Source organism: Plantactinospora sp. DSM 117369, from assembly GCF_053764795.1.
Map to the genome: position 1 here is coordinate 8876868 of NZ_CM132446.1, position 57671 is coordinate 8934538.

General features: G+C 72.2%; 47 protein-coding genes and 1 pseudogene (2 of these 48 cut by a window edge). 21 read left to right on the forward strand and 27 right to left on the reverse strand.

All coding sequences use genetic code 11. The features are described from left to right. Positions 1–336: the 5' portion of a cobalamin B12-binding domain-containing protein gene (locus ACSMXO_RS37985; RefSeq protein ID WP_346258210.1), read on the reverse strand. It extends 72 nt beyond the left edge of the window; the window shows 336 of its 408 coding nt (coding positions 1–336); it begins with the start codon at positions 334–336; its stop codon lies beyond the left edge, outside the window. A gap of 484 nt (positions 337–820) precedes the next feature. On the opposite strand from ACSMXO_RS37985, the gene ACSMXO_RS37990 reads away from it, so the two are divergent. Both ACSMXO_RS37990 and ACSMXO_RS37995 read left to right on the forward strand, forming a co-directional pair. Beyond that, positions 821–1552: a M23 family metallopeptidase gene (locus ACSMXO_RS37990; RefSeq protein ID WP_346258211.1), complete on the forward strand. Its 732-nt coding sequence runs from the start codon at positions 821–823 to the stop codon at positions 1550–1552. A 270-nt stretch (positions 1553–1822) separates the two neighbouring features. Next, positions 1823–2638, forward strand: a complete 816-nt coding sequence (locus tag ACSMXO_RS37995; RefSeq protein ID WP_455415688.1) for a M23 family metallopeptidase — start codon at positions 1823–1825, stop codon at positions 2636–2638. A gap of 6 nt (positions 2639–2644) precedes the next feature. On the opposite strand, the gene ACSMXO_RS38000 is transcribed toward ACSMXO_RS37995, so the two are convergent. Further along, positions 2645–3754, reverse strand: a complete 1110-nt coding sequence (locus ACSMXO_RS38000) for an FAD-dependent monooxygenase (protein ID WP_455415689.1) — start codon at positions 3752–3754, stop codon at positions 2645–2647. Between the two features lie 153 nt (positions 3755–3907). Between ACSMXO_RS38000 and ACSMXO_RS38005 the strand changes: the two genes are divergently transcribed. Then, positions 3908–4894 (forward strand): TetR/AcrR family transcriptional regulator C-terminal domain-containing protein, encoded by a 987-nt coding sequence (locus tag ACSMXO_RS38005; RefSeq protein ID WP_455415690.1) that lies wholly within the window; start codon positions 3908–3910, stop codon positions 4892–4894. Between the two features lie 6 nt (positions 4895–4900). Here the strand turns inward: ACSMXO_RS38005 and pcrA are convergent, their stop codons facing one another. Then, positions 4901–7306, reverse strand: coding sequence for a DNA helicase PcrA (pcrA, locus tag ACSMXO_RS38010; RefSeq protein ID WP_346258215.1), 2406 nt, complete (start codon positions 7304–7306; stop codon positions 4901–4903). Between the two features lie 308 nt (positions 7307–7614). On the opposite strand from pcrA, the gene ACSMXO_RS38015 reads away from it, so the two are divergent. After that, positions 7615–7944, forward strand: a complete 330-nt coding sequence (locus ACSMXO_RS38015; RefSeq protein WP_455415691.1) for a chorismate mutase — start codon at positions 7615–7617, stop codon at positions 7942–7944. 177 nt (positions 7945–8121) lie between these two features. On the opposite strand, the gene ACSMXO_RS38020 is transcribed toward ACSMXO_RS38015, so the two are convergent. The 7 genes from ACSMXO_RS38020 to ACSMXO_RS38050 form a co-directional block, all read right to left on the reverse strand. Next, on the reverse strand, positions 8122–9147 hold the full coding sequence (locus ACSMXO_RS38020) for an ABC transporter ATP-binding protein (RefSeq protein ID WP_346258217.1): 1026 nt from the start codon (positions 9145–9147) through the stop codon (positions 8122–8124). Then, on the reverse strand, positions 9128–10174 hold the full coding sequence (locus tag ACSMXO_RS38025; RefSeq protein WP_346258218.1) for an ABC transporter ATP-binding protein: 1047 nt from the start codon (positions 10172–10174) through the stop codon (positions 9128–9130). Before ACSMXO_RS38025 ends, ACSMXO_RS38020 begins: the two co-directional genes overlap by 20 nt. A gap of 8 nt (positions 10175–10182) precedes the next feature. Beyond that, positions 10183–11121 (reverse strand): ABC transporter permease, encoded by a 939-nt coding sequence (locus ACSMXO_RS38030; protein WP_455415692.1) that lies wholly within the window; start codon positions 11119–11121, stop codon positions 10183–10185. Positions 11122–11244: 123 nt separating this feature from the next. Next, on the reverse strand, positions 11245–12171 hold the full coding sequence (locus ACSMXO_RS38035; RefSeq protein WP_346258220.1) for an ABC transporter permease: 927 nt from the start codon (positions 12169–12171) through the stop codon (positions 11245–11247). A gap of 186 nt (positions 12172–12357) precedes the next feature. After that, complete coding sequence (locus tag ACSMXO_RS38040; protein ID WP_455415693.1) at positions 12358–13992, reverse strand: peptide ABC transporter substrate-binding protein; 1635 nt, start codon at positions 13990–13992, stop codon at positions 12358–12360. A gap of 472 nt (positions 13993–14464) precedes the next feature. Continuing rightward, on the reverse strand, positions 14465–15148 hold the full coding sequence (locus ACSMXO_RS38045) for a response regulator (protein WP_455415694.1): 684 nt from the start codon (positions 15146–15148) through the stop codon (positions 14465–14467). A 5-nt stretch (positions 15149–15153) separates the two neighbouring features. Beyond that, the gene (locus tag ACSMXO_RS38050) at positions 15154–16395 is read right to left on the reverse strand and encodes a PspC domain-containing protein (protein ID WP_346258354.1); all 1242 of its coding nucleotides are present in this window, start codon (positions 16393–16395) and stop codon (positions 15154–15156) included. 208 nt (positions 16396–16603) lie between these two features. Here ACSMXO_RS38050 and ACSMXO_RS38055 point away from each other — a divergent pair, with 208 nt between their 5' ends. The 3 genes and pseudogenes from ACSMXO_RS38055 (at position 16604) to ACSMXO_RS38065 (ending at position 20291) form a co-directional block, all read left to right on the forward strand. Continuing rightward, positions 16604–18265: a PspC domain-containing protein gene (locus ACSMXO_RS38055; protein WP_455415695.1), complete on the forward strand. Its 1662-nt coding sequence runs from the start codon at positions 16604–16606 to the stop codon at positions 18263–18265. Beyond that, a pseudogene (locus ACSMXO_RS38060) lies at positions 18262–18528 on the forward strand (hypothetical protein); the annotation flags it as partial. The gene ACSMXO_RS38055 and the pseudogene ACSMXO_RS38060, both read left to right, overlap by 4 nt. Positions 18529–19037: 509 nt before the next feature. Next, complete coding sequence (locus ACSMXO_RS38065) at positions 19038–20291, forward strand: phosphatidylserine decarboxylase (protein WP_455415696.1); 1254 nt, start codon at positions 19038–19040, stop codon at positions 20289–20291. Between the two features lie 185 nt (positions 20292–20476). Here the strand turns inward: ACSMXO_RS38065 and ACSMXO_RS38070 are convergent, their stop codons facing one another. The 3 genes from ACSMXO_RS38070 to ACSMXO_RS38080 all read right to left on the reverse strand — a co-directional run bounded on the left by ACSMXO_RS38070 (position 20477) and on the right by ACSMXO_RS38080 (position 23829). Continuing rightward, positions 20477–21412, reverse strand: a complete 936-nt coding sequence (locus ACSMXO_RS38070) for a CDP-alcohol phosphatidyltransferase family protein (RefSeq protein ID WP_455419404.1) — start codon at positions 21410–21412, stop codon at positions 20477–20479. Between the two features lie 405 nt (positions 21413–21817). Beyond that, positions 21818–22726: an NUDIX hydrolase gene (locus ACSMXO_RS38075; RefSeq protein ID WP_455415697.1), complete on the reverse strand. Its 909-nt coding sequence runs from the start codon at positions 22724–22726 to the stop codon at positions 21818–21820. A 155-nt stretch (positions 22727–22881) separates the two neighbouring features. After that, positions 22882–23829, reverse strand: a complete 948-nt coding sequence (locus tag ACSMXO_RS38080; protein ID WP_346258226.1) for an NUDIX domain-containing protein — start codon at positions 23827–23829, stop codon at positions 22882–22884. A 166-nt stretch (positions 23830–23995) separates the two neighbouring features. On the opposite strand from ACSMXO_RS38080, the gene ACSMXO_RS38085 reads away from it, so the two are divergent. Next, complete coding sequence (locus ACSMXO_RS38085) at positions 23996–24418, forward strand: PspC domain-containing protein (RefSeq protein ID WP_455415698.1); 423 nt, start codon at positions 23996–23998, stop codon at positions 24416–24418. A 7-nt stretch (positions 24419–24425) separates the two neighbouring features. Here the strand turns inward: ACSMXO_RS38085 and guaA are convergent, their stop codons facing one another. Next, a complete protein-coding gene (gene guaA, locus ACSMXO_RS38090; protein WP_455415699.1) occupies positions 24426–25979 on the reverse strand; it encodes a glutamine-hydrolyzing GMP synthase in 1554 nt (517 codons plus the stop codon). 189 nt (positions 25980–26168) lie between these two features. Continuing rightward, positions 26169–27971: an FAD-dependent oxidoreductase gene (locus ACSMXO_RS38095; RefSeq protein WP_455415700.1), complete on the reverse strand. Its 1803-nt coding sequence runs from the start codon at positions 27969–27971 to the stop codon at positions 26169–26171. A gap of 247 nt (positions 27972–28218) precedes the next feature. Here ACSMXO_RS38095 and ACSMXO_RS38100 point away from each other — a divergent pair, with 247 nt between their 5' ends. Further along, a complete protein-coding gene (locus ACSMXO_RS38100) occupies positions 28219–29313 on the forward strand; it encodes an LCP family protein (protein ID WP_455419405.1) in 1095 nt (364 codons plus the stop codon). A gap of 171 nt (positions 29314–29484) precedes the next feature. Further along, the gene (locus ACSMXO_RS38105; protein ID WP_455415701.1) at positions 29485–30429 is read left to right on the forward strand and encodes a hypothetical protein; all 945 of its coding nucleotides are present in this window, start codon (positions 29485–29487) and stop codon (positions 30427–30429) included. Between the two features lie 65 nt (positions 30430–30494). Here ACSMXO_RS38105 and ACSMXO_RS38110 read toward each other — a convergent pair whose 3' ends face one another. Genes ACSMXO_RS38110 through guaB form a run of 3 tightly spaced genes read right to left on the reverse strand, consistent with a single transcriptional unit; the run spans position 30495 to position 34661 of the window. After that, complete coding sequence (locus tag ACSMXO_RS38110; RefSeq protein WP_455415702.1) at positions 30495–31907, reverse strand: M1 family metallopeptidase; 1413 nt, start codon at positions 31905–31907, stop codon at positions 30495–30497. A gap of 24 nt (positions 31908–31931) precedes the next feature. Next, on the reverse strand, positions 31932–33050 hold the full coding sequence (locus tag ACSMXO_RS38115; protein WP_346258233.1) for a GuaB3 family IMP dehydrogenase-related protein: 1119 nt from the start codon (positions 33048–33050) through the stop codon (positions 31932–31934). Positions 33051–33098: 48 nt separating this feature from the next. Then, positions 33099–34661 carry an IMP dehydrogenase gene (guaB, locus tag ACSMXO_RS38120; RefSeq protein ID WP_455415703.1) on the reverse strand — a complete coding sequence of 521 codons (1563 nt, stop codon included), beginning with the start codon at positions 34659–34661 and terminating at the stop codon, positions 33099–33101. Positions 34662–34938: 277 nt separating this feature from the next. Between guaB and ACSMXO_RS38125 the strand changes: the two genes are divergently transcribed. Further along, positions 34939–35358 (forward strand): DUF5319 domain-containing protein, encoded by a 420-nt coding sequence (locus tag ACSMXO_RS38125; protein ID WP_346258234.1) that lies wholly within the window; start codon positions 34939–34941, stop codon positions 35356–35358. 68 nt (positions 35359–35426) lie between these two features. Here the strand turns inward: ACSMXO_RS38125 and ACSMXO_RS38130 are convergent, their stop codons facing one another. Further along, positions 35427–36482 carry a helix-turn-helix domain-containing protein gene (locus ACSMXO_RS38130; RefSeq protein WP_455415704.1) on the reverse strand — a complete coding sequence of 352 codons (1056 nt, stop codon included), beginning with the start codon at positions 36480–36482 and terminating at the stop codon, positions 35427–35429. A gap of 254 nt (positions 36483–36736) precedes the next feature. On the opposite strand from ACSMXO_RS38130, the gene ACSMXO_RS38135 reads away from it, so the two are divergent. Next, positions 36737–37117, forward strand: coding sequence for a WhiB family transcriptional regulator (locus tag ACSMXO_RS38135; protein ID WP_455415705.1), 381 nt, complete (start codon positions 36737–36739; stop codon positions 37115–37117). A gap of 54 nt (positions 37118–37171) precedes the next feature. On the opposite strand, the gene ACSMXO_RS38140 is transcribed toward ACSMXO_RS38135, so the two are convergent. From ACSMXO_RS38140 to groES, 3 genes are all read right to left on the reverse strand, one after another. Next, complete coding sequence (locus ACSMXO_RS38140; protein ID WP_455415706.1) at positions 37172–38800, reverse strand: molybdopterin-dependent oxidoreductase; 1629 nt, start codon at positions 38798–38800, stop codon at positions 37172–37174. Between the two features lie 202 nt (positions 38801–39002). Then, positions 39003–40649, reverse strand: coding sequence for a chaperonin GroEL (gene groL / locus ACSMXO_RS38145; RefSeq protein WP_346258238.1), 1647 nt, complete (start codon positions 40647–40649; stop codon positions 39003–39005). An 80-nt stretch (positions 40650–40729) separates the two neighbouring features. Further along, positions 40730–41044 (reverse strand): co-chaperone GroES, encoded by a 315-nt coding sequence (gene groES, locus ACSMXO_RS38150; RefSeq protein ID WP_199187625.1) that lies wholly within the window; start codon positions 41042–41044, stop codon positions 40730–40732. A 249-nt stretch (positions 41045–41293) separates the two neighbouring features. Here groES and ACSMXO_RS38155 point away from each other — a divergent pair, with 249 nt between their 5' ends. The 8 genes from ACSMXO_RS38155 (at position 41294) to ACSMXO_RS38190 (ending at position 49201) form a co-directional block, all read left to right on the forward strand. Next, entirely contained in the window at positions 41294–42517 is a 1224-nt protein-coding gene (locus ACSMXO_RS38155; protein ID WP_455415707.1) for a THUMP-like domain-containing protein, read from the forward strand. A gap of 10 nt (positions 42518–42527) precedes the next feature. Next, the gene (ybaK, locus tag ACSMXO_RS38160) at positions 42528–43007 is read left to right on the forward strand and encodes a Cys-tRNA(Pro) deacylase (protein ID WP_455415708.1); all 480 of its coding nucleotides are present in this window, start codon (positions 42528–42530) and stop codon (positions 43005–43007) included. Between the two features lie 358 nt (positions 43008–43365). Further along, positions 43366–44457: a sugar ABC transporter substrate-binding protein gene (locus ACSMXO_RS38165; RefSeq protein WP_455415709.1), complete on the forward strand. Its 1092-nt coding sequence runs from the start codon at positions 43366–43368 to the stop codon at positions 44455–44457. A 167-nt stretch (positions 44458–44624) separates the two neighbouring features. Beyond that, the gene (locus ACSMXO_RS38170) at positions 44625–45455 is read left to right on the forward strand and encodes an ATP-binding cassette domain-containing protein (protein ID WP_346258242.1); all 831 of its coding nucleotides are present in this window, start codon (positions 44625–44627) and stop codon (positions 45453–45455) included. Beyond that, positions 45452–46717 (forward strand): sugar ABC transporter permease, encoded by a 1266-nt coding sequence (locus ACSMXO_RS38175; protein WP_455415710.1) that lies wholly within the window; start codon positions 45452–45454, stop codon positions 46715–46717. The genes ACSMXO_RS38170 and ACSMXO_RS38175 overlap by 4 nt, the downstream gene beginning before the upstream one ends. A 7-nt stretch (positions 46718–46724) precedes the next feature. Beyond that, positions 46725–47924 (forward strand): ROK family transcriptional regulator, encoded by a 1200-nt coding sequence (locus ACSMXO_RS38180; protein ID WP_346258244.1) that lies wholly within the window; start codon positions 46725–46727, stop codon positions 47922–47924. A gap of 27 nt (positions 47925–47951) precedes the next feature. Continuing rightward, positions 47952–48251, forward strand: coding sequence for a DUF1707 SHOCT-like domain-containing protein (locus ACSMXO_RS38185; RefSeq protein WP_346258245.1), 300 nt, complete (start codon positions 47952–47954; stop codon positions 48249–48251). Between the two features lie 206 nt (positions 48252–48457). Beyond that, on the forward strand, positions 48458–49201 hold the full coding sequence (locus ACSMXO_RS38190) for a copper homeostasis protein CutC (protein WP_455415711.1): 744 nt from the start codon (positions 48458–48460) through the stop codon (positions 49199–49201). Here ACSMXO_RS38190 and ACSMXO_RS38195 read toward each other — a convergent pair. The 4 genes from ACSMXO_RS38195 to ACSMXO_RS38210 all read right to left on the reverse strand — a co-directional run bounded on the left by ACSMXO_RS38195 (position 49179) and on the right by ACSMXO_RS38210 (position 54753). Next, a complete protein-coding gene (locus ACSMXO_RS38195; protein ID WP_455415712.1) occupies positions 49179–50489 on the reverse strand; it encodes an MFS transporter in 1311 nt (436 codons plus the stop codon). The genes ACSMXO_RS38190 and ACSMXO_RS38195 overlap by 23 nt on opposite strands. Next, entirely contained in the window at positions 50489–51097 is a 609-nt protein-coding gene (locus ACSMXO_RS38200) for a winged helix-turn-helix domain-containing protein (RefSeq protein WP_346258248.1), read from the reverse strand. The genes ACSMXO_RS38195 and ACSMXO_RS38200 overlap by 1 nt, the downstream gene beginning before the upstream one ends. A 187-nt stretch (positions 51098–51284) precedes the next feature. Continuing rightward, positions 51285–53042, reverse strand: a complete 1758-nt coding sequence (locus ACSMXO_RS38205; RefSeq protein WP_455415713.1) for an ABC transporter ATP-binding protein — start codon at positions 53040–53042, stop codon at positions 51285–51287. A gap of 1 nt (position 53043) precedes the next feature. Further along, entirely contained in the window at positions 53044–54753 is a 1710-nt protein-coding gene (locus ACSMXO_RS38210; RefSeq protein WP_455415714.1) for an ABC transporter ATP-binding protein, read from the reverse strand. Positions 54754–54903: 150 nt separating this feature from the next. Here ACSMXO_RS38210 and ACSMXO_RS38215 point away from each other — a divergent pair, with 150 nt between their 5' ends. Beyond that, positions 54904–55185, forward strand: a complete 282-nt coding sequence (locus ACSMXO_RS38215; protein WP_455415715.1) for a Scr1 family TA system antitoxin-like transcriptional regulator — start codon at positions 54904–54906, stop codon at positions 55183–55185. A 296-nt stretch (positions 55186–55481) separates the two neighbouring features. Here the strand turns inward: ACSMXO_RS38215 and ACSMXO_RS38220 are convergent, their stop codons facing one another. After that, positions 55482–57671, reverse strand: the 3' portion of a protein-coding gene (locus ACSMXO_RS38220; RefSeq protein ID WP_455415716.1) for an Hsp70 family protein. Its footprint extends 426 nt past the window's final position; the window shows 2190 of its 2616 coding nt (coding positions 427–2616); its start codon lies off the right edge, out of view; the stop codon is at positions 55482–55484.

The following is a 57671-nucleotide window of genomic DNA, read 5'->3' on the forward strand; positions in this document are numbered from 1 at the left end:
GAAGATCCTGGCCACGCCGAGCCGCTCCAGTTCCGGGATGTCCGCGTCCGGGATGATCCCGCCGCCGAACACGACCAGGTCCGTCACGTCCCGCTCGGCGAGCAGTTCCAGCACCCGGCGGAACAGCGTCATGTGCGCCCCGGAGAGTACGGAGAGGCCGATCGCGTCGGCGTCCTCCTGGATCGCCGTCTCGACGATCTGCTCGGGCGTCTGGTGCAGGCCGGTGTAGATGACCTCCATGCCGGCGTCCCGCAGGGCCCGGGCGACCACCTTCGCCCCCCGGTCGTGCCCGTCCAGGCCAGGCTTGGCGACGACCACCCGGATCCGAGAACTCATCAGCGCGACACCTCTCCTGGACACCCGACCAGAGTTACCTTAACGAACGGTAACCCGGCCGCCGGCTCCCCGGGAACTCCCCCGGACGGCGGGCCCCGGAAGCAGGCGGCGCGACGGTCGTCCGGCGTGCCCCGGCCGACACGCCGCCCCGACCCGGGAACCCCGTCCGACCATACCCCTAGGGGGTTCTCAGAGGAGCTCCGACCCGAGTCGGGTCGATGACGCCCTGCTGCAATCAACGTAACGGAGCGCTACTAACGAGGCCGATCGCAAAAGGTTACGAGATATGGCATTCCATGACGCACAACCGCACAGCGCACCGGCAATCTGGCGCTGCGACTTGTGGCGCGCCTAGGGGTTGGCTACCGTGGCCCACGGTTGTCATCAGGTCCATGACCGGGCGACAACGCGGTCAACCGGAGTTCACCTCGATCGTCGAACATCGGTCACGGTCGCAACACTGACCCGACAACGGAGGGTGTGCGTGCGCCAGCGCCTGTCGTCTGAGCCCGATCGCTATCGAGGGCGACGCCGCGTCCCCACACCTCCGCGCAGCCGCTACGCCGCTGTTGTCACCACCGCGTTCGTCGGAGCCGGTGTCGTCGCGCTCGGCGCGGGAGCCCTGCCCGACGCCAAGGCGGTCAGCCCCTCCGCGCTGGCGGACCTGGAAAAGGCCGCCGCCACCAGCGAGGACCTGAGCGCGCGGGCCGCCGACGCCCAGCAGGGCGCCGCGTCCCGGGACGACGACCGGGCCGACGGGCTCGCCTCCACCCTGGCCGCCGCCCCCGACGTCTGGCGGCTTCCGCTCGACAACTACAGCTTCACCTCGCCGTACGGGATGAAGTGGAACAAGCTGCACGCCGGCATCGACCTGGCCGCTCCCGAGGGAACCCCGTACAGCGCGGTGCACGCGGGGACGGTGACCAAGGCCGGCTGGTTCGGCGGGTACGGCTACTGCGTGATCGTCCAGCACTCCGACGGCACCGAGTCCATCTACGGGCACTCGTCGCAGCTACTGGTCAGCGAGGGGCAGGAGGTCAAGGCCGGCGACCAGCTCGGCCTGGTCGGCAACACCGGCCACTCCTACGGCTCGCACCTGCACCTTGAGCTGCATGTCAACGGCAAGCCGACCGACCCGATCCCCTACCTACGGGACCGGGGAGTGGACATCCAGCTACAAGTCGACGATCTGTACACCGACGTAGCCGCCTCCTGACCCCGCGTCACGCCGCTTTACCGCCCGATCGAAACCGGTCGGGCGGTTTTCGTTGTGCCCGGTGCCCGACGAAGTTTCCTCCGCCACACCGCGCACTGTGGCAGATCACACAGTCCCATCCGTCGAGATAGCGGCTATCAAGGTCGATTTCCGGCATAACTGCGTCGCCGCCGTCCGGCCGTCGCCGGTGACCGGCAGCCCCGTGCCGGCGTGGCACCGCCGCGCCCACCACCATTTCCGGGTCCACGCCCCACGCAGAAGGGACCCGTCGTGCCGGAGACCGATCCGCACCAGCCCGAGACGGCCGAGCACCAGGCCGCCGAGCCCAGCACGAGCCGGCGTACCGGACGGTCCGGCGTCGCCCGGCACCGGACTGGCGGCCGGCGCCGGTACCTCGTACCCGGGCTGGTCGCACTGCTCGGCCTCGGCGTGGCCGGCGCGGTGACGGCGGTGGCCGTCGGCGACGACCGGCCGACCGGCCGGATCTCGGTGGCCCCGGAGGAATCGGCCCGGGCCGCCGCCGCGCAGCGTGCCGACCGGGCCGTGCGGGAGACCGCCAGCCCGACGACCACCCCGGCCCCGACCGCGACGCCCACGCCGAGCGCCGCCGCGACCACCCGGCCGCCGACCCCGAGCCGGAGCAGCGCGTCCGCCAAGGCGACGAGCCCGACCGCGAGCCGGAAGGCGCCCGCCTGGGTCGACCCGATGCCCGGCGCCAGCGTCACCTCCTGCTACGGGATGCGCTGGGGAACGATGCACGCCGGCATCGACCTGGCGATGCCGGCGGACACCCCGATCCGGGCCGCCGGGGCCGGCACGGTGGTCGACGCCGGCTGGGCCTTCGCCGGGTACGGCATCTCGGTGGTCGTCGACCACGGCAACGGCTGGCTCACCCACTACGCCCACCAGAGCCGGACCGTGGTCAGCGTCGGGCAGCGGGTCAAGCCCGGCCAGGTGATCGGGTACGAGGGTGCCACCGGCGACGCCACCGGGCCGCACCTGCACTTCGAGGTGCACAACGGGCTGTGGAACCAGGTCGACCCGGCGCCGTGGATGCGGGCTCGTGGGGTGGACCTGGGCTGCTGAGCCGGGTCAGCGATCGAGCGTGATGGCCCGCTTGGCCCGGTCGACCGACTCCTCGGCGGCCGGGCCACCCGGGTTCTCGGTGGCGAGTGCCTGGTTGAGCAGCACGAACGGGCGCATCCGCCGCTCGTACCGGCGCAGTGCCGCCGAGTGGTCACCGGCTGCGGAGCCCAGCTCGTCGGCGAGTACGTAGGCGCCGACCAGCGCCAGGCTGGTGCCCTGACCGGACAGGGGTGAGGGGCAGTAGCCGGCGTCGCCGAGCAGGGTCACCCGGCCCCGCGTCCAGCTCTCCATCCGGACCTGTGCCATCGCGTCGAAGTAGAAGTCCGGCGCCCGCCACATCGCGTCCAGCAGGCGGGGGATCTCCCAGCGCAGTCCACCGAACCGGTCGGCGACCAGCCGGCGCTGCTGCTCGGTGTCGCGGAAGTCGTACTCGATCGGGGCGGACTCGAAGCCGAGGTTGACCCGGAGTTCGGTGTTGTCGCGTACCGGGTAGATGCCGCAGCCGGCCGACCCGTCCCGCATCCAGACCTGCCAGTGGTCCAGGTCGAGCAGGTTCTCGGCGGTGAAGATCGCCAGGTAGGTGCCGAGGTGTGTCACGTGGTCCGCCTCCGGGCCGAAGGCGAGCCGCCGTACCGTCGAGTGCAGGCCGTCGGCCCCGACCACCAGGTCGAAGGTGCGCGGCTCGGCCCGCTCGAAACGCACCCGCACCCCGTCGTCCTGCTGCGTCAACTCGGTGACCGAGTCGCCGAAGAGGTATTCCACGTCGTCGCGGGTCCGGGCGTGGAGCAGGCCGGTGAGATCCTCGCGGAGCACCTCGATGTCGTCGCCGTCGAGCCGGCCACTGCTCAGGGCCACCTCGGTCGAGCGCATGACCTCGTTGCCGTCGCCGTCCAGCATCGACATGCCCCGGGTGCGGGTACGCACCTGGCGCAGCGCCGCCAGGATGCCCATCCGGTCGACCACGTCCAGCGCCACCCCGCGGACGTCGATCGCCTGGCCGCCCGGGCGGGGTGCCGGGGCACGCTCGACCACGGTCACCGCGAAGCCCCGCCGGCGCAGCCAGTACGCCAGCGCGGGTCCGGCGACGCTGGCACCGGAGATCAGAACACTGTCCATCTGCCCTCTCCTATCACCTCGTACCTGAGGACTAATGTACGACGTACATTCAGTTCCGACAACGGGGAATGTGAATGTCTGCCCTAGTACAGGATCGCTGCATGGCGGGGTTTCGGCTAGCCTCTGTCCTAGTACAGAGAGACGGGAGGGTGGATGGTGGCGACGAGCGGTGAACCGCCGTACCTGCGGATCGTCGCGGAGATCCGGCGCCGGATCGCCGAGGGTGAACTCCGGCCCGGCGACCGGGTGCCCTCGGTCCGGCAGCTCGCCCGTGACTGGAACGTGGCCCTCGCCACCGCCACCCGGGCACTGACCACGCTCAGCCAGCAGGGAGTGGTGCGGGCCCAGCCCCGGGTCGGCACGGTGGTGGCCGCCCCCGAGCCGGCACCGGCCCGGCCCCGGCGGCGCACCGAGTCGCCGGCACCCCGGCCCGCCGAGACCGAACTGACCCGGGAGCGGGTCGTCCGCGCCGCCCTCGACATCGCCGACACCGAAGGGCTGGAGGCGCTCTCGATGCGCGGGGTGGCGGCCCGGCTCGGCGTGGCGACCATGTCGCCGTACCGGTACGTGCACAGCAAGGAGGAACTCGTCCTGCTGATGGCCGACGCGGCGTACGGCGAGCGGGGCTATCCGGACCCCGCCCCCGAGGACTGGCGGGACCGGCTGGAGCTGGGCGCCCGTACGCTCTGGGCGCTGCACCGCCGGCATCCCTGGCTAGCCCAGCTCAGCCCGCTGACCCGGCCGCTGCCCCTGCCCAACCTGATGGTGCACGGCGAGTGGGTGCTCGCCGCGCTGGACGGCCTCGGGCTCGACCCGAGCACCATGCTGGACCTGAACGTGCTGATCTACAGCTTCGTGCAGGGCCTCGCCGTGCACCTGGAGCGGGAGACCCAGGCCCGGGCCGCCACCGGCCTCTCCGAGGAGGAGTGGGTCACGCGCCAGGGGCCCGCGATGGACGCGCTGGCCGGCTCCGGCAACCACCCGAACTACGCGCGGCTGCTGGCGAGCTTCGCCCGGACCGGCTACGACCTCGACCTCGACCGGCTCTTCGAGACGGGGCTGCACGCCCTGCTCGACGGCTTCGCCACCCTCGTGGAAGAGCGGGCCGCCGGACCGCAGGCGGAGCGGGCCGCCGGGTAGCAGCGGTCAGAGTTTGTCGATCGGGGCGTGCCGGAGCACCAGCCAGAGCGTCTGGTCGCCGAAGTCGATCTGGGCCCGGGCGCCCGGGCCGTGCCCCTCGACCGCCAGCACCCGGCCGAGGCCGTAACGCTGGTGGTTGACCCGGTCCCCGGCGGCGACCTTGGGCGGCTGCTTCAGCTCGCTCGCGGTGCTGAGCCGACTGCCGTCGATGCCGAGCCGCGAGGCGAGCTGGGCGGCCTTCGGCGTACCCCCGGAGAAGCCGCCGCCCCGGTAGGCGCCGGACCGGTCCTCGGCGCCGGACCGGCCACCCACGCCGCCACCGGTCCCGGACCAGGAGGTGTAGGCGGCCCCGGTGCGCTCCCAGCGGACCAGGTCGCCCGGCAACTCGTCGACGAACCGGGACGGCGGGTTGTAGGACGGCTGCCCCCAGGCCGACCGGGTGACCGCCCGGGACAGGTAGAGCCGCTTGCGGGCCCGGGTGATCCCGACGTACGCCAGCCGGCGCTCCTCCTCCAGCTCCCGGTTGTCGCCGAGCGCCCGCAGGTGCGGGAAGACGCCGTCCTCCAGCCCGGTCAGGAAGACCACCGGGAACTCCAGCCCCTTGGCGGTGTGCAGGGTCATCAGGGTGACCACGCCCTGGTGGTCGGGGTCGTCCGACGGCACCTGGTCGGCGTCGGCGACCAGCGCGACCTGCTCCAGGAAGCCGGCCAGGGTGGCACCGGGAGCGCCCTCGTCGGCCAGCGCCTCCACCCGTTCGGTGTATTCCCGGGCGACGCTCACCAGCTCCTGGAGGTTCTCCACCCGGCCGGCGTCCTGCGGGTCGATGCTCTCCTCCAGCTCGCCGAGGTAGCCGGAGCGGGTCAGCACCGCCTCCAGCACCTCCTCCGGCAGAGCGGTCTCGGCCAGCTCCCGCAGCCCGTCGAGCAGGGTGACGAACTCGGCGATCGCGTTGGCCGACCGGGTGGAGATGCCCGGTGCCTCGGACGCCCGGCGCAGCGCCGCGCCGAACGAGATCCGGTCCCGGGTGGCCAGCGCCTCCACGCAGGCCTCGGCCCGGTCGCCGATGCCCCGGCGGGGAGTGTTCAGGATCCGCCGGATGCTCACCGTGTCGTCGTCGTTGACCACCGCGCGGAGGTAGGCCAGGGCGTCCCGGACCTCCTTGCGCTCGTAGAACCGCACCCCGCCGACCACCTTGTAGGGGAGCCCGACCCGGATGAAGACCTCTTCGAAGACCCGGGACTGCGCGTTGGTGCGGTAGAAGACCGCCACGTCGCCGGGGCGGGCCGCCCCGGCGTCACAGAGCCGGTCGATCTCCCGGCCCACCCAGTCCGCCTCGGCGTGCTCGGTGTCGGCGACGTAGCCGACGATCTGCTCCCCCGCACCCTCCTCGCTCCACAGCCGCTTCGGCTTGCGCGAGCTGTTGCGCTCGATCACCGCGTTGGCCGCGTTGAGGATCGTCTGTGTGGAGCGGTAGTTCTGCTCCAGCAGGATGGTCCGGGCGTCGGTGAAGTCCCGCTCGAACTCCAGGATGTTCCGGATGGTGGCACCGCGGAACGCGTAGATCGACTGGTCGGCGTCGCCGACCACGCACAGCTCGGCCGGCTCGACCCCTTCGGTGCCGCCGACCAGCTCCTTGACCAGGGTGTATTGCGCGTGGTTGGTGTCCTGGTACTCGTCGACCAGTACGTGCCGGAACCGGCGGCGGTAGTTCTCGGCGACGTGTGGGTGCGACTGGAGCAGGTGCACCGTCGTCATGATCAGGTCGTCGAAGTCGAGCGCGTGCGCCTCGGTCAGCCGCCGCTGGTAGAGCGTGTACGCCTCGGCCAGCGCCCGCTCGTTCGGCCCGTTCGCCCGGGCGGCGAACGTCTCCGGGTCGATCAGCTCGTTCTTCAGGTTGGAGACCTGGGTGGTCAGCCCCCGGGCCGGATAGCGCTTCGGGTCGAGGTCCAGCTCCCGGGTGACCAACTGCATCAGCCGGCGCGAGTCGTCGGCGTCGTAGATCGAGAACGTCGACTTCAGGCCGGCGTGCTCATGCTCGGCCCGCAGGATGCGTACGCAGGCGGAGTGGAACGTCGAGACCCACATCAGCCGGGCTCTCGGCCCGACCAGCGCGGCGACCCGGTCCTTCATCTCCCCGGCCGCCTTGTTGGTGAAGGTGATCGCGATGATCTGCCCCGGATGCACCTCCCGGGCGGCGAGCAGGTAGGCGATCCGGTGGGTCAGCACCCGGGTCTTGCCCGAGCCGGCGCCCGCCACGATCAACAGCGGCGCCCCGGAGTGGGTCACCGCGTCCCGCTGGGGCCCATTCAGCCCGGCCAGCAGGGCCTGCGGGTCGAGGCCGGACGGCCGGTGTCGGGGCGCGCTCTGGGCCGGAGGGACGGAGGGCGGCGGAGGTTCGAAGAGAGCATGCATCGCCCCGCGAGTCTATGCCGCCGGGGGGACAGGTACGCCTCCGCCGGGCCCGTACCCGCCTCGGCCGGATCGTTCCCGCACGCCGCCTACCCGGGCATCGCCGATGCGCTTGCCAAGACACCGCTGGCTGGGCATACTCAAGCCGTGATCCATCGGGCGCAGCCTTACTTTTACTACGGCTCCGGGAGTCCGGCAGCCGTGGGTCGCGCCTGAACATGACCTACGAAAAGCCCCGGGCTCCTGAAGCCCGGGGCTTTTCGCGTCGGGATCCAGGCACCCGGGGACCTGGCTGGCAAGGAGGACCCCCAATGGCGGCAGAGGTGGCAGCAGAGGTGGCACAGCAACCCGCCGAGGCGAACGGCGCGGAGCCCGAGACCGGGACGAGCGCGCCGGACGCCGCACAGCACATCCTCGGGCTGCGGGAGCGGATCGACGAGATCGACCGCGAGCTGATCGCCCTCTGGCAGGAGCGCGCCGCACTCTCCCAGCAGGTCGGCCGGACCCGGATGGCCTCCGGCGGCACCCGGCTGGTCCTCTCCCGGGAGCGGGAGATCCTGGACCGGTTCCGGGAGGCGCTCGGCGCGGACGGTACCCAGCTCGCCCTGCTGCTGCTCCGGGCCGGTCGCGGCCCGCTCTGAGCCGTACCCCGGGCGGGCCTTCTCCGCCGACCGGCCGGCAGCCGTCGGCGGCTCCAGGAGATACGCGAGCCCGGGACGCCGGCCGCATGGATGGCGGCCCGCGCCCCGGGCAGTGAGGAGGCGTTCTTCTCGCATCGGTGGTTGGCCGGGTCAGGCACACCACCGCGTCTGGCCGGTCTATTCGACCGCGTGCACCACGTCCCGCTCCTCGGCGAAATGACATGCGCTCGGGTGCGCCGAGTGCTCCCGCTCCACCAGCGGCGGCTCCTGGCTGGCGCAGATCTCCTGCGCCTTCCAGCACCGGGTGCGGAACCGGCAGCCCGACGGCGGGTTCGCCGGCGACGGCACGTCACCCTCCAGGACGATCTGGTCCCGCTGGCCGCGCAGGGTCGGGTCCGGCACCGGCACCGCCGAGAGCAGCGCCTGGGTGTACGGGTGGGTCGGCCGCTCGTAGATCTCGTCCTCGACGCCGATCTCCACGACCTTTCCCAGGTACATCACCGCGACCCGGTCGGCGATGTGCCGGACCACCGACAGGTCGTGCGCGATGAAGATGTACGACAGCCCCAGCTCGTCCTGCAACCGCTCCAGCAGGTTGATCACCTGCGCCTGGATCGACACGTCCAGCGCCGACACCGGCTCGTCACAGACGATGATCTCCGGCTTGAGCGCGAGCGCCCGGGCGATCCCGATTCGCTGCCGCTGACCACCCGAGAACTGGTGCGGATAGCGGTTGATGTGCTCCGGGTTCAACCCGACCAGGTCCAGCAGTTCCCGGACCCGCTGCTTCCGCTCGCCGGCCGGCGCGACCTCCGGGTGGATGTCGAACGGCTCCCCGATGATGTCGCCGACCGTCATCCGCGGGTTCAGCGAGGTGTACGGGTCCTGCAACACCATCTGGATGTTGCGCCGGGCCCTCCGCAGCTCGCCGCCGTGCAGCCGGGTCATGTCCTGACCCCGGACGTTGATCGCGCCGCTGGTCGGCTTCTCCAGCGCGACCAGCAGCTTGGCCAGCGTCGACTTGCCGCAGCCGGACTCGCCCACCACACCGAGGGTCTCGCCCCGGCGCAGTTGCAGGTCGACGCCGTCGACCGCGCGTACCGCGCCGACCTTCTTCTGGAAGACGATGCCGCGGGTGATCGGGAAGTGCTTGACCAGCCCGCGGGTCTCCAGCACGACCTCGTTACTTGACGGCTGGCTCATCGCCGACCACCTCCGTCCAGAAATGGCACCGTGCCGTCCGAACCGAATCCACCTCGTACTGCGGTGGCGGCGGGTCGGCCCGGCACACGTCGCGGGCATACCCGCACCGCGGGTGGAACGGGCAGCCGGCCGGGATCCGGGTCAGGTTGGGCGGCAGCCCCTTGATCACGTTGAGCTGCTGCCCCTTGAGGTCGAGTCGGGGAATCGACTCCAGCAGCGCCTTGGTGTACGGGTGCGCCGGCCGGGCGTAGATGTCCAGCACCGGCGCCTCCTCGACCACCTTCCCGGCGTACATCACCGAGATCCGGTCGGCCACGTCGGCGACCACCCCCATGTCGTGGGTGATCAGGATCAGCCCCATGTTCCGTTCCCGCCGCAGCTCGGCGAGGAGGTTCATGATCTGGGCCTGCACCGTGACGTCCAGCGCCGTGGTCGGCTCGTCCGCGATCAGCACCTTCGGGTCGAGCGCCAGCGCCATCGCGATCATGACGCGCTGCCGCATACCGCCGGAGAACTGATGCGGGAAGTCCCCGACCCGCTGCTTCGCGGCCGGGATCTTGACCAGGTCGAGCAACTCGACCGCCCGCTTCCGGGCGTCCTGCCGGGACATCCCGCGGTGCACCCGGAACAGCTCGCCGATCTGCCAGCCGACCGGGAAGACCGGGTTCAGCGCGGAGAGCGCGTCCTGGAAGATCATGGCGATGTGGTTGGCGCGTACCCTGCGGCGCTGCTCCTCAGGGAGCTTGAGCAGGTCGACACCGCGGTAGCGGATCGTACCTCCGGTGACGAACCCGGGCGGCGAGTCGAGGATGCCCATGATCGCCTGGGCGGTGACGGACTTGCCGCAACCGGACTCGCCCAGGATCGCCAGCGTCTCGCCGGGATCCAGGTGCAGGTCCACCCCGTTGATCGCCTTGGCGACCCCGACCTGGGTACGGAACTCGACGTGCAGACCGTCGACCTCCAGCAGCCGGGCGGACGAGTCCAGCCCGGGCAGGACGTCGATCTCTGCCTTGATATCGGTCATGGGTCAGCTCACCGCAGCCTCGGGTCGAAGGCGTCGCGGATCGCGTCGCCGAGCATGATGAACGCCAGCACGGTCATCGCCAGGAAGACCGATGGCCAGACCAGCGGGGTGGCCGTCTCCCGGACGTACGGCGCCGCCGTCGAGATGTCGATCCCCCAGGAGATCGCGTTCCCCTTGAGGCCGACGCCGAGGAAGGTCAGGGTGGCCTCGGTGGCGATGTTGACGCCGAGCAGGATGGTCAGTACCACCACGAACGGCGCCGCCGCGTTCGGCAGGATGTGCCGGAACATCAGCCGGCCGGAGCCGGCCCCCAGCATCCGGGCCGCCGCCACGTAGTCCTGGTTCTTCGCCGAGATGACCGACGAACGCATGATGCGGGCGCCGGTCGTCCAGGTCAGCACGCCGAGGGTGAAGACCACCGCCGTGAAGCCCGAGTCCTGCGGGTCGGAGGAGAGCCGCCGGGCCAGCACGATCGCCGCGAGCAGGGTGGGAATGCCCAGCACGATGTCGATGCCCCGGGCGAGCAGGGCGTCGACCCAGCCACCGAAGTAGCCGGCCGCCATGCCTACGATCAGGCCGATCACTCCGGCGATGACGGTCGCGAAGAGCCCGATCAGCACCGAGTTGCGGGCGCCGTAGATGGTCCGGGCGTAGACGTCGCAGCCCTGGAAGTTGTAGCCGAAGATGGCCGAGCCGCTCGGGCCCTGGTGCTGCCGGGACAGCGCGCACGCGTCCGGGTCGGCCGAGGTGAACAGGCTCGGGAAGGCCGCCATCACGACGACCAGTACCACCAGGACGGCGGCGGCCCAGAAGATCCAGTTGCGCCGCAGGTCCTCCCAGGCATCCCCGGTCAGACTGCGCGGCTTCTCCGGGCCGCCGTCCGGCGACACCGGCACACCGGCGGCGCCGGGTACCTCCGCCTGGGTGACGGATTCGACGTTGCTCATCGGGCGCCTCGCTTACTCATGCCGCCGTCTCGCCACGCTCGGCGCCGCCCGGAGGCGCACACCTCACGCTGACTGGTTCGCTCACTTCGCACACTCGTGAGTCGACTGATTCGCTCGCTTCGCTCACTCATAGCGGATCCTCGGGTCGAGTACCGCGTACAACAGATCGACGACCAGGTTGACCACCAGGAAGACGATCACCAGGATGCTGACGAAGCCGACCACCAGCGGGCCGTCCTCGGTGCGGATCCCGCGGAACAGGTTGAAGCCGACGCCCGGAATGTTGAACACACCCTCGGTGACGATCGCCCCGGCCATCAGGTTGCCCAGGTCGACACCGATCAGCGTGACGACCGGGATCAGCGAGTTACGCAGCACGTGCACACCGATCACCCGGCGGTTCGCCAGGCCCTTGGCCCGGGCGGTACGGACGTAGTCCGAGCGGAGGTTTTCCGCCACCGACGCCCGGGTGACCCGGATCTGGGTGGCGATGACCAGACAGCTCAGCACCAGCGCGGGCAGGATGAGTTGATAGAACCCGGGTTCGGCACCGGCTGTCGCCGGGAACCAGCGCAACTGCACTCCGAAGAGAAGCTGCGCGAGCGGAGCCAGCACCACGATCGGCAGCGAGAGCAGGACCAGCGTGATGATCAGCGTGGTGGTGTCGAAGATGCCGCCGCGGCGGATCCCGGAGACGATGCCGGCGGTGACGGCGACCAGCGCCGAGATGATGATCGCGAAGACCGCCAGCCGGATGGTCACCGGCCAGGCCTGCTGCATCATGTCGCTGATCGGCCGGTTGGTCAGCGAGATGCCGAAGTCCCCGGTCAGCAGGCCACGCATGTAGTGGCCATATTGGAGGATAAACGGGTCGTCCAGGTGGTACCTTTCGGTGAGCGCCTGCCGGACGTTCTCCGGCAGCGGTCGCTCACCCGCCAGAGCCTGGAGCGGGTCGTCCTGGTTGGCGAACATCAGCGCGTACACGATGAAGGTGGCCCCGAAAAAGGTCAGGACCCCTTGCAGCACGCGCCGCACGAAGTAGCGGAACATATCCCAAGTCCTTAGCGAGACGAGCATCGGTGACTGCCGGCTGGGCAGCGGACCGTGATGCGCACGGTAGCGACCGCAGCCTCACCGGTCCCGATCGCCGGGCCGGTGAGGCTCGTACGGACGGTCCGATCCGACCCGGGCTAGGCCGGGGGGTGGACCGGACCGTCCATCGCTGGAGCAGTCAGGTCAGCTCGTGGCCTCGATCTTGAGGATCTCGACCTTCTGGAACTTGTCGACCTCGACGTTCTTGACCCGCTCCGAGTGGCCGAAGACGTTCTGGCCGAGCCGCAGCGGAATCACCGGCATGTCGCGGACCAGGATGTCCTCGGCCTGCTGCCAGAGCTTGATGGCCTCGTCCTCGCTCGGCGCGGACGAACCCTGCTTGACCAGGTTGTCGAACTCCGGGTTGCTGTAACCGTAGTAGTTCGACGAACCGCCGGTCCCGTACAGCGGGCCCAGGTAGTTCTCCATCAGCGGGTAGTCCATGATCCAGCCGAGCCGGATCATGCCGACGTCTTCCTTGTTCTCGACCTTGGTGAGCAGGTCGGCGAACTTCGGCTCGCCGATGCCGACGCAGTCGACGCCCAGGTTGGCCTTGAGCTGGTTGCAGGTCGCGTCCACCCACGCCTTGTGGCCACCGTCGGCGTTGTAAGTGATCTTGATCTGCTTCGGGCCACCCGCGGCCTCGTACGCCGCCTTGGCCTTGGCCGGGTCGTAGGTGCAGGCCTCGCCGCAGCTGTTCTCGCGGTAGCCGGCCACCGCCGGGGAGACGAACGACGTCGCCGGAGTCTGCGAGCCACGGAAGACGTTGTCGGTGATCTCCTGGCGGTTGATCGCCATCGAGATCGCCTTACGCACCTCGACCTTCGAGTACTGCGGCAGGAAGGTCGGGAAGCCGACGAACTGGAAGACCGAGTTCGGGCTCTTCTTGAACCGGTCGCCGAGGTCGGCCGGGGCGCTGGCCAGGTTCTCGATCGGAAGCTGGGTCACCACGTCCAGGGCGCCACCCATCAGGTCCGCGTACTGGGCGGTCAACTCCTGGTAGATCTTGTAGGTGACCCCACCGACCTTCGGCTTCTCCCCCGGATACGCGTCGTAGCGCTCGACCTCGATCTTGGAGTCGTGCTGCCAGGTGCCCTTCATCTTGAACGGACCCTGCCCGATCGGCGCCTGCTCGTAGTCTTCCTTCAGCACACCCTCGGACTGCCAGGCCGCGGCCGGCAGCGGCAGGAAGACGTTGTAGCCGATCACCGAACGCCAGCCGGAGAACGGCTCGGACAGCGTCACGGTGAAGGTCAGGTCGTCTACCTTCTTGAGCCCGGTGAGGGTCTTCGCCTTCGGATCCGGAGCCTTCTGCGGGCCCTCCTCGCCGTCCGGGTCCTCGGACTGCAGGTCCTTGTAGCCCTCGATCCGCTCGAAGAAGTAGGAGCCGCCGTTGCCGTTCGGGCCGTACGCGCCGTGGTTCCAGGCGTTGATGTAGTTGTCGGCGCCGACCTTCTCTCCGTTGTGGAAGGTGTAGCCGTCCTTGAGCTTGATCGTCCAGACCTTGTTGTCCGGCGACTCGACCGACTCGGCGGCCACCATGTACGGCTTGTTGTCGGCGTCGAAGTCAACGAGCGGGCTGAAGAGGGCGGAGAGCACCTCATTGCCGCTGGACTCGGTGGTGTTGGCCGGGATCAGGTGCTGCGGCTCGGCGATGCCGATGGAGATCAGGGCGTCCGCCGCCGAGGTCTCGTCGTCGCCGCCACCGCTGCAGCCTGCCGCCAACAACATTATGGCGGTCGCTCCGACCGCCATCTTTAACGGGAATTGCCCGCGCATGAGTGAAGCCTCCTCAGGGCGCTCACGAGGGACTGTGAGGTGACTGACACTGTGACACTGAGCCGCCTAGCGCGGAAAGGTGCCGTTATCAACCCGTTAGTTGCCGGCAATGTTTCAAGCGTGTGCCCCACCTAGCGGGCGCCTCTCCGAACACGGCGTTGAGCAGGCAAAACGTCACCAGCGCAGGATGCTCCGGCGACCGCCCGCACGGCTCCTTGTGACCTTTCCCGCGTCACCGCGGACGCTCTCCGATGTCAAGCGCATACCTACCGTGCTCGTCCGTTTGGACGATGTGGAACTGCGCACCGCGGATATGACAGACGGCCGGATAGCGAAAGCCATCGATATATGATACCCGATCGTCACCGCCCGGACACCCACCGCTCGGCCGATGCCGTACCGGTGGAACCGCCGATGCCGCACCGCCGACCCGGCCGCCGGGGCGCACGGCGCGGGCGCGGCGTCGACGCCCTCAGACCAGGCGGCGGTCGGCGGCCCACCGGGACAGCTCGTAGCGGTTGGACATCTGAAGCTTGCGCAGCACGTTCGAGACGTGCGTCTCCACCGTCTTGATGGAGATGAACAGCTCCTTGGCGATCTCCTTGTACGCGTACCCCCGGGCCAGCAGCCGGAGCACCTCCCGCTCCCGGTTGGTGAGCTGGTCCAGCTCGGGATCGGCGACCGGCGCGTCCGGCCGGGAGGCGAAGGAGTCCAGCACGAACCCGGCCAGCCGGGGGCTGAACACCGCGTCGCCGTCGGCGACCCGGCGGATCGCGGCGGTCAACTCGTCCGGCGAGATGGTCTTGGTGACGTAGCCCCGGGCACCGGCCCGGATCAGGCCGATCACGTCCTCGGCCGCGTCGGAGACGCTGAGCGCCAGGAACCGCACCTCCGGGCGGGTACGCCGGACCGCCTCCAGCACCGCGCGACCGCCTCCGTCCGGCATGTGCACGTCGAGCAGCACCACATCCGGTTCGGTGGCGGCGATCCGGCTGATCGCCTCGGCCACCGTGCTGGCCTCGCCCACCACCTCGACGTGCGCCCCCAACTCGGCGCGTACGCCGGCCCGGAACATCGCGTGATCGTCGACGAGGAACACCCGCAGCGGCCGCGGCTCGGGCGTACCCTCCCGCGCCGGCTCGGTCGGCTCGACCATGATCGTTACCTGTCCTTCCCTGGTGCTGCGCCCTCCCGCGGAATCGGCAGGAAGAGTCGTACCTCGGTGCCGTCCCCCGGCGTACTGCGGATTTCCGCCCGCCCGCCGTGCCGCTTCATCCGCCCGATGATCGAGCCGCGTACGCCGTGCCGGTGGTCCTCAACGGTAGTCGGGTCGAATCCCGCCCCGCGATCGCGGACGAAGACGCTCACCTGCTCCGGCTCGACCTCGGCATAGAGCGAGACGGTCTGCACCTTGGCGTGCCGGGCCGCGTTGACCAGCGCCTCCCGGGCCGCGGCCACCAGCGCGCCGACCCGCTCGTCGGTCTCCCGGTCGCCGACCACCACCGCCTCCACGGTGATCGCGAAGGTGTCCTCCACCTCGGCGGCGGCCTGCTCCAGCGCCGCGGCGAACCGCTCGGTCGGCGATCCGGTCGGCTTGTAGAGCCAGCTCCGCAACGAGCGCTCCTGCCCCCGGGCGAGCCGCTGCACCGTCTTGACGTCGGCCGCGTTGCGCTGGATCAGGGCGAGGGTGTGCAGCACCTGGTCGTGGATCATCGCGGCCAGCTCGGCCCGCTCCTGCTCCCGGATCCGCCCCTCCCGCTCGGCCCGCAACTGGTTGTAGGTCCGCCAGAGCACCGGCGCGGCCACCACGCCGACCCCGGCGAGTGCGACCAGGGCGAAGATCACCCCGTTGACCACCGCGTCGAAGTTGCCCTGCGGGCGGTAGACCGCCACCACCCCGATCAGGCCCACCGCGACCAGCACTCCACCGCCGATGAACCGCAGCACGAAGGCCCGCCGGTCGCTCTCCGCCACCACCGCCCCGAGCCACGGCACCGGCAGCGACCGGTCCCACTGCCACCGACGCTCCGGCGCGGACTGGTGCCAGATCACCCCGGCGCCGACCGCGATGATCGACACCAGCCAGCCGGCGGTCCCGGCCACCCCGCCGGACTTGAAGGCCAGCGTCTCGATCAGGATCACGGCGAGCCCGATGGCCACGAACGGCAGTAACTGGAAGACGTTGCGCCGGGGCGGGGCACCACCGGGCAACGGCGGCACCACCGCCCAAAACGCCGCGTAGAGCAGCAGGCCCAGCCCGCTGAACCCAAGCAGCAGGAGGAACGCCACGCGTACCCACACCGCCCGGATGCCCAGGTGCAGGGCGATCCCGGCAGCCACGCCGGCGACCAACCGGTGGTCGCGGGCGCGGTACAGGCGGGGTGGCTCGGTCGTGGCGCGGATCTTCGCACTCCTCGTCGTCTCGGGCGGCGGGGGTGACGTGCGGCCGGACCTGCCGCGTCACGTCCCGTTCCGCCGACGCTCCGATCGTCACACGTCCGCGGGCTCAGCGGCCATCGGGACTCCCCGGACTTCCCGCGCGGGATATCTCAGGGTGGGCTCAGGGTTGTCGCCTGAGGCCGGCGGACCTGCGTCGGCGGAGGATCGGACCATGACCGACGAAGCTGCCGCCGCCCGTGGAACGCCCGGTCCGGCGGGCGGCCCCGACCGAGCGGACAGCGCCGGCCCCACCCCGGAGGCACCCGGCACACCGGGCCCCGCCCCCGCCGGCCCCGAACGGGCCGGGCCACCGGACGCACCGCCACCGGGTACGGGCTGGCCACCGCCGCCCGGCGCGACCCCGCCACCCGGACCACCGCCCGGCCCCGGCGGACCACCGCCCGCCCCCGGCGGACCACCGCCGCCCGGAGCCGGCGGGCCCCCGCCGCCCGGAGCCGGCGGGGCCCCGCCGGAGTTCGGCTTCACCTACCGATACGGACTGGTCCGGCCGAGCGAGGGGCGCTACCTGGCCGGGGTCTGCGCCGCGATCGGCCGGGCCACGAACAGCGACCCGATCCTCTGGCGGGTCCTCCTCGCCGTACTCGGCTTCTTCGGCGGGATCGGCCTGCTGGTATACCTCGCCGCCTGGCTGATCATCCCGTCCGAGGGCGACACCGCCTCGCCGGTGGAGTCGATGCTGGGCCGGGGCCGGTCGAGCATGTCCCCGGTCACCGTGCTGGTGCTCGGCATCGTCGCCGCGGTGATGTTCGGCTTCATCGTGACCGACACCTACCGGGCCGTCCTGCTCGGCGCGGCCGTCCTGATCGGCGGCGCGCTGCTGCTCAACCGGGACCGGAACCGGACCGGTCCGTACTGGCAACCGGGCGCCGGGCCTCCGCCGCCGACGGGCTATCCGCACCCGGGACCCGGCCAGCCGGTGCCTCCGCCGGCCGCGCCCGGATATCCGGGCTGGTACCCGCCGCAGCCGACCGCCGCACCGGGCTACTCCGGTGGGCCCGCGCTGGCCGCCCCGGCCCCACCGGCCCCCGCCTGGCCGGCGAGCCCGCCTCCGGTGGCCGTACCGACCGGACCGCATCCGGGCGTACCGCCCGTACCGCCCGTGCCCGGGGGCTACCGGGCACCGTTCGCGCCGCACGGCCCGTACGCCGCCCGGCCGGCGCCGCAGCCACCACCGCCGAAGAAGCCGAAGCAACCGAAGCGGCCGCGTGAGCGGTCCCCGCTGGGTACCGCCACCTTCTCAATGATCTTCGTGGCGATCGGCCTGGTCGCGATCCTCGACCTGACCAACGCGATCCGGGTCATGCCGTCCACCTACTTCGCCGCCGTCCTGGTGACCATCGCCCTCGGGCTGCTGGTCGGGGCCTGGTTCGGCCGGGCCCGCTGGCTGATCGCCCTCGGGCTGGTCGCGGCCTGTGCCCTGGGCATCTCCACGGTCGCCGAGTCCTACACCCGGCTGCGCGGCGAGGAGGACGTGCTCTGGGTACCGGCCAGCTACGAGGTCATGGCCGACCGCTACGAGACCCGGCTGGGCAACGCCACGCTCGACCTGACCCGGATCGACTTCACCGACCGGGACGCCCGGGTGAGCGTGGACGTCGACCTCGGCGAGGTGAAGGTGATCCTGCCGCCCACCGTCGACGTGACCGTACGACTCGATGTGAACGCGGGCGACGCCCTGGTCCTGGACCGCAGGTACAACAACTTCGACGGCAGCCAACGGCAGGTGACCGACCTCGGCGAGGACGGCCCCGGTGGCGGAAAGCTGCTGCTCGACCTGTCGGTCAATGCCGCCACCGCGGAGGTAACTCGATGAAGGCGCACCGTACCGACGGGGTGTCGCTGACGTTCGCCCTGATCTTCCTCGGCGTCGCCGCCTGGTGGCTGTTCGCGCAGCTCATGAACCTCACACTGCCGGCCATCGGCTGGCTGGTGGCCGTCGGCCTGATCGGAGTCGGCACGCTGGGCCTGATCGGCGCGCTCCGGGCCAACCGGTCCGGGCGGCGGCCGGCGGCGGTACCGGCCGCGCCTGCTCCGGGATCCCCGGCCGCACCGACCGGCACCGACGGCACCGGGCCGGTCGACGCCCCCCTCGGCACACTCTTCGACCGGGACCCACCCGGGCCGTCGTACCGGCACCCGACCGAGCAGTTCGACCCGGACGCGACCGAGCGGTTCGACCGTGACGCGACCGAGCAGTTCGACCCGGACGCGCCGACCGAGCAGTTCGACCGGGACCCGGCCGGCACCGGGGCTGACGAGGCCCGATCGGCCGGGACTGGCAAGGCGGGACCGGTCGCTGCGGACGAACCGGCGACGGACGGCGCGGGCGGAACAGAGCCGGACCGGCCGGCCGGGCACCCATCCGGGGATGCCATCGCGGCGGACCGGCGCGACGAGCGACCCGCGTGACGCCACGAGCGACCCGCGCGATCGGTGCGACTCGGTCAGGCCGTGCCTAAACTGGCCGGCGGAGGTTTGCGCCTCTGCCGGCCGGTCGGCGTACCAGCGGCCGGAAACCGCCCACCGCGTAGCCTGCGCCGCTATCGGCAGCCGCCCGTCCTGACCTCGCGAGGAGCCCGCCCGAGATGACCCAGTCCCCCGCCGTACGCGCCACCGGCCCAGGCCGTCCGGTCCGCGTCGGCGAGCGCGCCGCCCGCGTCCTCACCACCGAGATGTCCCGGCACCACGGTCCGAAGACCACCCTGCTGGTCGGGGCCACCACCGACTCGTCCGTACTGGCCGCAGCGGTCGACGCACTGCTCCCCGGCGACGTACTCACCGTGGTGCCGACGGACACGGTTGCCGCCGACCAGCTCCGGGACCACGTCACGGCCCTCGGGCAGTGGACCGCCCAACGGGTACGGGTCGCCGACTCGCTGGCCGAGGCGGACGCGGCGGACGTGGTGATCGCCGCCGAACCGCTGGCCGGCAGCGCCGAGGAGACCCGGACCGCGCTGGACGGGCTGGCCAAGTACCTGACCGACGGCGGCGTGCTCAGCGTGCTGGTGCCCGCACTGCCCGGCCGGGCCCCGGGCGCGGTCGGCGAACTCGAACGGCAGAGCGCGCTGTTCGGCGTCGGCACCGACCTCGTGCTGGTCAACCAGCCTCCGGTCCGCGCGCACCGGCTCCGGTTCACCCCGGCCGAGGTCTCGGTGGCGGCCCGGCTGGCGCCCGCCTACCGGACGTCGAGCATTCCGCTGACCCGCCGGATGCACATCGACTCCAACGGGGTCGCGGCGGCCGGTATCGCGCTGGGGTTCGCCGCGCTCACCCGGGTCACCCGGCCGAAGTCCCGGCTCTGGCTGGTGCCCGCGCTGGCCGCCGGCCCGGTGGCTGCGTTCTTCCGGGACCCGGAGCGGGACATCCCGGACGACGAGTCCGCCGTGGTCGCCGCCGCCGACGGTCAGGTGCTCTCCGTGCAGCGGCTCCGGGACGAGCGCTTCGGCGACGGCGAGTTCCTCCGGGTCGCGGTCTTCCTCTCCGTGCTGGACGTGCACGTCAACCGCTCGCCGGTGGCCGGCAAGGTGGTCGACTACTTCGTCGCGGACGGAGGCTTCGCGGCCGCGATGAAACCGGACGCGGAGCACAACGTCGCCGCGTACACGGTGCTCGACACCGACCACGGCACGGTGGTGGTGGCCCAGCGGACCGGCCTGATCGCCCGGCGGATCGTGCAGCGGGCGCCGATCGGCGCGCTGCTGGCCCGGGGCGAACGGTTCGGCCTGATCCGGTTCGGATCGCGCACCGACGTCTACCTGCCGGCCGACGCGGCCGAACCGGTGGTCGGCCCGGGCGAACGGGTCATCGGCGGATCCTCCGTGATCGCCCGCTGGCGCTGACCAGAAGTGCTGGCCCGGCCTACCCGGCCGGGCCAGGCGTCGAACGAAGTCCGGTGTCACCGAAGACGGCCGTGCCGCAGGGTCACCGTCGTGACGCTGCGGCACGTTCGTATTCCGAGGACTTCCGCGTTCCGCCGCCGCCCGAACCTCCCGGCGGCCGGGCGGATCGGCCGGGCCGCTACGGGTCAGGCGGTGCGACGCTGGCGCCACCAGAGCAGCGGCCCGCTGACCAGGTAGCCGACCACCAGGATCGCGAAGGTGAGCCGGATGTCGATCAGAGCGCCGATCACCGGGGCCAGCCACAGCCACGGCGGCAGCTTGATCAGGCGGGCCAGCTTGGCGTACGGGAAGCTGGAGACCATGGCGAAGGCGAGCAGCCCCACGCCGGCCACCTGCACCTCGCCGGAGACCGGCAGCCCGATCAGCACCGCCAGGGCGAGCACCGCCGCCGCCATCGTGGTCGGCACCCCGCAGAAGAACCGCCCGTCCTTGGGCGAGACGTTGAACCGGGCGAGCCGGATCGCCGCGCAGGCCGCCACGAGGGCGCAGGCCACTCCGGCGGCGGCGGTCGAGACCGAGCCCACCAGCGAGGCGTAGACCACCACCGGGGCGGCCAGGCCGAACGAGCACATGTCGGCCAGCGAGTCCATCTGGGCACCGAACGGGCTGGCCACGCCCATCTTGCGGGCCAGCGCCCCGTCGAGGCCGTCGAACGCCACACAGGCGATCAGGCAGTACGCCGCAACCCGCACGTCGCCCTGCATCGCCTGGAAGATGGCGAGCAGCCCGAGGGTCAGGCTGGCCACGGTGCAGGCGTTGACCACGGCGAACTTGACCCGGCGTGCCACGGTCCGTTCGCCGGGCAGCAGCGGGATCGCCATCGCCGACCCGTGCGCGTCGACCGGGCCGGCCGGGCCGACGGCCGGACTCACCGGGACGGCCGCCTCGATCTCGGCGGCGGTCAGCCGGCCGACGCCGTACGGGTCGAGCGGGGTGGAGTCCTCGGTGTAGAGGTGGTCGGGGAGCACGAGGGCGCTGGAACTGGCGTCGTCCAGGTCCTGATCCCGGCGTCCCACCCGGACCAGCAACACCTGCCGGGCGAACGCGCCGCTGCGGCGCAGCCGCCCCGCCCAGCGACGCCCTGCCGGGCGCGGGCTGTCCGACGTACGACGCCGACGCCATGGGGCTCTCGGCACGTTTCCTCCATCACCGGATCAACTTTGTCCGCCACCGTGGCGGCACCCGCCCTAGCGCCATCGGGCGCCGGGACTCCTTGGCCGGCAACCAATTGCGGCCTACACCATCGCACAGACGGCATGGATTGGCGATAGTTGCCTGAGGGATATTTCCCCCAAACCACCCGAGGCACTCAGACCTCCCCATCCGGGACGCTATCCCCGGTGCGGCACGCTGTCGGCCCGCCTGCAACTCTAGCCGAACCAGTCACAACCATCGTTTCGGCAGAGATTCTCGCCTGCCCGGCCCGGCCGACCAACCGATCGACGGCCCTGCGCCGGCAGCCCGCCCTACATCAGGGACAACGCCGCGTCCACCACCTCGGTACGCGGCAGCTCCGCCACCTCGGCCCGGGAGAACCAGCCGGCGGTCTCGGTCGAGCCGCCCGCCGCCTCGGTCACCCGTGCCTCGGTGGGCGCCTCGACCTCGACCCGGTAGATCACCCGGACTCCGTGCCAGTCCAGCGGCCGGCCCTCCGGGCCGAACTCGGCGGTGTTGTGCCGGTGCGACACGTGCAGCAGCCCGGTCACCCGGCCAAGCTGTCCGGTCTCCTCGACCAGCTCCCGCAGCAGCGCGCTGACCGGCTGCTCGCCGTGGTCGGTACCGCCGCCGGGCAGGTGCCACCGGCCGGCGCCGGGGAACCCGGTCGCGATCCGGGTCAACAGGATCCGGCCAGCGGGATCGGTGGCCAGCCCGTACGCCGCGAAACGCTGAAACCGGTCGACCGATGCCGGGCGCACGACGGCGTCCGGCGCGGGTCCGGCGCCCTCGGGCAGCGGGTCGGCCGGGCGGCCGAGCAGCTCGGCGGTGAACGGCATCAGGACCAGCCCGGCCAGGTCGTCCGGGGCGACCCAGGCGACCTGGTCGGTGCCGCCGCCCACCTCGGCACGCAGCGTGCCACCGGCCGGTACGACGTCGTAGACGATCCGGTCGGTGTGCTCGGCCACCGGCCCGTCGACGCCGGCCAGCCGGATCACGTCGGCGAGCACCACCCGCAGCCCGGTCACCGCGACGGTCAGCCCGGTCTCCTCGACGAACTCGCGGTGCACCGCCGCCCTCGGATGCTCCCCGTGCGCGACGCCGCCGCCGGGTAGTTGCCAGACGCCGGGGAAGCGTGAGGTCGCGGACCCCCGGGCGAGCAGCACCCGCTCGCCGTCCCGACACAGCCCGTACGCCCCGATCCGCCGTCGCCGTCGCACCGCCGTCCCCCTTCGCCCGCGCCGCACCGATCATGCCGGTCGGGAAGGCCGCCGGCCCGGGCGGGTCGGGAATCGAGTGCCGGTCGGGACAGCGGCCGGCGCACGGGCAGGTCGAGAATCGGGCGGCCGCAGGCGGGTCGGGAATCGGGCGGCGGTCAGCCCAGCCGGGCCGCCTGGACAGCCTCGGCGGTTACCTCGGTCAGCCGGTCCACCGGCAGCGCCTCCAACTCGTCCCGGCCGAACCAGCGGGCCTCCGAGGTGGAGCCGCCGACGTCACCGACGGTTGGCGGGGCGGGCGAGTCGACGACCACCCGGTAGAAGGCGCGTACCCCGTGCCAGTCGATCGGATAGCCCTCGGGGCCGAGCGAGGCGGCGTCCCGGTGGCTCGCCACCCCGATCAGCTCGACCAGCCGGCCGCACTGCCCGGTCTCCTCGACCAGTTCCCGGATCAGTGCCGCACCCGGCTGCTCGCCGTAGTCGGTGCCGCCGCCGGGCAGGTGCCAGCAGCCCGCCCCGGGATAGCCGTCGGCGACCCGGGTCAGCAGCACCCGGCCGTCCGGATCGGTGGCCACCGCGTACGCCGCGAAGCGCTGGGCCCGGTGCAGCCCGTCCGGCCCGGGTACGGCGTGGAAGGACGGAAACTCCGGCGCCTCCTCCGGCCGCAGGTCGATCGGACCGCTGGGCAGGCCGAGGGCACGCGCGGTGAACGGCCGCAGCAGCAGCTTCTCCGCCTCTTCCAGGGTGTGCCAGCGGGCCAGGTCGGTCGGCTGGCCGACCCGGTCGCAGAGCGTGCCACCGCGCACGGAGACCTGGTAGAGCAGGCGGTCGGTGTGGATCGTGACGCCACGGTGCGGCAGCGATCGCATGTCGGCCAGGACGTCCCGTAGGCCGACAACGGAGACGGAGAGGCCGGTCTCGGCGGCGGTCTCGCGTACCACCGTGTGGTTCGGGTCCTCGCCGTGGTCGACGGCACCGCCGGGCAGCGACCAGACACCGGGCGTTCCGGACCGGGAGGAGGCCCGGACCAGGAGCACGCGGTCGGTTGAATCGGTGCAAATCGCGTACGCGGCGATCTTGCGGATCGGTTCCAGCGCGGGGGTCACAGGACCAAATTCTCCCTTGACCGTCCGACCGGGCCACAAAAAGAGTCGGATTCCTGACAGTTCGCTCGCCCAGCGGCACGGCAGGGGCACCGGTCAGGGGAGGGTCAGGGTCGCTATCCGGGCGGTCACCGAGGACGCGGCGGCCGTCCCGGCGGACCGTGGAACCATGACGCAGATACCGCTCACCCAGCCTCCGTACAAGCAGCTCCGTCGGCCGACCACCGACCGGATGATCGCCGGCGTGGCCAGCGGACTCGGCCGGTACTTCAACGTCGACCCGACCCTGGTCCGGGTGGTCTTCGCCGCGATCGCGGTCTTCACCGGCGGGCTCGGCCTGCTGGCGTACCCGGTGCTCTGGTTCCTGATGCCGGAGGAGCCGGCCGACGCACCTGCCTGGCCGCACCCGCCGGGCACCGGCCCGGTCTGGCCGCCGAACTGGCCTGGCCGGACGCCCACCGTGCCGACCGCCACCCCCGCCGCTCCGGCTGGTCCGCCCGCCGCCCCGGCCGCTCCCTCCGCACCGACCGGCGTGGACGGGCCGACCGAGGTGTTCGGCGACACTCCGCCGAACCCGCGCTATCCGGCGTGAACCGGGGTCACTCCCACTCGATGGTGCCCGGCGGCTTGCTCGTCACGTCGAGCACCACCCGGTTGACCTCGGCGACCTCGTTGGTGATCCGGGTGGAGATCCGGGCGATGACGTCGTACGGCAGGCGGGACCAGTCCGCCGTCATGGCGTCGGAACTCGACACCGGCCGGAGCACCACGGGGTGCCCGTAACTGCGTCCGTCCCCCTGCACCCCGACGCTGCGTACGTCGGCGAGCAGCACCACCGGGAACTGCCAGACGTCCCGGTCGAGGCCGGCGGCGGTGAGTTCCTCCCGGGCGATCAGATCCGCCGCCCGGAGCAGGTCGAGCCGCTGCCGGTCCACCGCCCCGATGATCCGGATCGCCAGCCCCGGGCCGGGGAACGGGTGCCGCCAGACCATCGCCTCGGGCAGCCCCAGCGCCAGGCCGAGCTGGCGTACCTCGTCCTTGAAGAGCGTGCGCAGCGGCTCGACCAGCGCGAACTTCAGATCCTCCGGCAGACCGCCGACGTTGTGATGCGACTTGATGTTGGCGGTGCCTGAGCCGCCCCCGGACTCCACCACGTCGGGATAGAGGGTGCCCTGCACCAGGAACTCGACGTCGCCGCTGGCGGCCACCTCCCGGGCCGCCGCCTCGAAGACCCGGATGAACTCCCGGCCGATGATCTTGCGCTTCTGCTCCGGGTCGGTCACCCCGGTCAGCGCGCCGAGGAACCGGTCGGCCGCGTCGACCACCTTGAGCGTGATCCCGGTGGCCGCGACGTAGTCCTTCTCCACCTGCTCCGCCTCGCCGGCCCGGAGCAGGCCGTGGTCGACGAAGACGCAGGTGAGCTGGTCGCCGACGGCCCGGTGCACCAGCGCGGCGGCCACCGCCGAGTCGACCCCGCCGGAGAGGGCGCAGATGACCTCCTTGTCGCCGACCCGGGAGCGGATCTCGGCGATCTGGTCCTCGATGATGTTCTCCGGGGTCCAGGTCGGTTCGATCCCCGCCACCTCGTAGAGGAAGCGCTCCAGCATCCGCTGCCCGTGCTCGGTGTGCCCCACCTCGGGGTGGAACTGGGTACCGACCCGGCGACCGGCGAGATCCTCGAAGGCCGCCACCGGTGCCCCGGGGGACTCGGCGGTCACGGTGAACCCAGCCGGCGCCTCCGTCACACAGTCACCGTGGCTCATCCAGACGGACAACTCGGCCGGAAGGTCCCGGAGCAGGACGGTCGCGTCGGGCCGGGCCCGCAGGGCGGTGCCGCCGTACTCCCGGCCGCCGGTGTGCGCCACCGTGCCGCCGAGGGCCCGGGCCATCGCCTGGAAGCCGTAGCAGATGCCGAAGACCGGCACGCCGGTGTCGAAGAGCTTCGGGTCGACCTGGGGAGCGCCGGGCGCGTAGACGCTGGCCGGGCCGCCGGAGAGGATGATCGCGGCCGGATCCCTGGCCAGCATCTCGGCCACCGGCATCGAGTGCGGGACGATCTCCGAGTAGACCCGGGCCTCCCGGACGCGGCGGGCGATGAGCTGGGCGTACTGGGCTCCGAAGTCCACCACCAGGACCGGGCGCGGCGTGTTCATGTGTACGGAGCCTACCCAGCGCCGGCCCCGACCCGGAAACCCGCCGCCCTCGGCCGACCAGCGCGACCTGCCGACCAGAGCGACCAGGTCGGGGTCGGATCGCCCGCGTCGGGATCGAGCCTGACCGCCCAGAGCGGGTGATCCGCCCCCGACCCCCACCCCGCGCACGACGGACGCCGACCCAGACGATCACCAGCGGAGCGCGGCCGGGGCGTCCGGCGGAACCGCCGGGTGGCGCGGCGGGACCGGCGGGATCCGGATGTACGCCGTGCCGAGCGCGGGCCGGGGGTCCGGGTCACCCCGGTTGGGCCAGTACGAGATCGCCCGTTCCGCCTGGGCCGCGATGGTCAGTGACGGGTTCACCCCGAGGTTGGCCGAGACCGCCGCCCCGTCCACCACGTGCAGCCCCGGATGCCCGAAGACCCGGTGGTACGGGTCGACCACCCCGTCGGCGGCGGTGGCCCCGATCACCGCCCCGCCGAGCAGGTGCGCGGTGACCGGCATGTCGAACGGCTCGGTCACCGACCCGCCGGGGACCCCGCCGATCTGCTCGGCGAGCAGCCGGGCGGCCCGGTTGCCGGCCGGGATCCAGGTGGGGTTGCCGGCACCGTGGCCGGCGGCGGTGCCCAGCCGTCGCCGGCCGAGCCGGCCGCGGTGGTAGTGCACGGTCAGCGAGTTGTCGAGCGACTGCATGACCAGTGCGATCACGGTGCGCCGGGACCAGTCCCGGACCGAGAGCAGCGGCAGGTAGGTCTGCGGTCGCCGGGCCAGGATGCCGAGCCAGCGCCGGATGCGGCGCGGGCCGCCGTCGACCAGGGCCGACTGGAGCAGTCCCATCAGGTTGGCACCGTGGCCGTACCGGACCGGCTCGACGTGGGTCGCCGGGTCGGGGTGGAAGGAGCTGGTGATCGCCACGCCGTCGGTGAAGTCGACGCCGTCACGCCGGGCCGCCCGCAGCGGCACGGTGGCGCCGAGGATCGCCTCCGAGTTGGTCCGGGTCAGCGCGCCGAGCCGGGGCGAGAGGTGCGGCAGCGCCCCGGTGGCGCGCATCCGGTGCAGCAGGCGCTGGGTCTGCAACGCGCCGGCCGCGAAGACCACCTGGCCGGCCCGGATCCGTTGGCGGTGCCGGACCGGCCAGGCTCCGGTGCGTACCGTCTCGATCTCGTAGCCGGTGCCCGACGGCGCCGGCCGGACCGCGGTCACCGTGGTCAGCGGGCGGACCTCGGCGCCGAGCCGCTCGGCCAGCCAGAGGTAGTTCTTGACCAGGCTGTTCTTGGCGCCGTGCCGGCAGCCGGTCATGCAGGCGCCGCAGTGCAGGCAGCCGGTCCGCTCCGGCCCGACCCCGCCGAAGTAGGGGTCGGCGGCGCGCTCCCCCGGCCGGCCCAGGTAGACCCCGACCGGGGTGGCATGGAAGGTGTGCCCGACCCCCATCCGGTCGGCCACCGCCCGCATCACCCGGTCCGCCGAGGTCTCCTTCGGGTACGTCGTGACGCCGAGCATCCGTTTCGCCTGGTCGTAGTGGGGGGCGAGTTCCGCACGCCAGTCGGTGACGTCCCGCCACTGTGGATCGGAGTAGAACGCGGGCAGCGGCTCGTAGAGCGTGTTGGCGTAGACCAGGGAGCCGCCGCCGACGCCGGCGCCGGAGAGCACCAGTACCTTCGCCGGGGCCGTGCCGCCGCTGCGTGCCCCCGATGCGCGACGGCCGGCGGAGCGGAGCAGGGTGATCCGTTGGATGCCGTAGCAGCCCAGCGCGGGTGCCCAGAGGAACCGGCGGATCCGCCAGGAGGTCTCCGGCAACTCGTGGTCGGCGAAGCGGCGCCCCGCCTCCACGACGAGGACCGAGTAGCCCTTCTCCACCAGGCGCAGCGCCGCCACACTCCCGCCGAAGCCGGAACCGATGACGACGACGTCGACGTCTGGGGCGGAGCCGGGGGTGGGATCGACGGGCGAGTCGGTGCCGGCGGTGGGATTGGTGCCGGTGGTTTGCCCCATCTGAGCATCATTACCGAGCGGTAGCTACCGCACCAGGGTGGAACTGCGCCAAGATTCCTGCTGCCGCGCTTCCGGCGGTGCAACGTCGGCAGGCCGACGATGCGTCTGAAGTAACGGCCGGTCCTGGCAGACCGCACGGCCGAGGGGAAGTGGACGCGTGGCAGATCACGGGGTAAACGCTGGCGGCGTACCCGGAAACGGTGGCGGGCCGGCACCTGGCGACGGCGGCGGGCCGAAGCGGCGGCGGATCGTCTGGCTCGCCGCGATCGTCGCGGTGGCGGTGCTGCTGGCCGGTACGGCGTACGCGGCCAACCGCTTCTGGGGTAGCGGCTCCGACCCGGCTCCGGCGGCCCGGCCCAGCACCCCGGCGCCGACCACCGCGGCACCGTCGCCCACCCCGAGTCCGACCCCGGAGCCCGGTGCCGACATCAGGGGACCGCTCAACCTGCTGCTGGTCGGCGTCGACACCCGGGTCAGCAAACCGGACTGGGAGCCGCACGCCGACGCGGTGCTGATCCTGCACGTCACGAAGGATCTCGACCGGGCCTACCTGTTCGCGCTCCCCCGCGACCTGGTGGTCGACATCCCCCGCTTTCCCAAGGCGAACTTCCCTGGCGAACGCACCAAGCTGACCCACGCGATGAGCTACGGCAGCCGGGTACCCGGCCGGAACAAGCGCCCGAGTACCGCGCAGGGCTTCCAACTGCTCTCGGCGACGGTGAGCGCCTACACCGGGATCAAGCGGTTCGACGCGGGTGCGGTACTCACCTTCGGCGGCTTCGACAACCTGGTCGACGCCCTCGGCGGGGTGCAGCTCTACGTCGACCAGCGGGTGGTCTCGCAGCACCGGGAACCGGACGGCACCCATCGCGCGCTGCGCGGCGGCGGCTACGTCGGGCCGCAGATGGTCTACGAGAAGGGCCGCCGGACGCTGACCGGCTGGCAGGCGCTGGACTACGCCCGGCAGCGCTACACGGCCGGTGGCGCGTACACCCGGCAGCGGCACCAGCAGCAGCTCATCAAGGCGATGCTGGTGAAGATCCTCAGCCAGGACCTGGCCCGGGACCCCGACCGGATACGCCAGGTGGTCGGCTCGCTTGGCGACGCGCTGACCTTCGTCAGCGGCAGCGGCTCCGACATCGTCGACTTCGGGTACGCGCTGAGCCGGCTCCGCCCCGCGACGATGACCCTGGTGGCGCTGCCGGGCAGCGGGGTGGGCCGGGGCAGCGGCTACCGGGGCGAACAGCTCAGCTCGGTGGGCCGGAAGTTCATCGCCGAACTACGTGCCGGCCGGGCCGATGCCTACCTGGCGGCCAACCCGAAGCTCGTGATCAAGACTTGACCATCCCGGGCGCAACCGCTTCGCTGGCCCTGCTGCGGCGGCATGGACAGCGTTTCGGGGCACGTCCGTCGGTCTCGTCGTCGCCTTGACCACCCTACCGTCGCGCCATAGCCTCACCCGGCGACCTCCGAGGCACCGGGCCCGAGGTCGTCAAAATTCGGGGAGGACAGTGTGCGATTCGCTAGACGGCTGACGGTTCTGGTCGCGATGGTTCTCAGTTTCCTGGTCCTGTCTGGAAACGCGGCTCAAGCTGCGTATTACAACACGTACACCGACATCGCCAGCACGCCCAACACGAGCTGCTGCACCGGAGCACAGGGTTTCGCCGCCGGATCCACCTACCTCTACTCGATCAAGAACCGCACCAATTACGACGACGTCTCCGTCATCTACCGTGTCCACAAGACCACCGGTGCGCGAGTGCTGATGACGAACGGCACGAACAACACGTCGACCAACCCCTGGCTCGGGCACGGGAACGACATGACGATCGTCGACATCGACGGGCAGCACCACCTGTTCGTCGTCACCATGAACGCGAGTGGTGCGCAGCTCGTGAGACTCCGCTACGAGGGCACCACCTACTACCACGCCGGGTCGTACCAGCTACGACTCGACGGAGCCGTGGCAACGCCGTCCGGGATCAATCGAGTCTCGGTCACCAGCACCACGATCACGTTCATGTTCAAGAGTGGCAGGACGATCTACAACGGCAGTCTCCCGCTGCGCGCCTCCTCCGGGACCATCAACCTGACGAAGGCGTTCAACCTGCAGGTCGAGGGCGCCCTCGTCAACGGTGCCGTGGTGCCGGACCTGGGGACCTTCACCAACCAGGGGTTCTTCTACGACGCGCCCAAGAAGGTTCTCTACTACCCGCTGACCAAGGAAAACCGCAGCATCGTACTCGTCTACCGGAACGTGTCGCCGACGACGACCGGGACCGCGCCCGCGGCCACCGACCTCTCCTTCCGTATCACGTCCTCGGCATACTCGACCCTGTTCGAGATCGAAGGCGTAGGAATCAGCGACGGCAAGCTGTACTTCAACACGAACCGGGCGAACTCGAGCGGTTCCTTCGACGGGGTCCACGTGTTCAACGGCTACGTCGCGGCCTAGCGCACGCGGCTGTGGCGACTCGCTGTGGCTCGGCGATCGAGCCACAGCGAGTCACTGTCGGCCGCTCAGGGCATGGGCGGCGCCGTGGTGCCGGAGAGCCAGGCGTCGAAGAGTGGGCGCAACGGCCTCCCGGAGACCCGCTCGGCGTGCGCGACCAGGTCGGCGGTGCTGGCGTTGCCGTCCCGCTTCTCCGCCGTCCAGGTCGTCAGGATCCGGAAGAACGTCTCGTCGCCGACCGTACGCCGCAGCGCGTGCACGGCCAGCGCACCGCGCTTGTAGACCGCCCGGCTGAAGATTCCCGAGCGACCCGGATCCAGTGCCGGCTCCGCCCAGTCGGTGATGGCGTACTCCCGCTCGAACATGGTCTGCGCGCTCGGCCCGCCGTCGTGCTCGCTCCAGAGCCACTCGGCGTAGCTGGCGAAGCCCTCGTTGAGCCAGAGGTCGCTCCAGCGCCGGATCGAGACGCTGTCCCCGAACCACTGGTGGGCCAATTCGTGCGCCACCACCTCCAGGTTCGGTCCCTCGGTGAAGAACGCCGGGCCGTACACCGGGCGGGACTGGGTCTCCAGGGCGTACCCGATCCGGCTGTCGGCGAGCGCGATCCCGCCGTACGCCTCGAACGGGTACGGGCCGAACCGGGTGGCCAGGAAGTCGGCGATCTCACCGGTACGGGCCAGCGACCGCTCCGCCGGCCCGCCCGCCGGCAGGCTCGCCGCGATCGCGGTGACCAGTGGCTTGCCGGCGTGCGTACCGGTGCTGACCCGGTATTTCCCGATCACCAGCGTGACCAGGTAACTGGCCATCGGGGCCCGCTCCGCCCAGCGCCAGGTGGTCCAGCCGGCGTCGGTGCTGCTGCCGCCCGGGGTCCCGTTGCTCAGCGCCGCCAGCCCCTCCGGCACGGTCGCCTCGATCTGGTAGGTCGCCTTGTCCAGCGGGTGGTCGTTGACCGGGAACCAGGTGCTCGCCGACTCCGGCTGGCCGAGCGCGACCGCACCGTCCGAGGTGTGCAGCATCCCGCCACTGCCCAGGTCCGGGGTGGTGACCGGGGCCGGCTTGCCGGAGTAGCGCACCCGTACCCCGAACCGCCGGCCCTTGCCGAGGCCGGTGGCCGGGGTGACCACCAGCTCGTCCTCGCTCCGGGCGTGCGTGGCGTCGACGCCGTCGACCTGTACCGACGAGACGGTCAGCCCGGCCAGGTCGAGGTTGAACCGGGACAGGTCCTGGGTGGCCGTCGCCTCGATGGTGGCGTCACCGGTCAGCTCGTCGGTCGCCGGGTCGTACCTGACCTGGAGGCGGTAGCTGGCGACGTCGTAGCCGCCGTTGCCGTAGGTCGGGAAGTACGGGTCGCCCACCCCGGGCGCCCCGGGCCGGAACCCCCCGGCCTGCTCGTCCCGGCCACCGGTGCAGCCGCCGGGCGAGAGCACCACCAGCAGCACCACCAGTACGCCGGCCAGCACCGGCCGCCCCACCCTGATCATCACGCCTCCGGCTGACGGTGCCGGCTACCGGTCGAGGACGAGCCCGACCTTCTGGAACTCCTTCAGGTCCCGGTAGCCGCACTTGGCCATTGCCCGGCGCAGCCCGCCGAACAGGTTGAGCTGGCCCTCCGGGTCGTCCGACGGCCCGTAGAGCAGCTTCTCCATCGAGCCGAGCGGCTCGTCGGCCACCCCGTAGGCGCCGCGCGGCAGCTTCGGGTGGCTGGCCGCCGGGTGCCACCAGGCGCCGCCGGCCGGCGCCTCGGCGCAGAGCGACAGCGGCTCGCCGAGCATCACCGCGTCGGCGCCGCAGCCGAGCGCCTTGGCGATGTCGCCGGAGGTCTGCAGGTCGCCGTCGGCGATCAGGTGCACGTACCGGCCGCCGGTCTCGTCGAGGTAGTCCCGGCGGGCCGCCGCCGCGTCGGCGATCGCGGTGGCCATCGGCACCCGGATGCCGAGCACCGATTCGGTGGTCGACCACTCGTCGCCGCCGAGCCCGACGATCACCCCGGCCGCCCCGGTCCGCATCAGGTGCAGCGCCGTCTTGTAGTCGGTGCAGCCACCGGCGACGACCGGCAGGTCGAGGTCGGCGATGAACTCCTTGAGGTTCAACGGCTCGTCGGTGGTGGAGACGTGCTCGGCCGAGACGATGGTGCCCTGGATGACCAGGATGTCCACTCCGGCGTCCAGGATCACCGGGGCGAGTGCCAGGGTGTGCTGCGGGGAGACCCGGACGGCGACCGTACCGCCGCCCTCGCGCATCTGCCGGACCCGCTCGGCGATCAGCTCGGGGCGGATCGGCTCGGCGTACACCTCCTGGAGCCGGCGGGTGGCCGCGGAGCCCTCCTCCAGCCGGGACAGCTCCTCCAGGACCTTGGCCGGGTCCTCGTAGCGGGTCCACAGCCCCTCGACGTTGAGCACCCCGAGCCCGCCGAGCCGGCCCAGCGTGACCGCCGACTCCGGGCTCATGGTGGCGTCCGACGGGTGCCCGACGCAGGGGATCCCGAACTGGTACGCGTCGAGCTGCCAGGCGGTCGAGACGTCGTCCACGTCCCGGGTACGCCGGCTCGGCACGATCGCGATGTCGTCCAGGTGGTAGCCGCGCTGTGCGGTCTTGCCCAGCCCGATCTCGACCACGTCACGCATGGGTCACTCCAGAGTAGAAAGGGGGTGGTGGCGGGGAGGCGGTGACCGTCAGCGGGTGTGGTAGTTCGGTGCCTCGACCGTCATCTGGATGTCGTGCGGGTGGCTCTCCTTCAACCCGGCGGCGGTGATCCGGATGAGCTGGCCCCGGCGGTGCAGCTCGGGGATGGTCTCCGCGCCGACGTAGCCCATCGCCAGCCGCAGTCCGCCGACGAGCTGGTGGGCGACCCGGGCCAGCGGGCCGCGGTAGGGCACCTGGCCCTCGACGCCCTCCGGCACCAGCTTCTCCTCGCTGGCCACGTCGTCCTGGAAGTAGCGGTCCTTGGAGTACGACCGGGCCTGCCCACGCGACTGCATCGCGCCCAGCGACCCCATCCCCCGGTACGCCTTGAACTGCTTGCCGTTGATGAACATCAGCTCGCCCGGGCTCTCCTCGGAGCCGGCGAGCAGGCTGCCGAGCATCACGGTGTCGCCGCCGGCCACCAGCGCCTTGGCGATGTCGCCGGAGTATTGGATGCCGCCGTCGGCGATCACCGGCACCCCGGCCGGACGGGCGGCCCGGGCCGCCTCCATGATCGCGGTGATCTGCGGTACGCCGACCCCGGCGACGATCCGGGTGGTGCAGATGGCGCCCGGGCCGACCCCGACCTTGACCGCGTCGGCACCCGCCTCGACCAGCGCCTTCGCCCCCGCGTAGGTCGCCACGTTGCCGCCGATCACGTCGACGGTGGTGTCCTTCTTGAGCCGGCCGACCATGTCGAGCACGGCCCGCTGGTGCCCGTGCGCGGTGTCCACGATCAGCACGTCCACCCCGGCCTCGACCAGGGCCCGGGCCCGCTTGTACGCGTCCTCGCCGACGCCCACCGCGGCGGCGACCCGCAGCCGGCCGGCGTCGTCCTTGGTGGCGAGCGGGTACTGCTCGCTCTTGGCGAAGTCCTTGACGGTGATCAGGCCGCGCAGCCGCCCGTCCGGGTCGACGATCGGCAACTTCTCGACCTTGTGCCGGCGCAGCAGGTCGAGCGCCTCCTCCTTGGTGACCCCGACCTGCGCGGTGATCAGCGGCATCGGGGTCATGATCTGGCGTACCGGGGTGCCCCCGTCGGTGACGAACCGCATGTCGCGGTTGGTCACGATGCCGACCAGCGTGCCCTGGGCGTCGACCACCGGGACGCCGGAGATCCGGTAGCGCCCGCAGAGCGCGTCGACGTCCCGCAGGGTGTCGTCCGGCCCGCAGGTGACCGGGTTGGTGACCATGCCGGCCTCGGAGCGCTTCACCAGATCGACCTGGAGCGCCTGGTCCTCGATCGAGAGGTTGCGGTGCAGCACCCCGATGCCGCCCTGCCGGGCCATCGCGATCGCCATCCGGGCCTCGGTCACCGTGTCCATCGGGCTGGAGACCAGCGGGATGGCGAGCTCGACGTTGCGGCTGAGTCGGGTGATGGTGTTCACCCGGCTCGGGATGATCTCGGACTCGCCGGGCTGCAGGAGCACGTCGTCGAAGGTCAACCCGAGCGGCACCACCCGGGCCGAACCGGCCGGCAGTTCGGGCAGGTGCCCGGCGAGCTGGTCGGCGTCGGTGGCCAGCGGAAGGTCGTTGGTGGGTCGGTTCTCCACGATGTGTCCCCTGCTGCTGTGGTTGACGGGTGCTCTGGTTGACGGTCGATGACGATCACCGCCGACGCGGCTGCGATCCTCGCCGACGCGGGTCGGTCGGCGCTGAGCTGGTCGGACAGGCTGCCCGGCGGCAGGGCGGTGTCGGGGCTCGCCCCGGGTACGGCGCGATGGTTCATCGTACCCATCCGGCGGGGCGGGCGTCGCGGGCGCGGGTACGGCGGCGGTACAGGCCACAACGGGTGACCACGCCGGGCGGTGTTGGGACTACGGTGGAGGGGTGCACGAGGAGCCGATCGACCCGTTCAACGGTGACCCCGCCGATCCCTCCGCCGGCCTTGACGACCCGGGTGAGGAGACCGAACTCGACCCGCTCAGCGAGGTCGAGCGGCAGGACGTGCTGGAGGACCTCGCCGATCTGGAGATCTACCAGGCGCTGCTGGGTCCGGTCGGGGTACGCGGCCTCGTGATCGAGTGTGAGGACTGCCGGGAACCGCACTACTTCGACTGGGACCTGCTCCGGGGCAACCTGCGGCACCTGCTCAACTCCGGCCGCCCCCGGGTGCACGAGCCGGCCTACGACCCCGACCCGGACCACTACGTCACCTGGGAGTACGCCCGCGGCTACGCCGACGGGGTGCACGACACCCTGACCGAGACCGCCGACGAGAACGAGGGCGAGGCCGAGGCCCCGCGCTGAGCGGGGGACGATCCGGTCACGGAGGTCGATCCGGTCACGGAGGTCATCGGGCCGCGGCCGGCGACCGGTCAGGCGACCAGGCCGGCCCGGAACCCGGCCGCCACGGCGTGCGCCCGGTCCCGGGCCCCGAGCTTGCGGAACAGCCGCCGGGCGTGGGTCTTGACGGTGTCCTCGGAGACGAAGAGTTCCCGGCCGATCTCCGCGTTGCTCTTCCCGTCCGCCATTCCGACCAGCACCTGCATCTCGCGCTCGGTCAGCACCGGTCGGCGGGCCGGAGCCGAGCGTCGGGCTCCGCCCGGGCCGTCGGCACCGCGCGACTCCTGGCCCGGCGCGCCGGGGCCGGGCCCGTCCGGGCCGGCCTTCTCCGACGGGTACGCCGGGTGCCCCGGTGCGGTACCGGCCGGCGTGGCCGGGTCGGCCGGGGCGTTCGGGTCGTCCCCACGCTGTGCCGGTACCATCGCCGGCCCGGTCGGCTGTTCTCCGGTCGTCTCGCCGGCGCTGCTGGGCGATTCCGGGTCGTCCCGCCGGCGTACCGCCGACTCGTCCCCCGGCGGACGACCCGCGCCCGGTGCGTCCCCGCCCGGACCGTCCCGGCCGGGTCCGGTCGGCGCGCGCACCACGCTGCCGAGCCGCTGGCCCGCCGCCGGCTGGCCGCTCGCGTCGCCGGGGCCACCTGTCCGGCCGGCACCGGCCGGGCCACCCGCCTGACCACCGCCGGCCAGCGCGCCGCCGGCCAGCGCGGCACCGCCCCGACCGGGCCGGCCGCCGAGCAGCAGCAGCGCCTTCGCCACCACGCTCACCAGGTCGTGGTCGCCGCCCTGGATCAGCCCACGGGCGCCGGCCGCGATGGTCGCCGCGGCGACCCCCGGGTCCTCGGCACCGAGCAGCAGGATCGCCGCTCCGGGCGACCGGGCCAGTACCCGCCGGGTGAAGCCGACGCTGTCCGGGCGGGTGAGCGCGGTGTCCGCGAGCACCACGTCCGCCGGCCGCTCGGCGAGCCGGAGCATGGCCTCGGGGTCGGACACCGCGGTACGGACCGCGGCGGCCAACCCGAGCCGGGCTGCCGCCGCCGCGACGTTCTGGGCCGCGAGCGGGGTCCGGACGCAGACAAGAACGGTGCGCACGATGCTCTCCTCTCCGCAACGAGGAGACCACGCCGGTGAGTGATCATGATGAGTTTCCACGGATGAACCACAAACTTTTTGGACGATTCGCCCCACGGATCGGGTTCGGGGCGAGAAGTTCGCGATCAAGTACGTGTGAGCCGTCCGCGCCCGGGGTACCGGGACCGGTGGTCGGATCGGTGCGCCTGCGCGGCCCGCCGCCCGGATCCCGACCCGAGCAGGTCATCGCGGTGCCGCGCGGAAGGAGGGTGCTGATGTCGAACGTACGCAGGCTGCCTGGACCCATCGTCGATCTGTGGGAGTGGCAGCGGCTTGGCGCCTGCCGGGGCCGGGACAGCGCCCAGTTCTTCCACCCGGAAGGCGAGCGCGGCTCGTCCCGCAACCGCCGGGAGGCCAACGCCAAGGCGGTCTGCCTGGCCTGCCCGGTCCGCGCCGAGTGCGCCGCCCACGCGCTAGCGGTACGCGAGCCGTACGGGGTGTGGGGTGGCTTCAGCGAGTCCGAGCGGCTCCGGCTGCTCGCCGTCGGCTGGGAGGATCTCGCCGACCGTCGGCAGAGCCGGGTGGACGTCGCCCGGCTGGAGGCCCGGCTCGGCCGGCCCTTCCGGTCGACGGTACCGGCCCAGCGGTCGGCCTGACTCCCCGCCCGACCGGCCCGGCCGGGGTCCGGGCCGGTGGTCGGCGCACCGGGGTCAGGTCACGGTGACCGTGACGGTGTGCCAGCCGGTGGCACCGTCCGGCTCGACCGGGCGGGACTGGCCGGTCTGCACCGCCCCGGTGGCGTCGGTCGCGCGCACCTGGAGGACGTGTTCGCCGGGGGTGGCGGTCCACCGCCAGGACCACTGCGTCCAGGTGTCGGTCGAGACCGATCCGGCCAGGGTCGCCGGCTGCCAGTCGCCGTCGTCGACGCGTACCTCCACCTGCCGGACCCCGACGTGCTGCGCCCAGGCCACCCCGGCGACGGTGACCGGGCCGGCCGGCACCGCCCGGCCCGCCCGTGGGGTGTCGATCCGTGACTGGGTCTTGATCGGCCCCCGCGCCGACCAGCCCCGGGGCACCCAGTACGCGTCGAAGTCGGCGAAACTGGTCAGCTCCAGCTCCACCAGCCACTTGCAGGCGGAGACGTAGCCGTACAGGCCGGGCACCACCACCCGGACCGGGAAGCCGTGCGCGATCGGCAGCGGTTCGCCGTTCATCCCGACGGCCAGCATCGCGTCCCGGCCGTCGGTGAGCACCTCGGTCGGGCTGCCGCAGGTCCAGCCGTCCGTGGAGCGGGCCACCACCTGGTCCGCCCCGGGCAGCGGCCCCGCCTCGGCGAGCAGCGGCCCGAGCGGTACGCCGAGCCAGCGGGCGTTGCCGATCAGGTCGCCGCCGACCTCGTTGGAGACGCAGGCCAGGGTGATGTGCCGTTCGATCATCGGCCGGGCGAGCAGATCGGCATAGCTGAGTGTGACGGGGTTGCGCACCCGGCCGTGAATCCGCAACTGCCATCCCTCCGGGTCCACCCGTGGCACCACCAGTGCGGTGTCGATCCGGTAGAAGTCCCGGTTCGGCGTGACGTACGACGACAGCCCCGGCACCGCCAGCTCGGCATTCGCCGGCACCGGCGCCGCCGGGCTGGCCGGGAGCGGCAGCTCGATCGCCGCGCGGGCGGCCGAGACACCCCGCCGGGTCGACAGCCAGCGGCCGCCGAAGCCGCCGACCGCCGCCGCGCCGACCGCGAGCCCGACCCCGGTGAGGAACCGGCGCCGGGCGTACTCGTCCGGGTACGCGGCAGCGGAGGGCGCCACACCGGCCGGTCCGGTCGCCCCGACCGGCGTGGCCAGGGCTCGGCCGAGCGGGCCGGCGACGAAGAGCCGGAGCACGCCGGCCGCGAGTACGGCGCCGACCAGCGAGGGCAGCACGGCGACCGGACCGGCCCCGGGGCGGGTCAGCGCCGCCAGTACGCCGACCGCGCCGAAGAGGGCGATCCCGGCGTACCCGAGGGGCAGCGAGCGCACCGCGACCAGCCCGACCAGGGCGGCGAACCCGGCCAGCAGTACGGCGGTGCCGACCAGGAGTGCGATCTTGTCGTACACGTAGAAGACGTCGACGGCGAACCGCTTGAGCGGTGCGGGCGCCAGGTCCACCACCACGCCGCCGACCGCGACCAGCGGCGCGGAGCGCGCCCCGGTGAGCACCGCCACCGCCTCGGCCGCCCCGACCGCGACGGCCGCGGCGGCCAACCCGGCCAGCGCACCGGCCCGGCGCGGCAGGCCGCCGCGCCGGGCCGGGACGGTCGGTGCCGGTCCGTTACCGTCCAGATCCGGGATCGCCCTCATCCGCCCAGTGTTGCCGGCCGGGCCCGAACGGGAAAGGCACGTCAGAGGTTCGTAATCCCGATGCCGGCGGGCCCGCTCCGGCGCGGAAACGAAGATCCGCGTGAGCGGGGCGCCGGACGTGGAGACTCCCACGCCGGACCGCTCACGCGGATCTCGGTGTCGCGACCGGGGTACGGATCAGCGCGATCCGGGCCCGGACCGGTCAGAAGCCCGGACCGTGCTGGTGGCCGTGCCCGTGACCGTGGCCGTGCCCGCCGGCGGCGGCCGGCTCGGCCTTCTCCGGCTTCTCCACGACCAGGCTCTCGGTGGTCAGCAGCAGCCCGGCGATCGACGCCGCGTTGGTGACCGCGTTGCGGGTCACCTTCACCGGGTCGATGATGCCGGCCTTGGCCAGGTCCTTGTACTCGCCGGTGGCGGCGTCGAGGCCGTTGCCCCAGCCCTGCTCGGCGACCTTCTGCACCACCACGTAGCCGTCGTGGCCGGCGTTCTGGGCGATCCACCGCAGCGGCTCGACCAGCGCCTTGCGGACGATCGAGACGCCCACCTTCTCGTCACCGGTCAGGCCCAGGTCGCCGTCGAGCGCCGAGAGGATCTGCACCAGCGCGGCGCCGCCGCCCGGTACGGTGCCCTCCTCGACCGCGGCCTTGGTCGCGGCGATGGCGTCCTCGATGCGGTGCTTGCGCTCCTTCATCTCGACCTCGGTCGCCGCACCGGCCTTGATCACCGCGATGCCGCCGGAGAGCTTGGCCAGCCGCTCCTGGAGCTTCTCGCGGTCCCAGTCGGAGTCGGACGCCTCGATCTCCTTGCGGATCTGGGTGATCCGCTCGGCGACGTCGTTGTCCCGGCCCCGACCGTCGATCACGGTGGTGTTGTCCTTGTCGACCACGACCCGGCGGGCGGTGCCGAGCACCTCCAGGCCGACCGAGTCGAGCTTGTAGCCCAGCTCGGGGGCGACCACCTCGCCACCGGTCAGGATCGCCATGTCCTGGAGCATCGCCTTGCGCCGGTCGCCGAAGCCGGGCGCCTTCACCGCGCAGACCTTGACGGTCTTGCGGATCGCGTTGACCACCAGGGTGGAGAGCGCCTGCCCCTCCACGTCCTCGGCGATGATCAGCAGCGGCTTCGCGGTCTGGAGGACCTTCTCCAGCAGCGGCAGCAGCTCCTCGATCGCGGAGATCTTCTGGGTGGTGATCAGGATGTACGGCTCGTCGAGCACCGCCTCCTGCGCCTCGGTGTCGGTGACGAAGTTCGGCGAGATGAAGCCCTTGTCGAACTGGAGGCCCTCGGTGACCTCCAGCTCGGTGGCCAGGGTCGAGCCCTCCTCGACGGTGATCACACCGTCCCGGCCGACCTTCTCCATCGCCTCGGCGATCAGGTCGCCGATGGTGGCGTCCTGGGCCGAGATGGTCGCCACGTGCGCGATCGACTCCCGGCTGCCCACCTCGACGGCCTTCTCCAGCAGCGCCGAGGAGATCTTCTCGGCCGCCAGGTCGATACCGCGCTTGAGTGCGGCGGGCCCGGCGCCGGCGGCCACGTTGCGCAGGCCCTCCCGGACCATCGCCTGGGCCAGCACGGTGGCGGTGGTGGTCCCGTCGCCGGCGACGTCGTTGGTCTTGGTCGCCACCTCCTTGACCAGCTGCGCGCCGAGGTTCTCGTACGGGTTGGTGAGCTCGATCTCCTTGGCGATGGTCACGCCGTCGTTGGTGATCGTCGGGGCACCGAACTTCTTGTCCAGGACGACGTTGCGCCCACGCGGGCCGAGAGTGACCTTGACCGTGTCCGCGAGCGTGTTGACACCGTGCTCCAGCAGGTGCCGGGCGTCATCCGAGAAGCTCAGAATCTTCGCCATTGTGTTAACAGGGTCCCTTCACGCAGCGCTGCCCCGGCCCGGCGGGGCCGGTCCGGGGCAGCGTCAGTGGATCAGTCAGATCACTTCTCGATGACGGCGAGGACGTCGCGGGCGGAGAGCACCAGGTACTCCTCGCCGGCGTACTTGACCTCGGTGCCGCCGTACTTCGAGTAGATGACCGTGTCGCCGACCTTGACGTCAACCGGGATCCGGTTGCCGTCGTCGTCGAAACGGCCGGGGCCGACAGCGAGGACGGTGCCCTCCTGCGGCTTCTCCTTGGCGGTGTCGGGGATCACGATGCCCGACGCCGTGGTCGTCTCAGCCTCGTTCGCCTGGACCAGGATCCGGTCCTCGAGCGGCTTGATCGCAACCTTGGTCGCGGTAGTCACGGGCATACCCTCCTGGGGTACTTGGTTTCTGTACCGGCCGGCGAGCCGACCAGCGTCAATCTGCCACATGCCACCGGGCGGGTCCGTCGTCGCGGGTGCCGGTCCGCCTGGCGTTCAGCTCCCGGACAACGGCCCGAAAGCTGGCACCCTCGGTTTGAGAGTGCTAACCGCAGGTTATGCCGACGGCTAGCACTCCGTCAAGGAGAGTGCCAACCCGACACGCCTGTCGGAGACCCTGGCCGGCACAATGCTCCGGTGGACTCCGAGCAGCTCGCCGCGCTGCGTACCCCAGCGGGGGAAACCGCGCTGGCCAGGGCCGCCGAGCTGGCCGGCGGCGACCCGCTGGCCGCGGCGGCCGCGCTGCGCTCGGCCGGGGTGCCGGCCGGACTGGCCGCCGCCGCGCTGACCCAGGCCGAGCTGCGGCGCCGGGCGACCGCCAAATTCGGCCCGGAGGCGGCCGGGATGTTCTTCACCCGGACCGGGCTGGAACAGGCCACCCGGCCCGGGGTCGCGGCGCGCCGGGCCGCCCGGCTGCGCGCCGCCGGGGTACGCACCCTGGTCGATCTCGGCTGCGGCCTCGGCGCCGACGCGCTCGCCGCCGCCCGGGCCGGCATCCGGGTGTACGGCGTGGAGGCCGACCCGGTCACCGCGGCGATGGCCGCCGCGAACGCCGGGGCGGCCGGGGTGGCCGACCGATTCACCGTGACTCTCGGCGACGCGACCCGGTTCGACCTCACCGCCATCGACGAGCCGGTCGACGCGGTGTTCTGCGATCCGGCGCGGCGGACGGCCGGTACCGGCCGGCGGATCTTCGACCCGGCCGCCTACTCCCCACCCTGGGACTTCCTGCTCGGCCTGGCCGGCCGGGTCCCCCGGACGGTCTTCAAGGTCGCACCCGGGATCGACCACCGGCTGCTGCCGGCGGGTGCCGAGGGCGAGTGGGTCAGCGTCGGCGGCGACCTGGTCGAGGCGACCGTCTGGTCCGGCCCGCTCGCCGCCGCGCCCCGCCGGGCCACCCTGCTGGCCGGAACGGCGGTGCACGAACTGACCGGCGACGGCACCCGGCGGGCCCCGGTCGGCCCGGTCCGGCGCTACCTCTACGACCCGGACCCGGCGGTGGTCCGCGCGCACCTGGTCGCCGAGTTCGCCGGTACGGTCGGCGGCACGCTCGCCGACCCCGAGATCGCGTACGTCTACGCCGACGCCGCCCGCCCCACCCCGTACGCCCGGTGCCTGGAGGTGGTCGAGTCGCTGCCGTTCTCGCTGAAGCGGCTGCGCGCCCGGCTGCGGGACCTCGACGTCGGGCGGGCGGAGATCCTGAAGCGGGGTTCCGCGCTGGAACCGGAGCGGCTCCGCCGCGACCTGCGGCTGGCCGGCAGCGAGCCGATCAGCCTGGTGCTGACCCGGATCGCCGACGCCCCCACGGTGCTGCTCTGCCGTCCGGTGCCGGCCCCGGAACCGGCCGCCCCGACCGGGTAGGGTGCGGATCGTGGCGGGCAGGGGCACCCCGGCGACCGCGCTGCTGGCACGGCAGCGGGTCCCGCACACCCTGCACCCGTACGACGTCGCGCCGGACACCCCGAACTACGGCGCCGAGGTGGCGGCGGCGCTGGGCGTACCGCCGGAGCGGGTCTTCAAGTCGCTGGTCGCCAGCGTCGACGGGGTGCTAACCGTGGCGGTGGTACCGGTCACCGGCGAACTCGACCTCAAGACGCTGGCGACGGCGGTCGGCGGCAAGCGGGCGTCGCTGGCCGACCGGGCGCTGGCCGAGCGGACCACCGGCTACGTCCGGGGCGGGATCAGCCCGCTGGGTCAGCGCAAGGCGCTGCGTACCGTGGTCGACGCCTCGGCCGAGCGCTTCCCCACCATCTACGTCTCGGCGGGCCGCCGCGGGCTGGAACTCGAACTCGCCCCGGCCGACCTGATCCGGCTCACCTCCGCCACCATCGCACCGGTCGCCGCGCCCTGATCCCGGCCGGGCCGCGCCGGGTGCCCGGGACGCCAGGCGCCACGAACGATCAATTCCGGCGTATCGCCGCTGGCCAATGCCGGGATGTCCGTCACGTTGCCGAATTGTTATCCGCAACAACAAACTCGTGGCCTCGGCGACCTTGCCCCGAAGAACCCTCGCGCAATACGTTGCCGGACACAACAAAAGTGAGGCGGGCGGTCGCCACGGCCCACCAGAGACTCTGCCGGAGCGCGACCGGCGGAGCCGCTGGCGAGGCAGCCCAACGGGGGGAGGCCACCGGGCAGCACGGCGACCCGCTCGGGCGTACCACCGCTCCGACCCGAGACACCACACCCACCCCGAAAGGACCCGTGCAATGCGCAGAGGGATCCTCACCATCGCTGCCGTGGGCCTGCTGGCCACGGGCGGCCTCGCCGCCTGCGGCGACGATTCCGGCGGCGAAGGTGGCAACGCCGCCGTGCCGATGATCGGCGTCATCCTCCCGGACAGCGCCTCCTCGGTCCGCTGGGAGACCGCGGACCGCAAGTACCTGGAAGCGGCGTTCAAGGCCGCCGGCGTCAAGCACACCATCCAGAACGCCCAGGGCGACAAGGCACAGTTCCAGACCATCGCCGACCAGATGATGACCGAGGGCGTCAACGTCCTGATGATCGTCAACCTGGACTCCGGCACCGGCAAGGCGGTGCTGGACACGGCCAAGACGCAGGGCGTGCTCACCATCGACTACGACCGGCTGACCCTGGGCGGCTCGGCCGAGTACTACGTCAGCTTCGACAACGAGGGCGTCGGCAAGCTCCAGGGCGAGGGTCTGGTCAAGTGCCTGACCGACAAGGGCGCCCAGAAGCCGGTCATCGCCGAACTGAACGGCTCGGAGACCGACAACAACGCCACGCTGTTCAAGAACGGCTACGACGGCGTACTCAAGCCCAAGTACGACTCCGGCGAGTACGTCAAGGGCCCGGACCAGTGGGTGCCCGCCTGGGACAACGCCCAGGCCGGCACCATCTTCGAGCAGATGATGACCCAGCAGAACGGCAAGATCGACGGCGTGCTGGCCGCGAACGACGGGCTGGGCAACGCGGTCATCTCCGTGCTGAAGCGGAACAAGCTCAACGGCAAGGTCCCGGTGACCGGCCAGGACGCCACCGTGCAGGGCCTGCAGAACATCCTCGCCGGTGACCAGTGCATGACCGTCTACAAGGCGGTCAAGAAGGAGGCCGACGCGGCTGCGGAGCTGGCGATCGCGCTGGCCAAGGGCGAGAAGAAGGCCGCGCCCACCACGGTGCGGGACCCGGAGGGCAACCGGGACGTGCCGGCGGTGCTGCTGGAGCCGAAGGCCATCTACAAGGAGAACGTGAAGGACGTCGTCACCGACGGCTACGTCAGCAAGGAAGAGCTCTGCACCGGTGCCTTCGCCGCCGCCTGCACCGAGGCCGGCATTAGCTGACCTGGAGCACGGCATCGGGCTCGACCGGCCCCGCCGAGACGCCGCCCGGTACGGAACCATCCGTACCGGGCGGCGTGCTCGCCACCAGAGAGACTGGACCGGACCCGTGATCGGACACCCCGCGATCGGTACCCGCCACCGGACACCCGCGTAAAGGAGACCAACCCGTGTCCGCGACACCCCTGCTGGAACTGCGCGGGATCGACAAGAGCTTCGGTCCCGTCCAGGTCCTCCGCGACGTCAACCTCTCGGTCAATCCCGGCGAGGTGACCGCGCTCGTCGGCGACAACGGCGCCGGCAAGTCCACCCTCGTCAAGTGCGTCGCCGGCATCTACTCGGCCGACGGCGGCGAGATCCTCTTCGAGGGCCGACCGGTGCACATCCACAACCCCCGGGACGCCGCCACCCTCGGCATCGAGGTCGTCTACCAGGACCTCGCGCTCTGCGACAACCTCGACATCGTGCAGAACATGTTCCTCGGCCGGGAGAAGCGCCGCGGCCTCGTCCTGGACGAGCCGACCATGGAACAGATGGCCGCCGAGACCCTGGCCGGGCTCTCCGTCCGGACCGTGAAGTCGCTGCGACAGCACGTCTCCAGCCTCTCCGGCGGGCAGCGGCAGACCGTGGCGATCGCCAAGGCCGTGCTCTGGAACAGCCGACTCGTCATCCTCGACGAGCCGACCGCCGCGCTCGGCGTGGCGCAGACCGCCCAGGTGCTCGAACTGGTCCGCCGGCTGGCCGACAACGGCCTCGCCGTGGTGCTCATCTCGCACAACATGAACGACGTCTTCGCCGTCTCCGACCAGATCGCCATGCTCTACCTCGGCCAGATGGTGGCGCAGCTGCGGACCAGCGACGTCACGCACGCCCAGGTGGTCGAGCTGATCACCGCCGGGCGCAGCGGCGGCCTCGGGCTGACCGGCGAGAACGGCAACGGCAACGGCAAACACGACACCCCACCCAGCACCGAGACCACGAGCGCAGGAGCCGACAGATGAGCCCCGCCCCTCCCACCACCGTGGTGCCGCCGGTCGAGGTGCCGGCCGCGCCGGCGCCCACGGTCGGCAGCCACGTCCGGGACTATCTGGCCCGGGTACGCGGCGGCGACATGGGCGCGCTGCCGGCGGTACTCGGCCTGATCGTGCTCTGCGCCGTCTTCGCCGCGCTGCGCCCCAACTTCATGACCGAGGGGAACTTCGCCAACCTGTTCACCCAGGGCGCGGCGGTGATGCTGATCGCGATGGGGCTGGTCTTCGTCCTGCTGCTCGGCGAGATCGACCTCTCCGCCGGCTTCGCCAGCGGGGTCTGCGCCGCGGTACTCGCCCAGTTGGTCACCCTGCAGGGCTATCCCTGGTACGTCGCGGTCGCCGCCGCACTCGTCACCGGAGTGGTGATCGGGCTGGTCATCGGCTTCCTGGTGGCCAAGGTCGGCATTCCGTCCTTCGTGGTCACCCTGGCCGCGTTCCTCGCCTTCCAGGGCATCGTGCTGCTGCTGATCAAGGGTGGCACCAACGTCTCGATCCGGGACGACGTGCTGGTGGCGATCGCCAACCGGAACATGCCGCCGTGGCTCGGCTGGGCGCTGACCCTGCTCGGCGTCGCCGGCTACGCGGTCGTACAACTGCTGCGGCACCGCAACCGCAGCGCGCTCGGCCTGGTCACCGCGCCGCTCGCCGTGGTATTGATCCGGATCGGCTCGCTGGCGGCGATCGCCGGCACCGCCGTGTACCTGCTGAACCTGGAGCGCAGCCGCAACGTGCTCGTCTCGCTCAAGGGCGTACCGATCGTGGTGCCGATCATCGTGATCCTGCTGGTCGTGCTCACCTTCGTACTGCAACGCACCGCGTACGGCCGGCACGTCTACGCGGTCGGCGGCAACCGGGAGGCGGCGCGGCGGGCCGGCATCGACGTGGACCGGATCCGGATCTCGGTCTTCGTGATCTGCTCGACGATGGCGGCGATCGGCGGGATCGTGGCGGCCAGCCGGGCCACCTCGGTCGACGCCAACACCGGGGGCAGTAAGGTCCTGCTCTACGCGGTCGGCGCGGCGGTGATCGGCGGCACCAGCCTCTTCGGCGGCAAGGGCCGGATCGTGGACGCGGTGCTCGGCGGCGCGGTGATCGCGGTCATCGACAACGGGATGGGGCTGCTCGGCCGCAGTTCCGGCTTCACCTTCGTGGTGACCGGCCTGGTGCTGCTGCTGGCGGCCAGTGTGGACGCACTCTCCCGACGCCGGGCCGCCGCGACCGGTAATCGATAGGGGCACGATGCGCGCAGGGCCGAGCCAGGAGGAGATTCGCCGGCAGAATCTCGGCGCGCTGCTGCGTTACGTCCACATCCACGGCGCCACCTCCCGGGCGGAGCTGACCACCTCGCTCGGGCTGAACCGGAGCACCATCGGCGCGCTCACCGCCGAACTGGCCGCCGCCGGCCTGGTCAGCGAACGGGCGCCCCGGGAGACCGGGCGGGCCGGACGGCCTTCGCTGGTCGTCCGGCCCGAGTCGGGGCGGGTCTTCGCGTACGCGTACAGCATCGAGGTGGACCGGCTGCGGGCCGCCCGGATCGGGCTCGGCGGGGTGGTGCTGGACCGCCGGCAGGCCGAGCGGCCCCCGGGGTTGCCGGCGGTGGAGAGCCTGCCGCTGCTGGCCGGCTTCGTGAAGGAGATGCACCAGGCGGTACCGGCGGGCTCGGTCTACGTCGGCAGCGGCGTGGCGGTCTGCGGGCGGTTGCGCCGCCCGGACGGCGCGGTGCACGTCCGGCCGGAGAGCGCCGGCTGGGCCGGCCGCGGCGAGCTGGACAAGCCGCTGGCCGAGGCGCTCGGTGAACTGCTGCCGCAGGAGCGCCCGGTGCTGGTCAGCAACGCCGCCGACGCGAGCGCGGTCGCCGAACACGCCCGGGGCGCGGCCAGCGGCTACGACGACGTCATCTACCTGCACCGGGACGTCGGCATCGACGCCGGGATCATCGTCGGCGGCCGGCGGCTGACCGGGCAGGGCGGCTACGCCGGGGAGGTCGGCCACATGGTGGTGAACCCCGGCGGAAGCCCGTGCGGCTGCGGCTCGTACGGCTGCTGGGAGACCGAGATCGGCGAGTACGCCCTGCTGCTGGCGGCCGGCCGGGACGACGCCGTGGGCCGGGAGGCCGCCCTGCGGGTGGTCGACGCGGCCGCCCGGGGTGACGCGAACGCGCAGGCGGCGGTCCGGCAGATCGGCGACTGGCTCGGGTTCGGCGTGGCGAACCTGGTCAACATCTTCAACCCCGGGGTGGTCATCTTCGGCGGCACCCTCCGGGACGTCTACCTCGCGGCAGCGGCCCGGGTGCGCAGCCGGCTCAACTCGCTGGCCCTGCCCACCCCGCGCGAGCAGGTACGCCTGCGTACCCCGCAGCTGGGCGAGGACGCCGCGTTGGTCGGCGCCGCCGAGCTGGCCTTCGAGCACCTGCTCGCCGACCCGCTCGACGCGGGCTGACCGGGCACCGGGCGTACGCTGTCCGACGTGGACGGGCAACTGCGGGCCTCCGACTCCGATCGGCAACGGGTGGTCGCCGACCTGCAACGGCACACCGAACAGGGCCGGTTGAGCCTGGACGAGTTCTCCGAGCGGGTCGGCGCGGTCTACACCGCGCGTACCCTCGGGGAGCTGGCCACCGTCATCCGGGACCTGCCGGCGGCGCCGGCCGTCACCGAGCCGGCCGGCGGCGGCAGCACCGGTGCCCGGCGGGAACTGCTGATCGTCTTCGCCGTCGCCGCCGCCACCCTGCTCCTGCTGGTGATCTTCATGGCGGTCACCCGCTGATCGGCGCCGGCCCGATCGGCATCACCCCCTCGGCCAAGGCCGGTGCTTTGTCCGGTTAACCGGCGCGGCGTCGCGTTCCGTACCGCACGCCGGCCCACCGAACGCGTTCTTTCCCACATGCGGTTGCGATGATCGATGGTGCACCCTTGGATAGCCCCGGTTGGTTCGGGTTTGTCAACTTGGTTCGGTCATTGGAGAAGGCTGGCATGAGCACGTTCGAGATCTGTGTCGACAGCGTCGAGGGGACGCTGGCGGCGGAGCGGGCCGGCGCCGACCGGGTGGAACTCTGCGCGGGGTTGTTCGAGGGCGGGTTGACCCCCAGCATCGGCACCATCGAGCTGGCCCTGCGGCACGCGGAGCGGATCCGGGTGCACGTGCTGGTACGCCCCCGGGGCGGGGACTTCATCTACTCCCCGTACGAGGTCGATGCGATGGTCCGCGACGTGCAGGCCGCGGTGACGGTGGGCGCGCACGGGGTCGTGGTCGGTGCGCTGACCCCGGAGGGCGACGTCGACGTACCCACCATGCGCCGGCTGCTCGCGGCGGCCGACGGCGCGAGCGTCACCTTCCACCGGGCGTTCGACATGGTCCGGGACCCGTTCGAGGCGCTGGAGCAACTGATCGAGCTGGGCATCCCCCGGGTGCTCACCTCTGGTCAGGAGGAGACCGCGCTGGCCGGTGCTCCGCTCATCGCCGACCTGGTCGGCAAGGCCGCCGGCCGGATCGCGGTGATGGCCGGCGGCGGGATCAACGAGCGGAACATCGCCCGGATCGTCGCCGCCACCGGCGCGGACGAATACCACTTCACCGCGCGGGTCAGCTCGGACGGGCCGGCGATCCACCGCAACCCGGTACCCCGGATGGGTGGGGTGTTGAGCCGCCCCGAGTACCAGCGCTCGGAGACCTCGCCGGAGCGGATCGGCCGGATCATCGGCGCGGTGCACCGGTAACCTCCGCCCCGGCCGGCGCTGTCGCCGCCCCGGCCGGTGTCTCGGCGGGCGGTGTCGGTGGCCGGTCGAGTTCGCGCCAGACCGGCATCACGAACGGCATCAGCGTCACCAGCAGGTACGCGCCCGCGAACGCCAGGCAGGCGACCGGCAGCCGCAACTCCTGTACGGCGAGCCCGCCGAGCAGCCCACCGAGCGGGATGCCGGCCCAGGCCGCCGCCTGCGCCAGCCCGAGCACCCGGGCCCGGAGCGCCTCGGGAATCCGTTCGAAGCTGACCGCGCCCAGGATCGGGTTGATCGCCGCGACGGAGACTCCGGCGACGAACGAGACCAGATAGATCACCCAGAGCCGGTCCAGCAGGGCGAGCGCGACGAACCGGGGTGCCCCGGCGAGCAGGAACCCGACCGCGAAGACGGCGAACCGCGGCACCCGGTCCGCCACGACGGTGAAGACCGCGTTGCCCAGCACCGCGCCCAGGGCGAAGGTCGCGGTGAGCAGGCCGAGCGCCGTCGACGACCGGACCACCTCGGTGGCCCAGACCGGGGTGAGCACCGCGGTGTACGCCGCATCGGCCAGGTTGGTCACCAGCAGCATCAGCACGATGCCGTGCACGAGCCGGTCGTGGCGTAGATAGCGCAGACCGGCCCGGAGCGCGACCAGATAGGGCTCCCGGCCCGGCGCGGCACCGTCCCGTGGCATGGATTCCACTGCGGACCGGTGATGTGGCACGGCGAGGGCCACCAGGACCGCCCCGACCAGGAAGGTCCCCGCGTCGAGGAGCAGCACCAGCGGGGCGTCGAGCACGGCGATGAGCAGCCCGGCCAGCGGCGCGCCGAGCAGCGTGGCGAGCCGGCTGAGCCCGTCGTGCAGGCTGGTCGCCCGGGTCATCGGAGTGCCCGCCGCCGCCACGGTCTCCGGGAAGACCACCCGCTTGGCGGTGTCGCCCAGCCCACGCAGCAGCCCGGCCACCGCGACCAGGCCGATCAGCGTACCGAACCGGAGCAGACCGGCCAGGTGCAGCAGCGGGACGGTGGCCACCGCCGCCGCGCTGCCCAGATCGGCGACGATGCTGGTCCGGCGGGCACCGACCCGGTCGATCAGCGGCCCGCCGAGGGCGCAGGCCAGCACGTACGGAAGCATTTCGGCGAACGCGACCACGCCGGTCCGGACGGCGCTGCCGGTGACCACGAGGGTGAACCAGGGCAGCGCCACCATGCTCATCCGGCTGCCGACCAGGGAGACCCCCTCGGCGACCAGCAGCCCGACCAGTGGTCGGCGGTCCCGGGCCATCAGCCCGCCTCCCCCGGCCGATCGCCCTCCTCCGGCCGATCGCCGCCGCGCCGGACGAACGGCATCAACTGGGCCTGCACCACGAACGGCTCGGCGTCGTCCGGTGCCGTCACGCCGGGCTCGTCCCGCCGGTACCGCCCGATCAGCTCGGTCAGCGCGTCGGAGAACTCCTGCGCCTCGGTCGGGGTCAGCCGGAGCTGCCAGTTGCTCAGGGTGGAGGCCCGCCCCCACTCCTCCGACAGGCTGGGCAGCTCGTTCAACCACCGGTCGACCCGCTCGGCGTAGAGCGCGGCGACGGATCGCAGGTACGTCTCGACGTCGGGGAGCGCGTCCCGACCGACCTCGCTGTCGAGCCGGGTGTTCCGGTGCGCGGCCCGCCACCACCGCTCGCGGCCGGCACCGCGCCCGGGCTCCTCGACCACGAAGCCGTACTGGGCGAGTTGTCGCAGGTGGTAGCTGGTGGCACCGGTGGACTGACCGAGCCGCTCGGCGAGCAGGGTTGCCGTGGCCGGCCCATGTTCGCGCAGTGTGTTGAGTATCCGGACCCGCAGCGGGTGGGCGAGACCGCGCAGTGACGTCGGGTTCAGCCGCACTTCGTCCCTAGACATGTTGGCAAAGGTATCCTTGCAAAGTCTTCTTTGCAAGCATCCCGCCCACGTTCACGCCGAGCGACGGGTCGGGGCGGCGCGGGTCAGGGCGGCCCGGGTCAGGGCGGCGCCGGTCGGCCGGTGCGGGTCAGGGCAGCGCGGGTCAGGGCAGCGCGCGGTTCGGGCGGCGCGGTTCGGCCGGTGCGGGTCAGGGCCGGTCGCCGTGCCAGGAGCGCCAGAGCGCGGCGTACGAGCCGCCGGCGGCGACCAGCTCGGCGTGCGGGCCCAGCTCGGTGATCCGGCCGTCCTCCACCACGGCGACCCGGTCGGCGTCGTGTGCGGAGTGCAGCCGGTGTGCGATCGCGATCACCGTACGGCCGCGCAGCACCGCGGCCAGCGAGCGCTCCAGGTGCCGGGCCGCCCGGGGGTCGAGCAGCGAGGTGGCCTCGTCGAGTACCAGGGTGTGCGGGTCGGCGAGGACCAGCCGGGCGAGCGCGAGCTGCTGGGCCTGGGCGGCGGAAAGCGGATGCCCGCCCGCACCGACCTCGGTGTCCAGCCCGGCGGGAAGCTGCTCCGCCCAGTCCAGCGCGTCGACGGCGGCGAGCGCCGCGCGTACCCGGTCGTCGGTCGCGTCCGGCCGGACCATGGTGAGGTTGTCGCGCAGCGTACCGAGGAAGACGTGGTGTTCCTGGGTGACCAGCGCGACCTCGGTACGGAGGTCGGCCAGCGGCAGGTCGGCGAGCGGGACGCCGCCGACGGTGACCGAGCCGTGCCCCGGCCGGTGGATCCCGGCGAGCAGCCGGCCCAGCGTCGACTTGCCGGCCCCGGACGGACCCACCATCGCCAGCCGTTCGCCCGGGGCCACGCTCAGGGTCACGCCGTGCAGCACGTCCCGCCCCGGCTGATAGGCGTAGCGCACGTCCCGGGCGACCAACCGCTGGTCGGCCGGGCGGGCCGCCGGCTCGTCGGCCGGGGCGTCGTCGGGGCGCCGGGCCACCCCGAGCAGCCGGGCCAGCGACGCGCCGCCGACCTGCACCTCGTCCAGCCAGGAGAGCAGCCGGTCGATCGGGTCCATCAACTGCTGGACGTAGAGGGTGGCGGCGGTGACCTCACCGAGCGTCACCCAGCCCTCGATGTAGAACCAGCCGCCGAGGACCAGGGTCGCGACGACCGGCAGCACGTAGCCGGTCTCGGCCAGTGGAAAGAAGACGGTACGCAGGAAGAGGGTGTAGCGCTCGGCCGCGTACGACCGGCCGATGTCGGCGTCGGTGCGGGCCCGGCGCCGCGCCTGCTGCCGGAGCGCCTCGGTGGTCCGCGACCCCTCCACCGTCTCGCTGATCCCGTCGGTGATGTCGGAATAGGCGGCGTTCTCCGCGAGATAGCCGGGGGTGGCCCGGCGCAGGTACCAGCGGGTGGCCAGCACCAGGATCGGCACCGCGACCAGGGCGGGCAGCATCAGCAGCGGGTCGGTCAGCAGCACCGCGCCGATCACGGCGACCGCCGTCAGGACCGCGATCAGCGTCTCCGGCACGGCGAACCGGACCGACCGGGACAGCGCGGCGACGTCCCGGCTGCTCCGGGTCAGCAGGTCACCGGTGCCGGCCCGCTCCACGGTAGACAGTGGGATGGCCAGGATCCGGTCGACGAACTCCTCCCGCAGCTCGGCGAGGATCCGTTCACCGAGCCGGGCCGAGGCGAAGTGGGCGAACCGGATCAGCACCGCCTGCGCCACCACGAACCCGGCGATCGCCAGCGCGACCCGGTCCACCGTCACCGTGCTGGTGCCCTCGGCGATCGCCTCGACCAGGTCACCGAGCAGCCGTGGCGCGGCCAGCCCGGTGATCGCGGCCAACCCGTGCAGCGCGAGCGCGCCGGCCAGTGCCCGGGGGTGCCGGCGGAGCAGGCTGCGCGCGTACCGGCGCACCTGCGCCGCGTCGGCGACCGGCAGCGCGTCGCGCTCGCTCATCTCAGTCCCCCTCCTCGGCCCGGGTCACGACGGCGGCGTAGCGCGGCTCGCTGTCCAGCAGGTCGCGGTGCCCGCCCTCGGCCACCGCCTTGCCGTCGGAGACGAAGACCACGTGGTCGGCCCGGTCCAGTACCAGCGGGCTGGTGGTGCAGACCAGGGTGGTCCGGCCCCGCCGGGCCGGGCCGAGCCGGTCGGCGATCCGCGCCTCGGTGTGCGCGTCCACCGCGCTGGTCGGCTCGACCAGGATCAGGATCTCCGGGTCGGCGACCAAAGCCCGGACCAGCCGCAACCGCTGTTGCTGGCCGCCGGAGAACTCCCGGCCCCGCTCGGCGACCCGGCCGGCGAGCCCGCCCGGCAGCGCCGCCACGATGTCGGTGGCGCTGGCCGCGTCCAGCGCCGCCGCGATGGTCGCGTCGTCGGCCCGGTCGTGCGGGTCCAGCTCCGCGCGGAGCGGGCCGGAGAAGAGCCGCGCCTCGTTGTCGGACACCAGGATCCGGCGCCGGACCGTGGCCAGCGCCAGCTTCCGCAGGGGTACGCCGCGCAGCGTCGCCTCGCTGTCGACGTACCGGCCGAGCCGGTCGGCGATGGCGACCGCGTCCTCCGGCGCGGCGGCGGCGAGCGCGGTCAGCCGGCCGGGCCGCACCGTCACGCCGGACTCGACGTCGACCAGCTCACCCGGGCCGTCGGGCAGCTCGACGGGGTGCTCGGGATCGGTGACGTCCGGTCGCAGGTCGAGCATCGACACCACCCGGCGGGCCGAGACGTGCCCCCGGGTGATCCGGTCGATCAGCTCGGTCAGCATCCGCAGTGGACCGATCAGGAAGACCGTGTAGCCGTAGAAGGAGACGAGCTGCCCGACGCTGATCTCGCCACGGAGGGCGAACCGGGCGCCGAGCCAGGTCACCAGCACCAGGAAGATGCCGGGCATCAGGACCTGGGTGGCCTCCAGCAGCGCCTCCACCCGGGCCACCCGTACGCCGCCGTGCCGCAGCGCCTGCGACTCCGCCCGGTAGCGCGCCGAGAAGACCGACTCCCCGCCCACGCCGCGCAGCACCCGCAGCCCGGCGACGATGTCGCTGGCCCGGGTGGTCAGGGTCGCCTGCTGGTCCCGGTACGCCTCCTGACGCCGGTGCAGTGGCCGGATCAGCATCGCGACGACCGCCATCAGCAGCGGTACGCCGAGCACCACCACCAGGCCGAGCGGCACCGAGGTGGCGAGCAGGATCGCGGTGATGGTGAGCACCGCGAAGAACGAACCGGTGCCCCGGGAGAGGATGTCGAGCGCCCCGCCGATGTGGTTGATGTCGGCGGTGCCGATGCTGACCACCTCACCGGTGGCGAGCCGCTTGGGCAGGGTCGCGCCGAGCCGGTTGGCGTGGTCGACGGTGAGCTGCACCGTCCGGTACGCCCCGGCCAGCCAGTTGAAGCTGGCGAACCGGTGCCGGATGATCCCGACGATCGCCTGCACGATGCCGAGCGAGAGCAGCACCAGGCCCCAGCGCAGCAGCGCGTCGGTGTCCCGCGCGACCAGGCCAGCGTCGATCGCCCTGCCCAGCGCGGCCGGCATCAGCGCCTGGCCGACGAAGGAGATAACGGCCAGCACCATGCCCCAGGCGAGGGTGGGCCAGATCCGCGCGGCGAGCCAGAGCAGGAATCTGGTCGCCGAGCGCTGGTCCGGCACGCCGGGATCGGGTACGGGTAGCGGGCGCATCGCGGTGACGGTATGGAACCAATCGCCACGATCGCCACAGGTTTTCCGCAGATCCCTCTGACCAGGGGTAGCTGGGCGACCACCTCCCGTGATAGTTCTTACCCCAGATTCGATCGGCCCTCCCGAGGCCCGACCCCGCGACCGTGCCTGATGCCGGTCGCCGGGAGCAACGGTCTTGCCGCCCAGCTCGCTCACCTGGAGACGGTGGCCCACCGGCCGCACATCGAGATCCGTGTGCTGCCCGAGCGGATCAACCTGGCCACTCGATTCAACGGCGCCTTCTACGTGTTCAAGACGCCGGCCGGCTTTCCCGAGGTCGCATACCGGGAGAACTTCGCCGGCCGGATGTACCTCGAATCGCCGCGGAGCCCGCGAGAGCGCCGAGGCCACAGAGAACCCGGTCGACGACCGAGGTCGTACCGAACCGGGTGACCGCCACCAGCAGCAGGACGACGGCGCTCACGCTCATCCCGACGACGTGGACCACATAGAGGGACACGGAGTCCATCCTGGACGGTGATCGACGACCGGGACAAGCGGATTCTCTTCCGCACGCTCTGCTTCCGCTCAGCAGTTAAAGGCGGTGCGGTTCTTGTCTCCACCCTCGCCAAGTCGCACGCCCTCCTCACCGGTGGACTCGACTCGTCCACCCCGACACCAAGTCGGGATCTTGGCAAGTTTCGGTTCGCCTCGAACCAGAATTCGCCGAGAATCTTGGCGAGCTTCGGCTATCCGGATTTGGCGTGGGCTCGGACGGTTGCGACGTCCCAGCGCCAGATGGTGTCGCCGACGCAGACGGAGAGGGTACGGCTGTCCGGGGTGAAGGAGAGCTGCACACTCCGGTTCGTCAGATTCCGGTTCGACGGCACCGCGCCGACCTGGCGGCGGGCGGCCACGTCCCACAGCCGTACGCCGCCGGCGTCCGTGCTGGCCAGGGTGCCATCCCTGGCAAAGGCCACGTCGAGTACGCCGCTGCCGTGCGTGCCGAGCACGGCGGTCTGCTTGCGGGTGGCGACGTTCCACAGCCGTACGGTGCCGTCGATTCCGCCGGTCGCCAGGGTCTTCCCGTCCGGGCTGAACGCCACCGGTATGCCCGGGTCGGCCGCCGGCACCATGCCGCTCGGGAAGGTACTGGCCGTCAGCACGGCCAGCCGCCGGTAGGAGCGCGCGTCCCAGAGCAGGGTCCGGCCCTTGCCGCCGTCGGTGGCCAGCAGCTTGCCGTCGGGGCTGAACGCCACGTGCTGGATGGTGGCCGGGTCGTCGCTGTCGACCCGGCCGCGCCGGCTCCAGCCCGAGACGCTCCAGAATCGCACCGACTCGTCGTGTCCGGCGCAGGCGAGGAACTGCTCGTCGCGGGGACTGAAGGCGAGGCAGGAGGCCCACCACGAATCGCTGAGCCGGCGTAGCCGCTTACCGCTGGCCACGTCCCAGACCTGGACGTAGCCGAACATTCCAGAGTCGTACGTGGCCAGCAGCCGGCCGTTCGAGTTGAACGCCGCCCACTCGAAGTCCTCCCGGTGGACCGGACCCGAGCCCCCGGGTACCTGGTACGTCTCCTTGCCGGCCGTCACCTGCTTGCCGACCGGCCGCAGCTCCGGAACGGTGTAGGTCCTGATCGCGTAGGTACCGACGGCGGCGAGGCGGGTACCGTCCGGGCTGAGCACCACACTGTTGGCCTTGAAGTCGGCCGGCACCCGCAGCACCTGTGGCTCTGGCGCTGCCGGCCCGGACGATTCCTCCGGTACCGCCGAACCGGTCGGGCCGGCACTCGGGGTCGGATCGGCGCTCGGATCGCCGCCGCCCCCGCCCCACGGCACGACGCTCCAGACCGCGTAACCGAGCAGCACGAGCACGACCACGGCGGCGGCCACCAGGGCGGGCCGCCGACGGACTCCCGACGCCGGCCGTGGCTCCGGCCCAGGAGACGCCTCCGGGGCGGGGCCGACGGTCGGCGGCGCGTCGTCGACCAGCGGTACCGCGACGACGGGCTCCGGCGCGGAGGCGTCGACGGGTGTCGGTGGAGCCGACCCCGCGACGTGGTCCGGTGCCGCTCCGACGGCGGGCGCCTCCCGCTCCTCCGCTGCCGGCTCGGGCTCGCTGGCAGGGCCAAGCCGCCCCGCCAGCTCGGGCTCGCCCGCCGGCTCCGGCTTCGGCTCTGGAGCAGGCTGTGGCACGGATTCTGGCGTGGGCTTCTGCCGCACGGTCGGCACGAGAGGCGACGGTGGCGGCGGTGGCGACCCGGGCGCGGCGCGAGTCGAAGGTTCGATCCGGGCTGGGAGAGGGGCGTGCACGCTGCCGCTGGCGACCACCAGTTCCGGCTGGTCCACCAGCACCGGCGGTATGCCGAGCCGCCGGTGCAGCAGCGTGCCGACCAGCGGCATCCGGCTCGCCCCGCCGACCAGGAACAACCCGGCCAGCTCGGCCGGCGCCACCCCGGCCGTGGCGAGCACCCGGGCCGCGACCGACACCGTACGCGCCAGGATCGGCTCGGCGAGCCGTTCGAGCTGCTCCCGGCCGAGCAGCGCCTCGTCGTCGACGATCGGTACGTGCAACAGCGCGGTCGGGGCCCGGGAAAGCAGCTCCTTGCCGACCCGTACGTCGTCCCAGAAACCGCGGGAGGCGCGCCGGTCGGCGGCACCGGTCGGCTGGAGCAGCCGCGACCAGGCCGACTCGTCCCGGGTCCGGTAGACCTCGCCGAGGGCGGTCACCAGGGCCGCGTCGATGTCCAACCCGCCGACGTCGCCCAGCCCGTCGGTCGCCAGTACCTCGAACCCGCCGGCCGCGTGCCGGACCACGGTGGCGTCGAAGGTGCCGGCGCCCAGGTCGTACACCATGGCGGTGGAACCGGCCGGGAGCCGGCGGCCGGCGACGGTGAGGAAGTAGCTGGCCGCCGCCACCGGCTCGGTGACCAGGGCCGG

Coding starts and splice junctions, on each gene's coding strand:
- ACSMXO_RS38000 (WP_455415689.1), bottom strand. CDS start 3,754: ATGGACAGTGTTCTGATCTCCGGTGCCAGCGTCGCCGGACCCGCGCTG.
- ACSMXO_RS38005 (WP_455415690.1), top strand. CDS start 3,908: ATGGTGGCGACGAGCGGTGAACCGCCGTACCTGCGGATCGTCGCGGAG.
- pcrA (WP_346258215.1), bottom strand. CDS start 7,306: ATGCATGCTCTCTTCGAACCTCCGCCGCCCTCCGTCCCTCCGGCCCAG.
- ACSMXO_RS38015 (WP_455415691.1), top strand. CDS start 7,615: ATGGCGGCAGAGGTGGCAGCAGAGGTGGCACAGCAACCCGCCGAGGCG.
- ACSMXO_RS38020 (WP_346258217.1), bottom strand. CDS start 9,147: ATGAGCCAGCCGTCAAGTAACGAGGTCGTGCTGGAGACCCGCGGGCTG.
- ACSMXO_RS38025 (WP_346258218.1), bottom strand. CDS start 10,174: ATGACCGATATCAAGGCAGAGATCGACGTCCTGCCCGGGCTGGACTCG.
- ACSMXO_RS38030 (WP_455415692.1), bottom strand. CDS start 11,121: ATGAGCAACGTCGAATCCGTCACCCAGGCGGAGGTACCCGGCGCCGCC.
- ACSMXO_RS38035 (WP_346258220.1), bottom strand. CDS start 12,171: ATGTTCCGCTACTTCGTGCGGCGCGTGCTGCAAGGGGTCCTGACCTTT.
- ACSMXO_RS38040 (WP_455415693.1), bottom strand. CDS start 13,992: ATGCGCGGGCAATTCCCGTTAAAGATGGCGGTCGGAGCGACCGCCATA.
- ACSMXO_RS38045 (WP_455415694.1), bottom strand. CDS start 15,148: ATGGTCGAGCCGACCGAGCCGGCGCGGGAGGGTACGCCCGAGCCGCGG.
- ACSMXO_RS38055 (WP_455415695.1), top strand. CDS start 16,604: ATGACCGACGAAGCTGCCGCCGCCCGTGGAACGCCCGGTCCGGCGGGC.
- ACSMXO_RS38065 (WP_455415696.1), top strand. CDS start 19,038: ATGACCCAGTCCCCCGCCGTACGCGCCACCGGCCCAGGCCGTCCGGTC.
- ACSMXO_RS38085 (WP_455415698.1), top strand. CDS start 23,996: ATGACGCAGATACCGCTCACCCAGCCTCCGTACAAGCAGCTCCGTCGG.
- guaA (WP_455415699.1), bottom strand. CDS start 25,979: ATGAACACGCCGCGCCCGGTCCTGGTGGTGGACTTCGGAGCCCAGTAC.
- ACSMXO_RS38095 (WP_455415700.1), bottom strand. CDS start 27,971: ATGGGGCAAACCACCGGCACCAATCCCACCGCCGGCACCGACTCGCCC.
- ACSMXO_RS38110 (WP_455415702.1), bottom strand. CDS start 31,907: ATGATCAGGGTGGGGCGGCCGGTGCTGGCCGGCGTACTGGTGGTGCTG.
- ACSMXO_RS38115 (WP_346258233.1), bottom strand. CDS start 33,050: ATGCGTGACGTGGTCGAGATCGGGCTGGGCAAGACCGCACAGCGCGGC.
- ACSMXO_RS38135 (WP_455415705.1), top strand. CDS start 36,737: ATGTCGAACGTACGCAGGCTGCCTGGACCCATCGTCGATCTGTGGGAG.
- ACSMXO_RS38140 (WP_455415706.1), bottom strand. CDS start 38,800: ATGAGGGCGATCCCGGATCTGGACGGTAACGGACCGGCACCGACCGTC.
- groL (WP_346258238.1), bottom strand. CDS start 40,649: ATGGCGAAGATTCTGAGCTTCTCGGATGACGCCCGGCACCTGCTGGAG.
- groES (WP_199187625.1), bottom strand. CDS start 41,044: ATGCCCGTGACTACCGCGACCAAGGTTGCGATCAAGCCGCTCGAGGAC.
- ACSMXO_RS38165 (WP_455415709.1), top strand. CDS start 43,366: ATGCGCAGAGGGATCCTCACCATCGCTGCCGTGGGCCTGCTGGCCACG.
- ACSMXO_RS38175 (WP_455415710.1), top strand. CDS start 45,452: ATGAGCCCCGCCCCTCCCACCACCGTGGTGCCGCCGGTCGAGGTGCCG.
- ACSMXO_RS38180 (WP_346258244.1), top strand. CDS start 46,725: ATGCGCGCAGGGCCGAGCCAGGAGGAGATTCGCCGGCAGAATCTCGGC.
- ACSMXO_RS38190 (WP_455415711.1), top strand. CDS start 48,458: ATGAGCACGTTCGAGATCTGTGTCGACAGCGTCGAGGGGACGCTGGCG.
- ACSMXO_RS38195 (WP_455415712.1), bottom strand. CDS start 50,489: ATGGCCCGGGACCGCCGACCACTGGTCGGGCTGCTGGTCGCCGAGGGG.
- ACSMXO_RS38200 (WP_346258248.1), bottom strand. CDS start 51,097: ATGTCTAGGGACGAAGTGCGGCTGAACCCGACGTCACTGCGCGGTCTC.
- ACSMXO_RS38205 (WP_455415713.1), bottom strand. CDS start 53,042: ATGAGCGAGCGCGACGCGCTGCCGGTCGCCGACGCGGCGCAGGTGCGC.
- ACSMXO_RS38210 (WP_455415714.1), bottom strand. CDS start 54,753: ATGCGCCCGCTACCCGTACCCGATCCCGGCGTGCCGGACCAGCGCTCG.
- ACSMXO_RS38215 (WP_455415715.1), top strand. CDS start 54,904: ATGCCGGTCGCCGGGAGCAACGGTCTTGCCGCCCAGCTCGCTCACCTG.